48 protein-coding genes and 2 riboswitches (2 of these 50 running past the window's edge) are annotated in these 57,671 nt (G+C 57.6%); of the genes, 20 read left to right on the top strand and 28 right to left on the bottom strand.

All coding sequences use genetic code 11. The features are described from left to right. Together RBB44_RS02795 and RBB44_RS02790 are read right to left on the bottom strand one after the other, a co-directional pair. Positions 1-601: the 5' portion of an ABC transporter ATP-binding protein gene (locus RBB44_RS02795; RefSeq protein ID WP_209172553.1), read on the bottom strand. Its footprint begins 107 nt before the window's first position; the window shows 601 of its 708 coding nt (coding positions 1-601); the start codon lies at positions 599-601; the stop codon falls past the left edge of the window. Then, the gene (locus RBB44_RS02790) at positions 598-1,368 is read right to left on the bottom strand and encodes an ABC transporter ATP-binding protein (RefSeq protein WP_209179273.1); all 771 of its coding nucleotides are present in this window, start codon (positions 1,366-1,368) and stop codon (positions 598-600) included. The genes RBB44_RS02795 and RBB44_RS02790 overlap by 4 nt, the downstream gene beginning before the upstream one ends. A gap of 725 nt (positions 1,369-2,093) precedes the next feature. Here RBB44_RS02790 and RBB44_RS02785 point away from each other — a divergent pair. After that, positions 2,094-4,187 carry a bifunctional diguanylate cyclase/phosphodiesterase gene (locus RBB44_RS02785; RefSeq protein WP_209002318.1) on the top strand — a complete coding sequence of 698 codons (2,094 nt, stop codon included), beginning with the start codon at positions 2,094-2,096 and terminating at the stop codon, positions 4,185-4,187. On the opposite strand, the gene kynU is transcribed toward RBB44_RS02785, so the two are convergent. After that, positions 4,180-5,400, bottom strand: coding sequence for a kynureninase (gene kynU / locus RBB44_RS02780; RefSeq protein ID WP_306148327.1), 1,221 nt, complete (start codon positions 5,398-5,400; stop codon positions 4,180-4,182). The two genes, RBB44_RS02785 and kynU, sit on opposite strands and share 8 nt — an antisense overlap. Before the next feature lie 236 nt (positions 5,401-5,636). Between kynU and RBB44_RS02775 the strand changes: the two genes are divergently transcribed. Beyond that, positions 5,637-7,031: an L-serine ammonia-lyase gene (locus RBB44_RS02775; protein ID WP_133948617.1), complete on the top strand. Its 1,395-nt coding sequence runs from the start codon at positions 5,637-5,639 to the stop codon at positions 7,029-7,031. A gap of 15 nt (positions 7,032-7,046) precedes the next feature. On the opposite strand, the gene RBB44_RS02770 is transcribed toward RBB44_RS02775, so the two are convergent. From RBB44_RS02770 to RBB44_RS02710, 13 genes are all read right to left on the bottom strand, one after another. Further along, on the bottom strand, positions 7,047-7,664 hold the full coding sequence (locus tag RBB44_RS02770) for a GntR family transcriptional regulator (RefSeq protein ID WP_306148326.1): 618 nt from the start codon (positions 7,662-7,664) through the stop codon (positions 7,047-7,049). Positions 7,665-7,828: 164 nt separating this feature from the next. Beyond that, complete coding sequence (locus RBB44_RS02765; protein WP_306148325.1) at positions 7,829-9,190, bottom strand: FAD-dependent oxidoreductase; 1,362 nt, start codon at positions 9,188-9,190, stop codon at positions 7,829-7,831. Positions 9,191-9,221: 31 nt separating this feature from the next. Further along, positions 9,222-10,307, bottom strand: a complete 1,086-nt coding sequence (locus RBB44_RS02760) for an anhydro-N-acetylmuramic acid kinase (RefSeq protein ID WP_306148324.1) — start codon at positions 10,305-10,307, stop codon at positions 9,222-9,224. Continuing rightward, a complete protein-coding gene (locus RBB44_RS02755; RefSeq protein WP_306148323.1) occupies positions 10,304-11,653 on the bottom strand; it encodes an aspartate aminotransferase family protein in 1,350 nt (449 codons plus the stop codon). Before RBB44_RS02755 ends, RBB44_RS02760 begins: the two co-directional genes overlap by 4 nt. A gap of 177 nt (positions 11,654-11,830) precedes the next feature. Then, positions 11,831-13,321, bottom strand: coding sequence for a siroheme synthase CysG (gene cysG / locus RBB44_RS02750; RefSeq protein ID WP_306148322.1), 1,491 nt, complete (start codon positions 13,319-13,321; stop codon positions 11,831-11,833). Continuing rightward, positions 13,296-15,986, bottom strand: coding sequence for a nitrate reductase (locus tag RBB44_RS02745; protein ID WP_306148321.1), 2,691 nt, complete (start codon positions 15,984-15,986; stop codon positions 13,296-13,298). Before RBB44_RS02745 ends, cysG begins: the two co-directional genes overlap by 26 nt. Before the next feature lie 49 nt (positions 15,987-16,035). Next, positions 16,036-16,383 carry a nitrite reductase small subunit NirD gene (gene nirD / locus RBB44_RS02740; protein WP_209172541.1) on the bottom strand — a complete coding sequence of 116 codons (348 nt, stop codon included), beginning with the start codon at positions 16,381-16,383 and terminating at the stop codon, positions 16,036-16,038. Next, positions 16,380-18,833, bottom strand: coding sequence for a nitrite reductase large subunit NirB (gene nirB, locus RBB44_RS02735; protein WP_306148320.1), 2,454 nt, complete (start codon positions 18,831-18,833; stop codon positions 16,380-16,382). The genes nirD and nirB overlap by 4 nt, the downstream gene beginning before the upstream one ends. Before the next feature lie 16 nt (positions 18,834-18,849). Next, positions 18,850-20,610, bottom strand: coding sequence for an ABC transporter ATP-binding protein (locus tag RBB44_RS02730; protein WP_306148319.1), 1,761 nt, complete (start codon positions 20,608-20,610; stop codon positions 18,850-18,852). Between the two features lie 10 nt (positions 20,611-20,620). Further along, entirely contained in the window at positions 20,621-21,703 is a 1,083-nt protein-coding gene (locus RBB44_RS02725; RefSeq protein ID WP_306148318.1) for an ABC transporter permease, read from the bottom strand. A gap of 83 nt (positions 21,704-21,786) precedes the next feature. Continuing rightward, positions 21,787-23,193 carry a CmpA/NrtA family ABC transporter substrate-binding protein gene (locus RBB44_RS02720; RefSeq protein ID WP_133948639.1) on the bottom strand — a complete coding sequence of 469 codons (1,407 nt, stop codon included), beginning with the start codon at positions 23,191-23,193 and terminating at the stop codon, positions 21,787-21,789. 392 nt (positions 23,194-23,585) lie between these two features. Next, complete coding sequence (locus tag RBB44_RS02715) at positions 23,586-24,695, bottom strand: CmpA/NrtA family ABC transporter substrate-binding protein (protein WP_306148317.1); 1,110 nt, start codon at positions 24,693-24,695, stop codon at positions 23,586-23,588. Positions 24,696-24,754: 59 nt separating this feature from the next. Further along, a complete protein-coding gene (locus RBB44_RS02710; RefSeq protein ID WP_133948643.1) occupies positions 24,755-25,342 on the bottom strand; it encodes an ANTAR domain-containing response regulator in 588 nt (195 codons plus the stop codon). Positions 25,343-25,543: 201 nt separating this feature from the next. Between RBB44_RS02710 and mtnA the strand changes: the two genes are divergently transcribed. Next, positions 25,544-26,647, top strand: a complete 1,104-nt coding sequence (gene mtnA, locus RBB44_RS02705; protein WP_306148316.1) for an S-methyl-5-thioribose-1-phosphate isomerase — start codon at positions 25,544-25,546, stop codon at positions 26,645-26,647. Positions 26,648-26,691: 44 nt separating this feature from the next. Here mtnA and doeB read toward each other — a convergent pair whose 3' ends face one another. From doeB to RBB44_RS02680, 5 genes are all read right to left on the bottom strand, one after another. Continuing rightward, positions 26,692-27,681 (bottom strand): N(2)-acetyl-L-2,4-diaminobutanoate deacetylase DoeB, encoded by a 990-nt coding sequence (doeB, locus tag RBB44_RS02700; RefSeq protein WP_306148315.1) that lies wholly within the window; start codon positions 27,679-27,681, stop codon positions 26,692-26,694. Positions 27,682-27,684: 3 nt separating this feature from the next. Continuing rightward, the gene (doeA, locus tag RBB44_RS02695; protein WP_306148314.1) at positions 27,685-28,872 is read right to left on the bottom strand and encodes an ectoine hydrolase DoeA; all 1,188 of its coding nucleotides are present in this window, start codon (positions 28,870-28,872) and stop codon (positions 27,685-27,687) included. 18 nt (positions 28,873-28,890) lie between these two features. Continuing rightward, entirely contained in the window at positions 28,891-29,883 is a 993-nt protein-coding gene (locus tag RBB44_RS02690; protein ID WP_306148313.1) for a cyclodeaminase, read from the bottom strand. Positions 29,884-29,886: 3 nt separating this feature from the next. After that, positions 29,887-30,885, bottom strand: a complete 999-nt coding sequence (eutB, locus tag RBB44_RS02685) for a hydroxyectoine utilization dehydratase EutB (protein WP_371932258.1) — start codon at positions 30,883-30,885, stop codon at positions 29,887-29,889. A gap of 156 nt (positions 30,886-31,041) precedes the next feature. Then, positions 31,042-32,430, bottom strand: coding sequence for a PLP-dependent aminotransferase family protein (locus RBB44_RS02680; protein ID WP_306148311.1), 1,389 nt, complete (start codon positions 32,428-32,430; stop codon positions 31,042-31,044). Positions 32,431-32,493: 63 nt separating this feature from the next. Here RBB44_RS02680 and RBB44_RS02675 point away from each other — a divergent pair, with 63 nt between their 5' ends. From RBB44_RS02675 to RBB44_RS02665, 3 genes are all read left to right on the top strand, one after another. Further along, a complete protein-coding gene (locus RBB44_RS02675; RefSeq protein WP_306148310.1) occupies positions 32,494-33,006 on the top strand; it encodes an Lrp/AsnC family transcriptional regulator in 513 nt (170 codons plus the stop codon). Positions 33,007-33,090: 84 nt separating this feature from the next. Next, entirely contained in the window at positions 33,091-34,572 is a 1,482-nt protein-coding gene (locus RBB44_RS02670) for an NAD-dependent succinate-semialdehyde dehydrogenase (RefSeq protein ID WP_306148309.1), read from the top strand. 24 nt (positions 34,573-34,596) lie between these two features. Further along, a complete protein-coding gene (locus RBB44_RS02665; RefSeq protein ID WP_306148308.1) occupies positions 34,597-35,970 on the top strand; it encodes an aspartate aminotransferase family protein in 1,374 nt (457 codons plus the stop codon). A 68-nt stretch (positions 35,971-36,038) separates the two neighbouring features. On the opposite strand, the gene RBB44_RS02660 is transcribed toward RBB44_RS02665, so the two are convergent. The 7 genes from RBB44_RS02660 to RBB44_RS02630 are packed head-to-tail and all read right to left on the bottom strand — an operon-like array spanning position 36,039 to position 42,156. Next, a complete protein-coding gene (locus RBB44_RS02660; RefSeq protein ID WP_306148307.1) occupies positions 36,039-37,295 on the bottom strand; it encodes an ABC transporter substrate-binding protein in 1,257 nt (418 codons plus the stop codon). Further along, on the bottom strand, positions 37,292-38,272 hold the full coding sequence (locus RBB44_RS02655; protein ID WP_306148306.1) for a branched-chain amino acid ABC transporter permease: 981 nt from the start codon (positions 38,270-38,272) through the stop codon (positions 37,292-37,294). The genes RBB44_RS02660 and RBB44_RS02655 overlap by 4 nt, the downstream gene beginning before the upstream one ends. Continuing rightward, positions 38,269-39,183: a branched-chain amino acid ABC transporter permease gene (locus tag RBB44_RS02650; protein WP_306148305.1), complete on the bottom strand. Its 915-nt coding sequence runs from the start codon at positions 39,181-39,183 to the stop codon at positions 38,269-38,271. The genes RBB44_RS02655 and RBB44_RS02650 overlap by 4 nt, the downstream gene beginning before the upstream one ends. Beyond that, entirely contained in the window at positions 39,180-39,908 is a 729-nt protein-coding gene (locus RBB44_RS02645; RefSeq protein WP_306148304.1) for an ABC transporter ATP-binding protein, read from the bottom strand. The genes RBB44_RS02650 and RBB44_RS02645 overlap by 4 nt, the downstream gene beginning before the upstream one ends. Continuing rightward, positions 39,901-40,674 (bottom strand): ABC transporter ATP-binding protein, encoded by a 774-nt coding sequence (locus RBB44_RS02640; RefSeq protein ID WP_306148303.1) that lies wholly within the window; start codon positions 40,672-40,674, stop codon positions 39,901-39,903. The genes RBB44_RS02645 and RBB44_RS02640 overlap by 8 nt, the downstream gene beginning before the upstream one ends. Next, the gene (locus tag RBB44_RS02635; RefSeq protein ID WP_306148302.1) at positions 40,667-41,749 is read right to left on the bottom strand and encodes an aldo/keto reductase; all 1,083 of its coding nucleotides are present in this window, start codon (positions 41,747-41,749) and stop codon (positions 40,667-40,669) included. The genes RBB44_RS02640 and RBB44_RS02635 overlap by 8 nt, the downstream gene beginning before the upstream one ends. Beyond that, on the bottom strand, positions 41,746-42,156 hold the full coding sequence (locus RBB44_RS02630; protein ID WP_306148301.1) for a TIGR04076 family protein: 411 nt from the start codon (positions 42,154-42,156) through the stop codon (positions 41,746-41,748). Before RBB44_RS02630 ends, RBB44_RS02635 begins: the two co-directional genes overlap by 4 nt. 112 nt (positions 42,157-42,268) lie before the next feature. Between RBB44_RS02630 and RBB44_RS02625 the strand changes: the two genes are divergently transcribed. The 14 genes from RBB44_RS02625 to RBB44_RS02560 form a co-directional block, all read left to right on the top strand. Beyond that, on the top strand, positions 42,269-42,919 hold the full coding sequence (locus RBB44_RS02625; RefSeq protein ID WP_306148300.1) for a GntR family transcriptional regulator: 651 nt from the start codon (positions 42,269-42,271) through the stop codon (positions 42,917-42,919). 11 nt (positions 42,920-42,930) lie between these two features. After that, on the top strand, positions 42,931-44,400 hold the full coding sequence (locus tag RBB44_RS02620) for an aldo/keto reductase (protein WP_306148299.1): 1,470 nt from the start codon (positions 42,931-42,933) through the stop codon (positions 44,398-44,400). A 116-nt stretch (positions 44,401-44,516) separates the two neighbouring features. After that, a riboswitch (cobalamin riboswitch) is annotated at positions 44,517-44,742 on the top strand. A 204-nt stretch (positions 44,743-44,946) separates the two neighbouring features. Next, entirely contained in the window at positions 44,947-45,084 is a 138-nt protein-coding gene (locus RBB44_RS02615) for a hypothetical protein (protein WP_306148298.1), read from the top strand. Continuing rightward, positions 45,084-45,842 carry a metal ABC transporter ATP-binding protein gene (locus tag RBB44_RS02610; RefSeq protein WP_306148297.1) on the top strand — a complete coding sequence of 253 codons (759 nt, stop codon included), beginning with the start codon at positions 45,084-45,086 and terminating at the stop codon, positions 45,840-45,842. The genes RBB44_RS02615 and RBB44_RS02610 overlap by 1 nt, the downstream gene beginning before the upstream one ends. Next, positions 45,835-46,737: a metal ABC transporter permease gene (locus tag RBB44_RS02605; RefSeq protein WP_306148296.1), complete on the top strand. Its 903-nt coding sequence runs from the start codon at positions 45,835-45,837 to the stop codon at positions 46,735-46,737. The genes RBB44_RS02610 and RBB44_RS02605 overlap by 8 nt, the downstream gene beginning before the upstream one ends. Then, positions 46,734-47,630, top strand: a complete 897-nt coding sequence (locus tag RBB44_RS02600; RefSeq protein ID WP_306148295.1) for a metal ABC transporter solute-binding protein, Zn/Mn family — start codon at positions 46,734-46,736, stop codon at positions 47,628-47,630. The genes RBB44_RS02605 and RBB44_RS02600 overlap by 4 nt, the downstream gene beginning before the upstream one ends. A gap of 91 nt (positions 47,631-47,721) precedes the next feature. Further along, a riboswitch (cobalamin riboswitch) is annotated at positions 47,722-47,935 on the top strand. Between the two features lie 536 nt (positions 47,936-48,471). After that, a complete protein-coding gene (gene mbhE / locus RBB44_RS02595; RefSeq protein ID WP_306148294.1) occupies positions 48,472-51,393 on the top strand; it encodes a hydrogen gas-evolving membrane-bound hydrogenase subunit E in 2,922 nt (973 codons plus the stop codon). Beyond that, positions 51,390-51,779: an NADH-quinone oxidoreductase subunit K gene (locus tag RBB44_RS02590; protein ID WP_209172494.1), complete on the top strand. Its 390-nt coding sequence runs from the start codon at positions 51,390-51,392 to the stop codon at positions 51,777-51,779. Before mbhE ends, RBB44_RS02590 begins: the two co-directional genes overlap by 4 nt. A 5-nt stretch (positions 51,780-51,784) precedes the next feature. Next, positions 51,785-53,326 (top strand): Na+/H+ antiporter subunit D, encoded by a 1,542-nt coding sequence (locus tag RBB44_RS02585; protein WP_306148293.1) that lies wholly within the window; start codon positions 51,785-51,787, stop codon positions 53,324-53,326. After that, a complete protein-coding gene (locus RBB44_RS02580) occupies positions 53,323-53,703 on the top strand; it encodes a Na+/H+ antiporter subunit E (protein WP_306148292.1) in 381 nt (126 codons plus the stop codon). Before RBB44_RS02585 ends, RBB44_RS02580 begins: the two co-directional genes overlap by 4 nt. Then, positions 53,700-54,056 (top strand): monovalent cation/H+ antiporter complex subunit F, encoded by a 357-nt coding sequence (locus RBB44_RS02575; RefSeq protein WP_306148291.1) that lies wholly within the window; start codon positions 53,700-53,702, stop codon positions 54,054-54,056. Before RBB44_RS02580 ends, RBB44_RS02575 begins: the two co-directional genes overlap by 4 nt. Beyond that, on the top strand, positions 54,056-55,333 hold the full coding sequence (gene mnhG, locus RBB44_RS02570; RefSeq protein WP_306148290.1) for a monovalent cation/H(+) antiporter subunit G: 1,278 nt from the start codon (positions 54,056-54,058) through the stop codon (positions 55,331-55,333). Before RBB44_RS02575 ends, mnhG begins: the two co-directional genes overlap by 1 nt. 95 nt (positions 55,334-55,428) lie before the next feature. Further along, on the top strand, positions 55,429-56,952 hold the full coding sequence (locus RBB44_RS02565; protein WP_306148289.1) for a HAMP domain-containing sensor histidine kinase: 1,524 nt from the start codon (positions 55,429-55,431) through the stop codon (positions 56,950-56,952). Continuing rightward, positions 56,945-57,671, top strand: the 5' portion of a protein-coding gene (locus RBB44_RS02560; RefSeq protein WP_306148288.1) for a sigma-54 dependent transcriptional regulator. Its footprint extends 641 nt past the window's final position; 727 of the gene's 1,368 nt are visible here — the first part of the coding sequence; its start codon is at positions 56,945-56,947; the stop codon falls past the right edge of the window. The genes RBB44_RS02565 and RBB44_RS02560 overlap by 8 nt, the downstream gene beginning before the upstream one ends.

Below are 57,671 nucleotides of genomic sequence, written 5' to 3'. Positions count from 1 at the left end.
ATGCCAGCGCTTGTTTTGCATGCTGCTCGACGAGCAGAATGGCAACACCCGTGTCCCGGACGTCGCGACAGATCTGAAAGATCTGCTCCATATATTTCGGAGAGAGACCTGCGGTCGGCTCATCCAACAGCAGTAGCTTAGGATCCAGCATCAATGCCCGGCCCATCGCGACCATCTGCCGTTGGCCGCCAGACAAGCTGCCCGCCATCGTCTTGCGGCGTTCCTTCAGATCAGGGAACAACGCGTAAACACGGTCATAGGCAGCCGACAGATCGCCTTTTTTCAGGAACCCGCCCATTTCCAGGTTTTCATGGATAGACATCTCACGGAAGATGTTGTCCACCTGAGGCACATAGCAGATCCCGCGTTGAACAATGCGGTTGGGCGCCCATCCGGTGATGTCATCACCATCGAACATCATTTTACCGCCGCGGATGTTGAGCAGGCCGAACACCGATTTCATCGCCGTCGATTTGCCGGCGCCATTCGGGCCAACAATGACGACGATTTCATCCGCCATCACATGCATCGAGACGTCTTCAAGGATGTTGGCATCACCGTAACCGCCAGTGATGGCTTCCATTGAGAGGAGAGCTGTCATGCGGCGTCTCCTGTCGTCTCACCAAGATAGGCTTCCAGAACCTGCGGGTTGGACCGCACTGTCTGGAAGTCACCTTCGATCAGCACTTTGCCCTCTGCCATGCAGACCACGGGATCGCAGAGCTTTTCAATCATTTCCATATCATGTTCGATCAGGATGAACGTGTAACCGCGCTCCTTGTTCAAAAGCTCGATCTTGCTTTCCAGTTTGCGCAGCAATGTCCGGTTTACACCAGCGGCTGGCTCGTCCAGCAAAACCAGCTTTGCGTCGGTCATCATTGTTCGACCAAGCTCAAGAAGCTTCTTCTGGCCGCCCGACAGGTTTCCTGCCCGCTCGTGCGCGATATGAGAAAGCTCGAGGAACTCGAGTGTTTCGTAGGCCCGTTTCTCAACCAGCGCTTCTGTCGACTTCACCTTGCCCCAGGATAACCAGTTCGAAAACAAGCTTTCTCCCGGCTGCGACGGCGGGACCATCATCAGGTTTTCAAGCGCTGTAAGTTTGTGAAACTCGTGCGGTATCTGGAACGTGCGTACCAGCCCCTTGTGGAACAGTTCATGACTGGCCAATGGCGTCACATCTTCGCCCAGAAAACGGATCGTGCCGCTCGTAGGCTGCAGCGCACCTGCGATCAGATTGAACAGGGTGGTCTTACCCGCACCGTTTGGGCCAATCAGACCGGTGATACTGCCTTCTTCCACCCGAAACGAGCAGCCGTTTACCGCCCGAAACCCACTAAAATCCATAACGAGCTGATCTAGCTCCAGCATCAAAGCTCCTCGCCGCCCCCCAAGCGGTCTTTCTTATTTTCCTTTGGCCGCTTCGATTGTCGCGCAAGATCCACGAAAGGATCCGCCGCCATATTTCCTTGGCGCGGCCCCAATCCTTCTAGCTTCATTGGCAGATCAATCAACTCATAAAAACCGCCCTTTGCACCAGAAAAGGCAAGTTTTTCCGATTATCGAGGCGTTTTGGTACAGCTGATCCGTATTCAACGCCAAGTCAAAAGATATGACAGCGGGAACAGAGCAAACAGGCGTAAATCAAATAGCAAAGACAAGACCCAATTGTTTCATACAAATCCTGGATGGGAAATTGCTGGGCTGTCTAGCCGCAGCGCCACAGTCCTTTGCTGTCTTGAGAATACGCGTTTAGCGAGAAGCTTCTGCTGGAAAACGAAAAACCAGCGGCCGAGGCTAGTGTTCGAGAAAACAATGATAGGCACGCTCAATTGCGGTCAACACAACTAGTGCAGATACAACGCCAATCATGTACACTGTTTTTTGCGATTTAACATCATGGAGTTAGGAGAATTTTCACCACTCTTACCTATTTTTAAATACATCCATTAGGAACAGCCGCTTAGCAAGAAGCCATCTCTTATCCGGTTTGAGACATTGTTAGTCCTGCGGATATTGGTTTTTAAATCCTAGATTGCAGGTGGTTAAACTGTCGAGTTGGACGATGTTTGCAATGCGTATGCATGGCGTGGAGAATGACCCTGTCCGATCAACTTAAACTCCAAAAGATTGTGCGGCACTCCACAGATGAGTCTGAACATGCCGGAATAGCAATCACCGATCTCAGGTTCGATGCCCGCCTGATTACAAGCATCTATGACCGGCTTGACACCGGTGTCTGGATTTTTGATTTCGACGAAAAAAGAATAATTTGGGCCAACAAAAAGGCTTTGGAAATCACCGGCGCGCCAAGTCTGGAAGAGTTACGGGCCAGAGATATGGCATCCGACATGTCTCATTCCGTGGACCAACGGCTGAAACAATATCGGCAGGATTTCACTCAAAAGGACGTAAGTGTTTCCGAGATTTGGACACTTTATCCCAAAGGAAAAGCCCGGGTTCTTCAGGTCACTCTTAGTGGCATCATCCTAAACGACGGGCGCATGGCAATGCTGTGCGAAGCGCGAGACCATCACGAACAACAGCCAGAGACCCTTCGCAGCGCCGAAGCGTTGATGCACACCACCGTGATGATCTCGCTCTTTACGAAAGACGGCTCTCCACTTTACCGGAACACAGCAGCACGGGCTGCTTGTGTGGATCTTGAAACGAATTTCTATCAGCAATTTCAAAATCCGGCAGACATCCTGCACCTTAAAGAGCGGTTGGACAAAGAGCGGAATGCACGCCTCGTCGCGCTTGTGCGCACCAGCCAAGGCGACCGATGGCATGAACTGACTGTCCGGCCATGCAGCGACGCGGTTACCAGCCAGCCAGCTTACCTAGTCAGTGAGATAGACGTTACCGAGCTTCATGAAACAAAGGAGCGGGCCCAGTATCTGGCGAGCCATGATGCTCTAACCGGACTATCGAACCGCACCTATTTGACCGAGCGTTTGTCTAAGTTGCTCGCCGATGCGGCGACAAAGGGTTTGACGGCTACATTATATCTCGTCGACCTGGACGACTTCAAAGCCATCAATGACACGATGGGCCACGCCGCCGGGGACGCCTTGCTGCAGCTTGTTGGCAACCGTCTGAAAGAGATTGCAGGTCCTCAGGACATTGTTGCGCGCCTGGGCGGCGATGAATTTCTCATCTGTCACCTTGAGGACCCGGAGGCCGAAGGTCCGGGCTGGTTCGGCAAATCGTTGCTCGGGAGCTTCAGTTATCAGCAGATGATCGATGGTCACCCGCGCAGTGTGAGTCTGAGTATCGGCTACTCACATTATCCAGAGGACGGCCGCTCTATCGACAACCTGATCCGGAACGCAGATTTGGCCCTTTATCAGGCCAAGCAGGACTCTAAGGAGAAATGCGTCCGCTTTCATGACGCGATGCGGCTCCGGCGGGATGAAAATCTTGCACTGAAAAAAGATATGGAACGAGCGATCGAAGAGGACGAGTTCGCGCTCTACTTCCAACCGATCGCGTTGACCGCCTCCAGCGAAACTGTATCCGCCGAAGCGTTGATCCGCTGGCTTCACCCAGAAAAAGGGCTTGTTCCGCCGGATCAGTTCATTCCGCTTGCCGAAGACACGGGCTTAATCAATCGGATCGGCGCGTGGGTCTGCAGGAGCGTTGCGCAGGCACAAACTCGGTTCCAGCAACGTGGCTTTGACATCTCGATCTCAATGAATGTCTCGCCCTGGCAGCTGTCCGATCCGGAATTCACCGCACTCATGATGGATTTGCCCGATATTTATGGCTGCGATCCTACGAAGATCATCTTGGAGATTACGGAGAATGTCGTTCTAGGCGAGATCCCGGACGCACTTACCGCGTTGAACGAACTCAAGATCATCGGTTACAGCATCGTCATTGACGATTTCGGCACCGGCTATTCGAACCTTGCATATCTCTATAACTATCCGATCGACGGTATCAAAATCGACCGGATGTTCATCAATGACATCTCGAACGGGGGGGCGATCGTGAAACTGATCCTCTCGCTTGCAGACGCATTGGGCGCCACCGTGGTCGCCGAAGGCGTTGAGACGGTCGAACAAAGAGACTGGCTCACGGAAAACGGCTGCGACCGGTTCCAAGGTTACCTCTATTCAAAACCGGTCCCGGAGGACCGGTTCTTGGGCTTCCTGGAAAGTCAGGCGCACATACCGACTAAGTGACTTTTGCCCGGCTCTTGAATTCCGGGCGGTCCCAACTTCCCGTCTCAAGGATGTTTGCGAGGATCGCAACGGCGTCGACTACATCCTGATGAGACATGTAGAGCGGCGTGAAGCCGAAACGCATCACATCCGGTGCCCGGAAATCGCCAATCACGCCACGCGCAATCAACGCCTGCATGGCAGCATACCCTTCTTCAAACCGGAACGAGACCTGACTGCCGCGGGTCTCCGGATCGCGCGGGCTCGCCAGTGTCAGTTGCGGGCATTTCTCCTCTACCTCCTTGATAAACAATTCGCTCAAGGAGATGGACTTCTTACGGATGTCAGCCATGTCGACATCTTCAAAGACGTCCAAAGCGGTATAAAGGCTGGACAGCGACAGGATCGCCGGCGTTCCAACCGTCATGCGGTTCACACCTTGGATGGCGCGATAATCGAGATCGAAAGCAAATGGCGCCTCGTGCCCCATCCAACCCGTGACCGGGGATGTCACTTTCTCCTGATGACCTTCAGCCACATAAAGAAACGCTGGCGCCCCGGGTCCTCCATTGAGGTATTTGTACCCGCACCCAATGGCAAAGTCGGCTTTTGCCCCTTCCAGATCGACTGGGATCGCACCTGCTGAATGCGCCAGGTCCCAAATCGCGAGCGCACCCGCTTGGTGAGCCTTTTTCGTCAACGCAGCCATGTCATGCAAACGGCCCGTCCGGTAGTCGACCTGCGTCAGCATAACAACCGCGACCTCTTCGGTTATAGCGCCGTCAACGTCTTCGGGCGCGACGACCCTCAACTCGTGACCTTTGTCGAGCAATTCGGCCAAACCGGACGCCACATAGAGATCTGTTGGAAAGTTCCCGTTGTCGGACAGGATCACCTTCCGGTCCGACCGGAGAGAGAGAGCCGCTGCGAGCACCTTGAACACATTTACAGAAGTGCTGTCGCACGCCACAACTGAGCCTTCAGGCGCGCCGATCAGCCGGCCAATTCGATTTCCGACCCGTAGTGGCAGATCGAACCAACTATGTTCGTTCCAGGACTTGATGAGGCTCGTTCCCCATTCCTGCTCGACAACTTCGGCAAGCCGGGCCGGGACATTTTTCGGCAGGACACCAAGCGAATTCCCATCCAGGTAGATCACGCCTTCCGGTATCTTGAATGCATCCTTTTTCGTGCGAAGGACGTCATTTTTGTCAGAAGGGTGCTGGGATTGCATATGGATCTCTTATACCAGTTGGTGTGATTTATTGGGAGCCGCACGCTATCAAAGGGCAACCAACGGAACAACTGTTTCCCCAAGCCGATGTTCACAGGAAAATCAGTCGTTTCGAAAATGTCGCAATCAACACAGAATTGCTCGTTATACTGCCATTTTGGGTGGTGAGACCTGATAGTTTGCGCCTCATCTGTCACACAACCGGTTCCCGGCAAAGGTAAGAGCACTCTTCAACGATGTTCATCAGCGTTTTTGATATTTTCAAGATCGGTATCGGCCCCTCCAGTTCACACACTGTCGGACCGATGGTAGCAGTTCACCGCTACGTTGATCGTCTGAGGGCCAACCCGACCGTATGCAGGTCGGCGTCACGCATCACGGTGACGCTTCATGGGTCTTTGGCGTTTACCGGAAAGGGACACGCCACTGACAAGGCGGTGTGCCTTGGATTGCTGGGCGCAACTCCGGACACGCTAGACCCGGATCAAGTCGAACCGATGCTGGAGAAACTAGCTTCAGATAAGCGCTTGCGGATCGACGGTCTCTTTGACCTTCCGTTCCATCCGGAAAAGGACGTGATCTTTGACTACGGCCCCTCCTTGCCGCTTCATGCGAATGGCATGACCTTTCATCTTCTTGGCAGCGACGGCTCGGTCCTCGACAGTTTTGTCTTTTATTCTATCGGTGGTGGCTTCGTCGCCAGCGAAGCAGAACTACGCAAGACAACCAACGAACCGGTCAATGAGCTCGCCCGGCAGGAAGTTCCCTTCCCGTTCGCTTCCGCCAAACAAATGCTGGAGATGGGCCAGGACCATGGCCTGAGCATTGCGGACATGAAACTGCAGAACGAATGCGCAGACAAAACAAAGGAAGAGGTCGAGGCGGGCATCGACAAACTCTGGTCTGCAATGGACGCTTGTATCAATCGCGGCATCACTCAGTCCGGCATCCTTCCAGGCGGTTTGAAGGTGAAGCGACGGGCTGCTGACATCTATCAAAAGCTTCTCAAAGAAGGCCGCTCAAACCCTCCGTTTGAACACAATGTCGTCGACTGGCTGGGTGTCTATGCCATGGCAGTCAACGAAGAAAACGCCGCTGGAGGGCGGGTTGTCACGGCCCCGACCAATGGTGCTGCTGGAGTCATTCCGGCGGTCACCCGCTACTATCTTGACCATTGCCCCGACGCGGACGCCAATGGTATTCGAACGTTTTTGCTCACAGCTGCAGCGATTGGCGGCATCATCAAGTCGAATGCCTCGATCTCTGGCGCCGAAGTTGGGTGCCAGGGCGAAGTCGGATCAGCGTCCGCCATGGCCGCGGCCGGACTCTGCGCGGCACTTGGTGGCACCAACGAGCAAATCGAAAATGCTGCTGAAATTGCCCTGGAACACCATCTGGGCATGACCTGCGATCCAATCGCAGGACTCGTCCAGGTCCCCTGCATCGAACGTAATGCACTCGGTGCCGTTAAAGCCGTAACGGCGGCCTCATTGGCGCTGCGCGGTGACGGCTCGCACTTTGTTCCCCTTGATGGCTGTATCGAGACCATGCGCCAAACCGGCATGGACATGATGGAGCAATACAAGGAAACATCCAAAGGCGGTCTGGCGGTCAACATCGTAGAATGCTGATACCCGCCCAAAAATTCAGATCTGCTGCAGACGGGTTTTGTGGGCATGAGCAATGTGAAGCCGGGCAGCTGTTTCGGCAGCGTTGGAGTTGCCGTCGGCAATCGCGGTCACAATAGCTGCATGCTCTTCGACGGCCGTTTCCCGGCGCTCCGGTGTGTCGAGCGTTGTTCCTGCCATGAGGATCAGGGACAGGCGCAAATGCTCGATCTGATCGACGAGATAGCGGTTGTGCGAGGCAAGGCACAGGCGCCGGTGAAACTCCCGGTTTGAGCGGACAAGGCTGTCCGTATCGGTGACCCGTTTGCGGTCCGCATCCACCAAATCCTGAAGGATTTCGATCTCCGGTTTCGAGGCGTGCTTTGCGGCAAGGCCTGCAGCCGTCCCCTCCAGAACTTCCCGCATGAAATAGACTTCGTTGATCTGGTTGTGATCGAGCGTCGGGATCACCATGCCCCGGTTGGGTTCGTGCACGGCAAGGCCTTGCGCCTCAAGCCGCTTCAACCCCTCACGGATCGGCGTGCGGGACACACCAAAACTTTCGGCCAGATCGGCTTCGCGCAACCGGTCGCCCGGCTTGAGCGTGCGTTCTTCGATGAGGCCGATCAGCCGGTGATAGATTTCAGATCCGTTCATGCCAAATCTGATAGCCTGCGGAAGCGCTTATGCCAAGCCGATAGTCCGGCAGTGCACGAAGACGAGCTGTGTGAATGAAATGCGCTGCCCCGGTCTTGAACCGGGGCCATGGCTTTTTGGTCCCGGCGCGAGGCCGGGACAGCATTGGCATTGTCAGGTTAGGCTTAGTGCAGCCGGACGCCCTGACGCTTCAGTTCGGTTTGCAGCAGGGCAATATCCATCGCATCCAGGTCGATGCCATGTTTCACGGAGATTGCAGCGGCAACGCCCGCGCCCTGACCTGTCACCGTGCAGCACATCATGTTCCGTGTGGCCGCATGGCTAACCTTGTCACCTCCGGTCGCACGTCCGGCAACGAGTAGATTCTTCACGCTCTTCGGAAGCATGGTACGGTACGGCAGCTGGAAATAACGGCCCGTGGTCGGCAGGATGAGAATGCCGTACCCATCGATGAATTCTGGGAATATGCCGACGCTGTCGTCAAACCGACCCTGCTCGCGAACATCGTGGCCAGTCATGTCATAGGCCGCCAGTATCTTGCGGGTGTCCCGAATACCGATGGTCATCCCGAAATTCCGCAGCTTGGCGTCTTCACAGCCCGGCTGATACCGCTTCAAGGCTTCGACAGCGAGCATGGCCTGGCGGCGGCCCTCGATCTCGTTGCGCGTCATGGAATCCGGATCGGTCCCGTCACACTCTGGTAGGTGTACCAGGTTCAAGTAGGTCAGGTCACCGCTGTCATAGACAGCACCCCAGGTCCCGGAAATGGTCTGCAGATGAGCAGGAATAATGCCCGCTTCCAGAGCCTGCTTAAACGGCTTCTTCAGGAATGGCGAGAACATCTTGTCCTCCTTGCCGGTGGTCTCCACCGTCCATTCGCCGCTTTCCCAGTCCTTGTAGGTATGCGGGTCGGCCTTGACGGCCTCCATGAATTTCCGCTTGTCGACACCGTTCATGGAAAACATGACAGACGCCGCCTGCATTTCCTCAACTGGCGTTTTTTGCGTCTCAGCGCCGGCGCGATAGGCAATGTCGGCATCGCCGGTTGCATCAATGACGCGCTTGGCAAGAATCGCTTCGCGGCCCGCCTTGCTTTCGGTAATGATGCCCTTGATCTCATTGCCGTCCATGATCGGGGCAGCGAAGGCACGATGCATCATCGGCCGGATCCCGGCTTCTTCAACCAGATTGTCGGCGACCAGCTTGAAGCCCTCGGCATTGATCGCGTCGCTGTCCGATTGCGGTTCCGGGGTCGTTGCACCGGCTTCGCGCGCACGGCTCTCGAATTCTCGGCCGACACCCTCCGTATCAACGGTCTTCTCGTGACGGTACCAGGCAAAGCCCTCGACGCCCACAGCCGTGATGTTGCCACCCAAACAGCCGAAACGCTCCACAAGCGTCACATCAACGCCGGCGCGCGCGGCGCCAAGTGCAGCAGACAGGCCGCCCGGGCCAGAGCCCACCACTAGAACATCGGTTTCATGAATGACGTCAATTTCGCGCGCGGGTTCCGTGATTGTCTTCACGATGCCTCCAAAACCTCTTGAAAAGCGGAACTTATTCTCCGGGGTGGTAGAGCCGTCCGCCAATCACCGGGCCACTGGCTCCGGTCGTTTCCGGGAAGGTTGTCGGCAATCCGGCCAACCGCCGCGCGCCTAAAAACGCCATCGCCTGTGCTTCAAGCGCATCGCCGTTGATGGTGTAAACATCCGCCGAAACGACGTCACCAGACAGCTCTTCCTGTAATCGGCGGAGTAACACGGGATTATGGCGCCCGCCACCACAGACCAGCCACGACTTTACACGATTTGGCAAAAGTGTTTCTGCCATTGAGATGGTGCCGACCGTGAACGCCAAAAGCGTTGCCGCGCCGTCTTCAAGGCTCAATCCTTCAACGAAATCTCCGGAAAAGCTGTACCGGTCCAATGACTTTGGTCCAGCCTCCGACAAAAACGGATGGGATAGAGCATCCGAAAGACGGTCTTGCGAAACTTTGCCTTTTGCCGAAATCTCACCACCAGCATCATAATCGCCAGCCCCATGACGCCGGATCCAATCATCCAGCAGCGCATTCCCCGGCCCTATGTCGAATGCGTGCAGGGTATCGCCATCTATGAATGTGAGATTGGACACACCGCCGATGTTCAAAAAGCAGATCGGTTCCTGCTCACCGCCGACCAGAGATCGCGCGAGCGCCTGATGATAGACCGGAACAAGCGGTGCGCCCTGACCGCCAGCTGCCATATCCGCCAAACGAACTTCGCCGATCACAGGGACCTTCAAGATGTCCGCCAGCAGTTGCGGGTCACCGAGCTGAACGGTCTCACCTGCGTCCGGATCGTGCCACACGGTCTGGCCATGAAAGACGACAGCGTCGGGCACCAAAGCGTGTTTCCCAAGAAATGCCCCAACAACCTCGACATGGTCTTCGGTCACAGCACGGGCCAGGTTCGGCCAAGCCTCCCGACCCGTTCCCTTCCGCGCCGCCGCCTCCAGAACACGCGTTCGCGTTTCCGGCCGGTAGTTGATGGTCTCAGCTGGGCCAAACGCACTCACTTCACATCCGTCGGTCTTAATCTCCGCCAGATCAATTCCGTCGGCGGATGTGCCGCTGATCGTGCCGACAATCGACCAACCGGTCATAGAAGCGCTGCCCCCTGGAGGCTGTCCTCCGCAATGTCGAACATCTCATTGATCTGATTTTCGGTGATGATCAACGGCGGGCAGAACGCCATAGCGTCCAGCATGTTACGCGAGATCAGGCCCTTTTCGAGGAATACCGCGTTTGTTCGCGCGCCAAGTGCACCCGGTGTATCGGCCAACGCTTCGTGGTGAAGCTCTGCCGCACCGATGAGCCCGATCCCCCGGGTTTCAACCACCAGCGGGTTTTGCGCCAGACCGGCGAGCCGCTTCTGAAAAAGTGGCGCCATCGCGCGCACGTTTCCAACGAGATCGCGCTCTTCAATGATCTTCAGGTTTTCCAAGGCAACCGCCGCCGCAACAGGATGGCCGCTACCGGTATATCCATGACCAAGGACGCCAATCTTGTGGGATTCGTCCGCAATCGGCTGATAAACGTTGTCATTTATCAAGAGCGCCGAGATCGGCTGATAGGAGGACGACAACGCCTTCGATAGGGTCATGATGTCAGGCTGCAGATTGTAGGTCTCGGTCCCGAACATATTGCCGGTCCGGCCAAACCCGCAAATGACCTCGTCGGCGACAAACAGTATACCGTATTTTTTCAGAACAGGCTGAACCGCCTCCCAATACCCGTCCGGCGGAACGATGACACCGCCCGCGCCCATAACCGGCTCCGCAAAGAAAGCCGCGATTGTCTCCGGGCCCTCGGCAAGGATCAGATCCTCAAGATCCTGGGCGCAGCGTTTGGCAAAATCCGCTTCGCTTTCGCCGTCTTTTTTCTGGCTGCGGTAATGCGGGCTCGTTGTGTGCAGGACTTGCGGCAGAGGTAAATCGAAGGAGCGATGGTTGTTCGGAAGGCCGGTCAGGCTTGCCGAGGCGATCGTCACGCCATGATATCCGCGCACTCGCGAGATCACCTTCTTGCGCTCTGGCTGGCCCAGCGCATTTGACCGGTACCAGATCAGTTTCAGCGCCGTGTCATTGGCCTCGGACCCGGAATTTGTGAAGTAGACCTTGGACATCGGCACCGGCGCCATCTCGATGAGCTTTTCGGCAAGCTCGATCGACGGACCGTGCGTCTTGTAAGTGAAGGTGTGGTAGTAGGGCAGCTTTTCCATCTGACGGGCGGCAGCATCGACCAAACGTTTTTCCCCGAAACCGACGGCAACACTCCAAAGGCCGGCCATGCCCTCAATGTAGCGCTTGCCGTTGATGTCGGTGACGTAAATTCCCTCGCCCTTGTCGATCACAAGTGATCCGGTCTCTTCTTGCTTCCGGGCATCTGCATAGGAATGAAGCTGGACCGCGACATCGCGGGCTTCAAGGGAATTTGGGAGCTGCGTCATGAACCGCCTCTGAGACCTTCTGGATCGACAATGACTTGAAAGCCAAGAGCAACTCAGTTCCGCCGCCCCGGCTGAAGCCCAAGCTAGAACCTTTCCTTTCAAACGGGAAGGGCTGAGTCATCGACCGGGTGTTAGCAAGCCTCAGACGTAAACCATTGTTGGTGAATTACGGGCCGCTCAGTTGGCAACAGCAGCCCGGTGTTCCGTCTCATGATACGGCACTACTTCGGCTGCTTGTCCAACGTTGGCAAAGACTTCGCCAACCGCAATCAATACCGGGCCGTCTGTTGCCAAGCTCTCCACTCCGTCAGCGAGGTCTGACAATGCGCCTGACCAGCTGGCCGAATTCTGCCGGGAAACATTGGCCATCACCCGTACGGGAGTATTCGGCTGACGGCCTTCAGAAATCAACCGCTCGCTGATCCGGCTTGCCATGCGGCGCCCCATGTAAAAAACAGTGGTTGTTGCAGGATCAGCAAGTCCGGTCCAATCGACTGTATCGGGCAGCGCGCCTTGACGCGAATGTGCCGTTACAAAACGAACGGCCTGAGCGTGATCACGGTGGGTCAACGAGACGCCAAGTTCGGCGGCCATTGCAGAGGCTGCGGTAATGCCGGGAACGACGCTGGCCGGAATGCCTTCCTCAGCCAGTCTCGTCAGTTCCTCACCCGCCCGTCCGAAAATCATAGGATCGCCGGATTTCAGCCGGACGACGTGTTTGCCCTGTCCGGCGAGCGACACCATCATGTCGTTGATGTCTTCCTGACGGCAGCTTTCCCGTCCGCCGCGCTTGCCGACCAGCATGCGTTTGGCTTCACGGCGCGCGAGTTCCAGAACACTGTCGTCGACCAGATCGTCAAACAGGATGACATCGGCGGATTGAAGCGCCCGCATGGCCTTCAGGGTCAGGTTTTCCGCATCGCCCGGTCCTGCACCGACCAGTGTCACCCGGCCCTGCCCGACGTGAGCGGCCTCGCCGAAAACGTCTTCCAGATCACGGCTTGTGGCCTCTTCTGCGGCAGCCTTTCCGGAAAAGGCCATGTCGGTGAACTGTTCCCAGAACCGGCGGCGCTCTGCTCCCGGTGCGAGGCTTTCCAGAACGCGGGCCCGGATCTGGCCCGCAAGCGCTGCCCAGTCCTGAAGCGAGGTTGGCAACAGCGTTTCAATCCGCCGCCGGATCGCCTGACCGAGGATCGGGGCGACGCCATTGGTCGAGATGCCGATGACGACCGGTGAGCGGTTGACGATGGAGCCGAACTGGAACTCGCAAAACGGCGGATTGTCGATGACGTTGACCGGAACGCCTGCGGCCTTGGCGGCGCAATAAAAGGCCTGTGCCGCGCCGTCCGAGGGGGCATCGGCGATCGCAAGCGCGGCCCCTGAAATCACGTCCGTGCTCCACGGACGGGCATGATGAACAAAGCGGCCCTTCACGCTGCCGCGCTCCAGGAGCGTTTCGAAAACCTCGCTGAGCTCTTCGGCAAAGACGTGCACTTCTGCCCCGCTGGCGGCCAGAAGTTCCGCCTTCCAGGCGGCGGCATCCGTTCCTCCGGCGAGAACCACCTTGCGGCCTTCAAGCGGAAAGAACAACGGCAGGCTCGCCAAAGGCTCGACCCTTGCCGAACGCCGTTTCGGGCGCACCTCAGCTGGCTTGCGCGATGTCGGCATCTTCACGTGTCTCCTTGGCAACAGCGTCGAGCAGGGTCTGGATTTCGGAGCGGCAGGACCCGCAATTGGTTCCGGCTTTCAGGCAGGCACCAATGGCCTTGACGGTGGTGGCGCCCTTCGTGGCTTCGGCGGCAATTTCCGAGCTGCCGACTTGAAAACAGGAACAGACGATTGCCCCCTTGTCCGGACGGTCTGCCGGTGGACGGCCCGCAAGAACCCGGAACCGCTGATCTTTGTTCGACGTTTCAGCGGTCAACAACCCGCAGGCCCACGGCCGGGAAACAGCGACGGGATCAGGCGCGAAGAAAAACGCTCCGGCAAGGTTTGCGCCAGTCCAGCCCGCGATCCTGAGCGCGCCCGTTGTGCCGTCTTCGAACCGCAGGAATTCTGTGTCTTCGGGAAGGAGCCGGCCAGCAAGTTTTTCGGGATTGGTGGACCTGTCGCCCGCCAGTTCGACCCGCCAGCCGCCTTCGGTCGGAGCAATGGCCCAATATCCGGTATCGAGCTGGTCCGGCTTTTCTCGCAAGACGGCAAAGCCATGCCAGGCAAATTCCAATTTGCGAATGGCAACAGATGTGAACTTGGAGCCGGGCTGACCGGACACCGGATCTGTTTCCGGCGCGACCACGGCATCGATCCGGCCTTTGGAGCTGACCTGATCGGTCCAGTGCATCGGCACGAACACCGATCCTTTCTGCGCCCGGTCAGTAATCTGCGCCCGGACTATGACAGACCCGTGAGGGCTTTTGACTTCCATCAGATCGGCTGCAGCAATCCCGGCATCGCGTGCATCTTGCGGGTGCAGTTCGGCGAAAGGCTCGGCAATATGCGAAGACAAGCGCGGCGTTTTGCCTGTCCTCGTCATGGTGTGCCAGTGATCGCGGATCCGGCCGGTGTTCAGAACCAACGGGAACCGCCGTTCGCGCTTGCGCGGTTCCTTGTGAGAGACTGCAATGAAATTCGCCTTGCCGTTCGGTGTGAAAAAACCACCCTTGGCAAAGAACCGCGTTTCGCCATTGCGCACGGTTGCCCCGGCCTGCGGCCACTGGACGGGCTCAAGATCGTCGAATTCGGCCGCCGGGATGTCTTTCAGGGCACTGATGTCGAAATCCCGTGTGCCATTGTTTCCGGCATTGGACAGTGCCGCGTGTTCCCGGAAAACAGCGTCCGGGCCATCGTAGTGAAACGCGTCTTCAAACCCCATCCGGCGGGCAACGTCCGCCAATTGCCACCAATCGGGTTTTGTCTCACCGGGCAGATCCAGGAACTTCTTTTGCCGTGAAATCCGCCGCTCGGAATTGGTGACGGTGCCGTCCTTCTCGCCCCAGGCCGCGGCAGGCAGAAGAACATCCGCATAGGCGACAGTATCGGCCGCCCGCGTCACATCGGAGACGACCACGAACGGGCAGGTTTTGAGCGCTTCTGCGACCCCATCGGCGTTCGGCAGGCTGTCGACCGGATTGGTGGCCATGATCCAGAGCGACTTGATCTTGCCATCCCTTGCCGCCTGGAAAAGGTCAACCGCTTTCAACCCGTGTTTTGATGCAATAGCCGGGCTCTGCCAGAAGTCTTGCACGAGCGCGCGGTGGTCCGGGTTCTCGATCGCCATGTGGGCGGCGAGCATGTTGGCAAGGCCGCCGACCTCCCTTCCGCCCATGGCATTCGGCTGGCCTGTTGCCGAGAACGGCCCCATCCCCGGTTTGCCGATCCGGCCGGTTGCCAAGTGCGTGTTGATGATCGCATTGACCTTGTCCGTGCCGACAACCGATTGGTTGACCCCCTGGCTGTAAAGCGTAACTGTCTTTTCGGTTCGCGCCACCAGTGTGTAGAAGGTCGCGATGTCATGGGGCGTCAGGCCGGTTTCATCTGAAATCCGGTTGATTTCACAAGGACCAGCCGCCGCGAGTGTCTCTTCAAAGCCGTTCGTATGGGCCGCGATATAGCTGCGATCCAGGGTTTCTGTTTCCGCAAGGAAGGACAGCAGGCCATTGAACAGCGCGACATCCGTGTCGGGCTTCAAGCCAAGGTGCAGATCGGCGATGGCGCAGGTTGCCGTTTCACGCGGATCGACCACGACGACCCGCATGTTCGGATTGTTTGCCTTTGCCGCTTCGACCCGCTGAAACAGCACCGGGTGACACCAGGCAAGGTTTGACCCGACCAGCACGAGAAGATCGCAGGTTTCAAGATCCTCATAGGTTCCCGGAACGGTGTCGCTGCCGAACGCGCGCCGGTGGCCGGCAACGGACGAGGCCATGCAGAGCCTGGAGTTGGTGTCGATGTTGGCCGAGCCGATGAAGCCTTTCATCAGCTTGTTGGCAACGTAATAGTCCTCGGTCAGGATCTGGCCGGAGACATAAAACGCAACGCTGTCCGGCCCGTGATCTCTGATGGCTTCAGAGAATTTACGGGCAACAAGGGTGAGCGTGCTGTCCCAATCGGACCGTTTGCCGCCGATTTCCGGATACAGCAGCCGGTCTTCCAGCGACAGGGTTTCCCCCAGCGCCGACCCCTTTGAGCACAAGCGGCCAAAATTAGCGGGATGATCCGGATCGCCGGCAATGCCCACCGATCCGTCTTCCTTGAGTGTTGCCAGCACCCCGCACCCGACCCCGCAATATGGGCAGGTGGTCTTGACCGTTTTTTCTTTTGATGTGCCGGTCATCGGGCGCGGCTCCTTGGGCTTTCCTCGAATTTTGATTGGATGGACGCGGTCAGCTTGCCGACCGGCGTGCCAGATCGTCGGCGGCAAGGAGCACCTTGCCGCCCTCGACTTTGGCGGCCGTCACCGGGACTGCGCCTTCATCGGCACCGGTTGCAAGACCCGTTGCCAGATCAAACACCCAGTTGTGCAAGGGACAGGTGACCGACGTGCCATGGACAATGCCCTGGCTGAGCGGCCCGCCCTTGTGCGGGCAGCGGTCGTCCAGCGCGAAGACTTCATCGTCAACAGTGCGGAACACAGCAATGCAGCCGGCATCGGTTTTCACCACCCGGGCGCCTTCGCGCGGGATGTCGGTCAGATCGCCGATCGCGACCCAATTCTTCAGTTCCGCATTCATTCGGCCGCCTCCCGCGTGAGTACTGCCATCGGCTTGAACTCGTGCTTGTCCTTGCCGGAGACACGCTCCGACCACGGATCGACCTGGGCGAATTTCTGGGAGAAGACAAAACGGTCGTAGTAAGCTTTGCGCTTGTCCGTGTCGTCCATGATCTGACGACGGATCTCGTCATAGCCGATGCGTTTGGCCCATTTGTAGATCCGCTCCAGGTAGTGACCCTGCTCGCGGTACATTTGCGTGAGTGCGACGATATGTTCGAGGGCCTCGTCTTCGGTTTTGACGAGACCGAGGACCTCGGTTCCCTTGATGTCGAGCCCAGCCGCGCCCGCAAAATGGATCTCGAAGCCGCTATCGACACAGACTACACCGATGTCCTTGCAGGTTGCTTCGGCGCAATTGCGCGGGCACCCCGAGACAGCCAGCTTCAGTTTGGCTGGTGTCCAGGAGCCCCACATGAACTTCTCGATGCGGATGCCGAGCCCCGTGGAGTCCTGGGTTCCGAACCGGCACCAGTCCGTGCCCACACATGTCTTCACGGTCCGAAGGCCCTTGGCATAGGCCTGCCCGGACACGAACCCGGCCTTGCCGAGATCGGCCCAGACGGCGGGCAGGTCTTCTTTCCTGATGCCCAGCATGTCGATGCGCTGGCCGCCGGTGCACTTCACCGCAGGGATGTTGAACTTGTCGACGACATCGGCAATCGCGCGCAGCTCCTTGGAGGAGGTCATCCCGCCCCACATGCGCGGCACGACGGAATAGGTCCCGTCCTTCTGGATGTTCGCGTGGACGCGCTCATTGATGAAACGGGACTGATAGTCGTCCGCATATTCATCCGGCCAGTCGCTGACGAGGTAGTAGTTCAGCGCTGGGCGGCATTTGGCGCAGCCGCCGGAAGAGGTCCATTCCAGTTCCTGCATCACGGCAGGGATGGTCTTCAGTCCCTTGGACTTGATCAACCGGCGGACGTCCGAGTGCCCGAGATGCGTGCAGCCGCACATCGGCGTGACAGCGGACGGATTGTAGGCATCGCCAAGTGTCACCTGCATCAATTGTTCGACCAATCCTGTACAAGTCCCACAGGATGCCGAAGCCTTGGTGTGGGCACGCACGTCATCAAGGGATGTCAGGCCCTTGTCAGTGATCGCGCCTACGATTTTTGATTTACATACGCCGTTGCAGCCGCAGATTTCCGCATCATCCGGCAAGGCTGCAACGGCCGCCGTAGGGTCCAGGGGGGCGCCCCCCTGATACGCCTGGCCGAAGATCAAGGTCTCCCGCATTTCCGAGACATCTGATTGTTTTTTCAAAAGATCGAAGAACCACGGGCCATCGGCTGTCTCGCCGTAAAGCACCGCGCCAATGATTTTGTTGTCCTTCAAAACGAGGCGTTTGTAGACTCCGGCGCACGCATCGCGCAGGACGATTTCCTCACGGTCTTCGCCTTCGGCAAAATCGCCAGCCGAATAAAGATCGACGCCGGTGACTTTCAGTTTTGTTGCCGTCACCGAGCCAGAGTACTCGGAGGCGCCACCAAGGAGATTGTCCGCTATGACCTCGGCCATCTCGTAGAGCGGGGCAACCAGGCCGTAGCACTGGCCATTGTGCTCTACGCATTCGCCGAGGGCATAAATATCCGGGTCGGCTGTGCGCATGGTGTCGTCAACGAGAATGCCGCGGTTCACATCCAGTCCGGCAGTCTTTGCAAGATCAGCTGACGGGCGAATGCCAACCGCCATCACAACGATGCTGGCTTCGATCTCAGTTCCGTCATCCAGCCGGATACCTTTGACGTTCCCGGCACCGTCATCGACGATCTCGTGGCTGTTGGCTTTGGTGCGCACATCAATGCCACGGCGCTTGAATTCTTCCTCCAACAGGAATCCGGCAGCCGGATCGAGCTGGCGTTCCATCAGCGTCGGCATCAAGTGAAGGACCGTGACCTCCATGCCCTGCATCTTCAGACCGGCTGCGGCTTCAAGGCCAAGCAGCCCGCCACCGATCACAACAGCGCGGCCACCGCCCTTTGCGGCATCCAGCATCTGATCGACATCATCAAGGTCGCGATAGGTGAGGACGCCATTGAGATCCTTGCCCGGCAGCGGGATGATGAAGGGATTGGACCCGGTCGCGATGACCAGCTTGTCGTAGTCGACTGAGATGCCGTTTTCCGATGTGACGGTTTTGGCGGAACGGTCGATCTCTGAAACGCGAGCCGACTTGTGCAGGGTCACGCCATGCTCAGTGTACCAGTCGTCGCCATGGGTGATAATGTCTTCATAGGACTTCTCACCGGAGAGGACCGGGGACAACATAAGCCGGTTGTAGTTCACCCGTGGTTCGGCGTTGAAGATCGTGACGTCATAAGCGTCCTTGTCCTGATCAAACAGATGCTCCAGCATCCGGCCCGGCGCCATGCCGTTGCCGATGATGACAAGCTTTTGTTTCGTCATGGTTGCCATCCCCCTTTCATTCCGCTGCTTCTATCGCGGCCTTTTGACGGGCCATGCGCGCAGCACGTTTTTCCTGGATGGATTTGAGTTGGTCTTCACTCGGATCCGCGCCGCCCTCATAGGCTTCAAGGAAGTCGAGAAGTTCTTCGCGGTAGGCGTAGTAATCCGGGTGGGCCAGCAGTTCCTTGCGCGAGCGCGGGCGCGGCAGATCCACCTCCATGATGTTGCCGATCCGCGCATTCGGGCCGTTCGACATCATCACCACCCGGTCGGCGAGCAGGATCGCTTCATCGACATCATGGGTGACGCAGATCGCCGTCACCTGGGTGCGCTTCCAGACGTCCATCAGGACGTCCTGCAATTCCCAGCGTGTCAGGCTGTCGAGCATGCCGAATGGTTCGTCGAGAAGGAGCAGTTTTGGCGACAGTGCAAAGGCGCGGGCAATCCCGACGCGCTGCTTCATGCCGTTGGACAGATCAACTGCCGGCTTTTGCATAGCATCGGCGAGACCGACCTTGGACAGGTAGTATTCGATGACGTCGCGCTTTTCCTGCTTCGACGCATCCGGATAGACCTTGTCGACGCCAAGGGCGACATTCTCATAAGCCGTCAGCCAGGGCATCAGGCTCGGCGCCTGAAACACAACTGCACGGTCGGGACCGGCCTGCGTGACATGCGTGCCGTCAAGGATGATGGCGCCCTCGGTAATCGGATTGAGGCCTGCGACCATGGACAGAACCGTCGACTTGCCGCAGCCGGAGTGGCCGATCAGCGTGATGAACTCGCCCTTGTTCATCTTCAGATCGAACCCATCGACAACAGTCAGTGGGCCTTTCGGTGTCGGATAGACCTTCTTGAGCTGTGAGAACTCCAGGAAGCGCTCGTCTTTCAGTGTCTCCGCCGCTTTTTCATAGCCGGCCGGCAGCTTGTCGTCCGACTTCAACCGCTGGGTGATCGGAACGATTTTCGGCAGGACGATGTCACGTTCCAGATCCGCACCGCGTTCGGCCCCAACCGCCATAAGATATTCGGTAATGTCTGCTCGAAGCTTGATGAAGTCGTCATTATGGTTGAGTTCGCCCCGGTCACGCGGACGTTTGAACGGAACCTTGAATTCCGGCCCAAGCGTGGCGGACGTTCCGGGTTTCAATGGAACAATCCGGTCTGCCAGGAGGATCGCTTCATCCACGTCATTGGTGATGAGAACGATGGTCTTCTTTTCTTGCTCGCAGATCGCCGCAAATTCATCTTGCAGCTTGGCGCGGGTCAAGGCGTCGAGCGCGGACAGCGGCTCATCGAGCAGCAGGAGTTCGGGCTGCATGGCAAGAGCCCGGGCGACCGCCACACGCTGCCGCATGCCGCCGGAAAGCTCCGCCGGCTTGCGGTCCTTGGCGTGGGCCAGACCGACCATCTCGATGTATTTGTCGCAGATTTCCTTACGCTCCCTGGCGCTCTTCTTCTTGAAGACACTGTCGACAGCAAGCGCGACGTTTCCCGTGACCGACAGCCACGGCATCAGGGAGTAGGACTGAAAGACAACACCCCGGTCCGAGCTCGGTCCATCAATCTCCTTCCCCTTGAAGATGATCCCGCCGGTGTCCGGTTCGATCAGGCCTGCAAGCAGCGAGATGAGGGTCGTTTTACCGGTTCCCGAGAACCCGACGATGGCAATGAACTCGCCGTCGTCGACCTTGAGATTGATGTCGTCCAGAACATCGGTGCGGCTGGCGCCTTCACCGTAAGACTTCGAGACGCCGGAGATTTCCAAAAAGGACATCAGGGTCTCCTTACCGGTTGGCCGAGAATGTGAAGGCGCGTTGCAGGGCAAACATCAGCCGGTCGAGCATGAAGCCGATGAGACCAATGGTCAGAACAGCGACCATGATTTTTGCAAGCGACTGGGAGGATCCGTTCTGGAACTCGTCCCAGACGAATTTGCCAAGACCCGGATTCTGGGCAAGCATTTCAGCTGCGATCAGAACCATCCAGCCCACACCCAGCGACAAACGCAGACCGGTGAAGATCAACGGTAGAGAGGACGGCAGAACCAGCTTGGTGATGGTCTTCCAAGTCGGGAGTTGCAGAACGCGGCCGACATTCATCAGGTCCTTATCGACGGAGGCAACGCCGAGCGCAGTGTTGATCAGCGTCGGCCACATGGAGCACAGCGTGACTGTCACCGCCGAGATCAGAAGGGATTTGGACAACCAGTCATACGGATTCGCGTAAGTCGCGGAGACGATCATCGTAACGATCGGCAGCCAAGCAAGCGGCGAGACCGGCTTAAAGATCTGAATGAGTGGATTGATTGCGCCGTTAAAGGTGCGCGACAGGCCCGAGGCAATGCCGAGGGGCACGGCAATGATGGTCGCGATCAGAAACCCGAGACCGACGGTTTTCAGGGAGGTGCCGATCTGGTCGATATAGGTCGGTTTGCCTGTATAGGTCCGGTGCTTGATGCGATCGGTTTTGCCTTCTGCGGCAAACTTAGCGTTGCGGGCGTCCTGCCGTTCATAAAAGGCGTCCGCCTTTTCACGTTCGCGCACATGGTCTTCCCAAAGGTTGACCGTTTGGGTCCAAACTTGCGCTGGCCCTGGCACAGCGCCAAGGGATGTCTGGACTTGCGGTGCGAGCGCTGCCCACATGGCAAGAAACGCCAGGATACCGATCAGCGGGATCACGAGCACTCGCTTCAGCTCGCCCATCTGTTCTTTAGGGCTGTCACCAGCGGCGATTTTCAGGAGCGGGACCAGCCAGGAAAAGCCCAGCGCATCCAGCCAGCCACCGGCCTTATTGATCGAAGTAAAAAGTTTTTCCTTGCGGGCGGCCCGGGCAAGGTCCGGGGAGCTAGCTGTATCGGCATTGGCCATTGGTGGCGTCCCTTAACGTCTGAATTCTGGTGTTGGGGAGGTGGAGCGGCGGGGCTGCTAACCGCCGCTCCCACAGTCGGGGATTAACCGCCGACCACTTCGTTCCCGTCGACAACCTGCTTGCCTTTCAGGCCGATCGGCAGACTGTCGATGTAGGCGTTCGGCTGTTTTCCGTCGTAGGCGATACCGTCAATGATGTCAGCTGCCGGGGTCGGAGCACGGTAACCGTCGCTGTCCCACGGGAAGTCTTCCTCGGCCACATGACCTTCCTCGACCAGCATGCGGGCTGCTTTCAGATAGGTGTCCGGCAGGTAGACGGACTTGGCGACTTCGTCATACCAGCTGTCCGGCTTGTGCTCTGTGATCTGGCCCCACCGACGCATCTGGGTCAGGTACCAGACGGCATCGGAGTAGTACGGATAGGTCGCGTAGTAGCGGTAGAAGACGTTGAAGTCCGGGATCTCCCGCTTGTCACCTTTTTCGAATTCAAAGGTACCTGTCATGGAGTTGGCGATGACCTCAGCATCCGCGCCAACATATTCGGAGCGGGCCAGGATCTCGACGGCTTCCATACGGTTGGCGTTGTCGTTCTCATCGAGCCATTTGGCTGCACGAATGAGTGCCTTCGTGATGGCGAGCGTGGTGTTCGGGTTTTCTTCCGTGAACTCCTTGGTCAGGCCAAAGACCTTTTCCGGATTGTTCTTCCAGATCTGGTAATCGGTGATGACCGGTACACCAATGCCCTTAAACACAGCCTGCTGGTTCCAAGGCTCACCCACGCAATAGCCATAGATGGTTCCAGCTTCCAGAGTTGCCGGCATCTGCGGTGGCGGTGTCACGGAAAGCAAGGCCTCACCCATGATCTGACCGGAGATATCGCTTTCAGAGTAGAAGCCCGGGTGGATATCGCCTGCTGCTAACCAATAGCGCAGCTCGTAATTGTGCGTGGAAACCGGGAAGACCATGCCCATGTTGAACGGCTTGCCTTCGTCGATGAACTTGTCAACGACAGGCTTCAGAGCAGATGCGCTGATCGGATGTTGTGGACGCCCATCATCCATTGTCGGGATGTTCGGCTTCATCATTTCCCAGATTTCGTTGGAGACGGTGATGCCGTTGCCGTTGAGATCCATTGAGAACGGCGTGACGATGTGCGCCTTGGTGCCGAAACCGATTGTGGCTGCCAACGGCTGTCCGGCCAGCATGTGCGCCCCGTCCAGTTCGCCGGTGATGACGCGATCGAGCAGTACTTTCCAGTTGGCTTGCGGCTCCAGAGTGACGAAGAGCCCTTCGTCTTCAAAGTAGCCAAGCTCGTAAGCAACAGCGAGCGGTGCCATATCGGTCAGTTTGATGAAACCGAAGGTCAGCTCGTCTTTTTCGACATCGAGCATTTCAGCCATAGCGCCGGTCGCCGGAACCAATGCAGTTGCGGCCAACAGAGTGCCGAGCGCGGCCCGTCGGGTGAATTTGAGTGTATCTCTGAGTGTCACGTTCTGTCCCTCGCAGTTCTTTTTGCGCTGCAATGCAGCATTGGAAGGTCAAACAAAAAGCCGCCGACTGATCCTGCGGGCCTTGGGAGGAGGAACCTGCAAGTCAAATCGGCGGCTTTGCCTGAACGCCCACCAATGGGCGCAATATCGTTAGGCCAACGTCGGCCTCGTATTATTGGTTAGCAGGAACCGTGCCAAACACGACATTTCGAAATTTTCTCATATTTATCAAAGGCGCATGGGCCTAAGGAACAGAGGTGATCGTTTGGCAGCGCAACATGTATTGGCTGAAAATGAAGGCAGGTGATGTTTTTTTGTGCAGCGCAACAGGGCAAAATGAATGGCAGGACCGCTCTTGATCATGCCGATTTGCCGATGAACAAATCGGAGTTTCACACTTCAGACATATCGAACAAGCGGATGGTTTGCGGCTTCCCAATCGGCCCAATCCCGAGCGCATCCTCATAAAGGTCAGGCGAAAAGATTTCCGCGGCCTGTCTTTCCGCTTCCGGATCGGCCACCGCTTGCCCCCAGCGTACCATCTGGCTGAAGAACCAGACACCTTGTGCGGGGGACGGCGCTGCGCGTAGTCCGCCGGAAAACGTCAGAAAGTCCGGTATGCTCTTGTGAGTATTTTGACCCAGCTTCATATCTCCGCCAAGGGCTGGCACGCAGAGGTCAGGAGAACAATCTATATACTTCGGGCCTGAGAGAAGCTGTGCAAGTTCGGTCAGATTATCAGACTGCGCACTCCAGTCGGCCGCGGCAGAGATTGCGCGCATCAACGCAGACAAGGTGTCCGGCTGGGCGTTTGCCCATTTCCGAGTGACACCAAGGACTTTTTCCGGGCTGTCAGGCCAAATCGCCTGTTTGTAAGTCGCAATCCTTCCAGTGCCAGCTTGAACCGCCGCGGTGTTCCAAGGTTCACCTACGCAATAACCGTCCAATTGACCTGCAGCGAGGGCATCGGCCATTAACTGCGGTGGCACAACGGAGATTTCGACATCAAGATCCGGATCAAGTCCGGCTGCTGCGAGCCAATACCGGAGCTCGTAGGCGTGACCTGAAAAAGGATGAACAACGCCGAACCTCAGCCGACTCTCGCCTCTCTCTTTGCGGGCAGAGAGAACCTTTGCAAACGCCACACCAGTGGAGGCGGGATCGCCGTCCGGGTCAGCGCCAAGATCTGCCATTTGCCGCCAGATGGAAGCCGCGACAGTGATGGCGTTGCCGCCGAGACCAAGTACCATGGGAGCCAGCATGGGGACCGCCAGACTGGTCAGGTTGAGGCTTGCCGCGATTGGCATCGGCGCGAGCATGTGGGCAACGTCAAAATGGCCGACCGCCAGGCGGTCACGAATGTTCGCCCAGGACGTTTCACGGATCAGTTGGAGCGCAATGCCTTCTCGTTCGGCAAAGCCCTTTTCCTTTGCCGCCACCAACACAGCGCTGTCGAGCAGCGGAATGAACCCTGCAATCACCGGTGTCAGTTTGGTGCCCATAATCCCCCGCTCTCCCCAATAGCCGCCCCTCCCTGGCGTTTCGTTTTTTTCTGCATCCGTCAGTCTCCCAGCAGCCCGCTGGCAATAACCAGACTTTGCGCGACTTCAATAATCTTTCGGCTTTGGTTCATCGCCGTCTTGCGCAGGAGGTCATAGGCCTCCTGTTCCGTGAGATTTTTGGACTTCATGAGAATGCCCTTGGCGCGGTCGATGGTCTTCCGGTCCGCCAATTCGTTGCGGGCGTCTTCCAAATCCTGGGTAAGTTTTGAAAATGCGCGGAAACGGCTGATGGCCATATCCAGGATCGGCTTGACGCGTTCCCGCTTCAATCCATCAACAATGTAGGCAGAAACACCGGCATCAACTGCCGCCTCAATCGATTGGCTATCGGCCTTGTCGACAAACATCGCAATCGGACGCTGCACAGCCCGCGACACCTGGAACATGTGTTCCAGTCGGTCGCGGTTGGGGTTTTCCAGATCAATGACGATGACGTCCGGGTTGATGTCCGCGATTTGCCGGACGAGCCCCTCCATCTGATGCACGAGAATGACTTTCTCATGCCCTGCATCGCGCAATCCCTCTTCAATGATGGATGCGCGGATCTTGTTGTCATCGATGACAAGTATGGATAGCCCGCCCCTCATGCCCGCATTATGCGCAAGGTCATTTTTTATGCAATGCAGAAATGCTGCAGCGCGGCATCAAAACACAATCGCACCTTCTTGCGACGTGATCGCTGCCGGGCTAAAGGCGGTGGCAATAGCAATTTGCGGATCTTGCAGCGGCGAGCCCATACTGTCTTTAAAGGACACACAGGGGCCAAAACCGGATAAGAGGGAAGTCGGATGAAGGTCAATGGAACACAGTACCGCTCGTTGTGGTGGGATGCGGAGTTGAACTGCCTTCAGATCATCGACCAACGTTGGTTGCCGCATGAGTTCAAAACCCAACCAGTGCGGACAATGCAGGAGTTTGCGGACGCGATCGTTGAAATGCGTGTCCGAGGCGCGCCGCTCATCGGCGCAACCGCTGCTTATGGCGTGGCATTGGCCATGGCCAATGATCCATCTGATGCCAATCTGGACGCCGCCTGGACATTCCTGGAAAAGACGCGCCCCACTGCCATCAATCTGCGGTGGGCGCTAAACAGATGCCGAACCGCGCTCAAACCGCTTCCAGTAGAAGCGCGTGCGGCAGCCGCCCTCCAGCTTGCCCATGACATCTCCGACGAAGATGTCGAGATCAATCGCCGTATCGGTGAAAACGGGTTGAAGCTGATCCGCGACATTGCCGCCAACAAACCGGATGGCGAGCCCGTCCGACTGCTCACGCACTGCAACGCTGGCTGGATTGCAACCGTCGACTGGGGAACTGCGACAAGCCCCATGTATCAGGCCCATGACGCAGGTATTCCGCTGCATGTCTGGGTCGACGAGACACGACCGCGGAACCAGGGGGCACTCACATCGTGGGAGCTCGGAAGCCACGGCGTTCCGCACACCTACATCACCGACAATGCCGGTGGTCATTTGATGCAACATGGGCTCGTCGACATGGTAATCGTTGGCACAGATCGGACAACCCGACGCGGGGATGTGTGCAACAAAATCGGGACTTATCTAAAGGCACTGGCTGCTCGCGACAACGATGTGCCGTTCTATGTGGCCCTACCCTCTCCAACGATCGACTGGAGCGTGAGCGACGGCGTGTCCGAAATTCCGATTGAAGAACGTTCTGAGCGCGAGACAACCCATATCCAGGGAAAATCGGACGAAGGCGCGATTGGCATTGTGCAAGTCACACCGGATGGCACGTCCGGCGGAAACCCAGCATTTGATGTGACGCCCAACCGGCTTGTAACCGGACTGATTACCGAGCGCGGGATTTGCGAAGCATCACCAGAGGGTTTGGCCGGCTTGTTTCCAGAGATGGCGCAAGCGGCGGAATAGAGAGCGTGGGGCTGTTCAATGGAAGTGCGTCCCCACGATCGGCCCTAGACCACCTTTGCAACGACCGCTAGGCAGTCTCCCATCTTGACCAACCCTGGAAAATGACGGGCCATTAGGATGCCAGATCGTTTGGCCCGGTATTCGATCGGAGCGGCACCAGAGCGCTCCGTCTGCCAGACCCGTGCAATGACCTCACCTTCCGCGATCTCGTCTCCCAGATCAATGACCGGCTCGATCATGCCGCTGTGCTCGCAGAACACGAAACAATCACCATCCGGCATGTCGAGCGTGACACTCGGGTTCAACTCCAACTCGCCTGAGAGGATGCCGGCATGTTTTAGAAGATTGCGCGCGCCCTTCTTGGCCATGCCGATCGATCGCGCCGTGGCTGTGCCGCCGCCGCCAAGCTCGGTCGTGACAAACACCTTGCCCTTTTGCTCGACTGCCGTGTCGAGCATACCGACACTATCGATTTCCAACATGGTCGCGGAGTAAGGTGCATTGAAGGCCTGCATCGCTGCGACGCACGCGGCCTGCTGGTCTTTGTTGTGTAGAACGTGAGCCGCTGCAAAGGGCACAAAATCCAGCGTCTTGCCGCCGGAATGAAAATCCAGCACGATATCCGCCATCGGGATCAAAACTGTATCGACGAAATGGGCAATCTTCTGGGTGACGGTTCCGTCCCGCCTTCCTGGGAAGGAGCGGTTGAGATTGCCCTTGTCGATTGGCGACGTGCGCGACCCAGCAAGGAGGGCCGGATGGTTGAGAGCCGGAACTATGATGACCCTCCCCCGAATGTCCTTCGGTTTTAGGGTTGCTGCCAGCTGCTGAAGGGCAATCGGCCCCTCGTACTCATCGCCATGATTGCCACCGGTTAAAAGAGCGGTCGGACCATCACCATTCCGCACAACCGTAATCGGGATCATCACAGATCCCCAGGCCGAGTCGTCCCGGCTGTAGGGAAGACGCAAGAAGCCGTGATGAATGCCATCTTGATCAAACGGAATGGTCGGGCTGATCGGATTTCCGGTCATCGATCAATCCTTCACAAACAAGCGCCGGGGCACATCGGCGAGGCATTCCGGTTCGCTCTCGCCAATGACGATGCTTTCCGTGATCTCAAATCCCCAGTCTTCCATCCAGAGGCCGGTCATGAAATGGAAGGTCATGTTTTCTTCCAGAACGGACGTATCGCCGCTGCGCAATGACATGGTCCGTTCGCCCCAATCCGGGGGATAGGACAACCCGATCGGATACCCGGTGCGATTGTCCTTGGTGATGCCATGTTTTTTCAGGACCCGGAAAAACGTATGTGCGATGTCTTCGCACCGGTTTCCTGCCTTTGCGACTTCAAGCCCAGCTTCCAGTCCCTCCAACACGGCCTTTTCCGCATCAAGGAACTTTTGCGGCGGCTTTCCGAGGTAAAGCGTGCGCGAAAGCGGACAATGGTACCGGTTGTGAACGCCCGCTACCTCAAAGAAGGTTCCCTCACCGGCCTTCATCGGCTGGTCATCCCATGTCAGATGCGGGGCCGCAGCGTCACTTCCCGAGGGCACAAGCGGGACAATTGCCGGATAGTCTCCACCTGCATCCAGGAGTGCGTCGTATCGGAGTCCCGCATCATAGATGTCGGCCACAAGATCGCATTTCCGGAGACCCGGTTCTGCCTTCTCCAGAATGCGGGCATGGATTTTCTCCACCTTTTTCCCGGCCATACGCATGTAGTCGAGTTCCGGTGCAGACTTGACCGCCCGCTGCCAATTGACCAGCGCATTGGCATCTTGAAAGCGGGCGTTCGGCAGGTGCTTTTGCAGCGAGGCAAACGCGGCTGCAGAGAAGTAGTAATTGTCCATCTCCACACCGATTTTCAGGTTCGCCCAGCCGCGCTCCTCGATCTTGGCAGACAAGTAGTCCATCGGATGCAGCTCCGTGGACTGAACATAGTGATCCGGATACCCGATGATGTTGGCAGGATCCATGAAACAGGTGCGCAGCGCCCCATTGGCGTCTTGTCCCCGGCCGAACCAGACCGGCTCGCCGTCCAAGGACAACAACACCGCCTGATGAACATAAAAGGACCAGCCGTCGTATCCGGTCAGCCAGTTCATATTGGACGGGTCAGAAACGATCAGCAGCTCTAACCCGGCTGTTTCCATTGCCTTGCGGGTCTTGTCGACACGGCGCTGGTACTCGTCTCTCGAAAAACGAAGCGTGAGTTCAATCATCAAACGATCTCCGGCTCATCATGTGTCGATTGTCGTTCCCGCTTGCAGCGACAGAGCCTGCGCGCGGGCGAATGTTGCAATTGCCGTGTCCTGCACCCCCGTTCCAGTAAGGTCACAGATCGTGATGTCAGCATCGGACGCACGCCCCCTCGCCTGCCCCGCAACGATGTCTCCGAGTTCACTGAAGCTAGCCCCGGCACTGACAGAGCCTGCAGCCAAAGCTGACCGCAGCTCTCCCATCAACTCGGTCTGAGATTGCCGGTCCGGTACATAAAGATCGGCCTGCGCCAGACAGGCCGCCTCTAATTCATTCTTTGTGTGCTGGTCGGACCCCATGGCTGTGATGTGATGTCCGGCACGCAACCATTCGGCCTTAATTAGCGGTTCGGTGCTCGGGGTTGTGGTGACGACCACATCGGCAGCTTTGACAGCGCCTGCAAGGTCCGAAACCGGCGAGACTTCGATTTCCAGACGGGACGCCAACTCGTCTGCGGCTACTCGCGCCTTGGATACGTCCCGCGCCCAAATCGCTGCGTGTTTGATCGGGCGCACAAGGCGCAGAGCCTGCAGCTGCAGTTTGGCCTGCAGTCCAGCCCCTACAATACAAGCGCTTGATGCCTGTTCCGGCGCCAAGTGTTTAGCGGCAACGGCACCGGCAGCAGCTGTTCGAACTTCTGTCAGATAGCCATTGTCAAGCATCACGGCTTCGACGAACCCGGTCCGTGCTGAGAACAAGATCATCAAACCAGAATTGCTCGGCAGACCAATCTTTGGATTGTCGAAAAAGCCGGGAGATACTTTCAGAGCAAAGCTATCGAGGCCCGGAACGTAGGCCGTCTTCGCATCAACTTCGCCGTTGAAGTCGGGAATCTCCATGGAGAGGATTGGCGGCATCACCACCTTTCCACTTGCCAGGGCTGCAAAAGCCCGCTCGATCTGCTCAACGGCATCGTTGTTAAGTGGAACCGCCGTGCGCAGCTCTGTTTCGGTCAGGATGGTGATTTGCGGCATGGATCAAGCTTCCTCGCTGTTCGCGAGATCAACGTCCTCTCCGGAGATAACGCGATTATGCAGGTTCATATCGATATTACAGCCAGTCAGCAGGACAGCGACGAGCCCTCTTGGATTTACTTTTCCGGCTAAAAGCCCAGCAATCCCAACCGCGCCGCTGCCCTCAACGACTTGACGTTCCTGCCAATAGGCATGACGTATTCCAGCTGCAATTTCGGCTTCCGTGAGCAGAACAATGTCGTCGACAAGTTCTCGAGTGGTTTCAAGTGTAAACTGATTGTCGAGCCCGATGCCGCCGCCGAGTGAGTCTGCGAGGCTGGGCTCTTCGGTGACCTGAACCGGGCGGCCAGCTGTCAGTGAGGCCGCCATCGCCGCGCCCCGCTCCATGGACAGCCCAACAACTTTCGCCGAAGGCCTTGCAGCCTTTAGTGCAGAGGCAACACCCGCGATCAAACCGCCGCCCGACAAGGGGACAAGAACGGTCTGAACCTCCGGGACCTCCTCCAGAATTTCCAGTCCGAGTGTTCCTTGCCCGCTGATAATGTCTGGATGATCAAACGGCGGCAGAAGTACAAGGCCCTCCTCGAGAACCAGGCGGTCCGCTTCCAGTTGCGCTTCATCCTGAGATGCGCCGGATATTCGGATATCGGCTCCAAGTTTCGCAATCGCGTCGACCTTGTTTTGCGGAACCAGGCGCGACATGCAAATCGTACAGGAAATCCCTGCCTTATTAGCTGCATAAGCCAATCCGCGGCCGTGGTTTCCGGTAGATACACACACGACACCTTTTTTGCGCTGGTCCGCAGTCAATTTTGAGATTGCGTTGGTCGCGCCTCGCAGTTTGAAGCTTCCCGTCGTCTGAAGGTGCTCCAGCTTCAAGAAAACCCGCGCGCCGGCTTTTTCAGACAGGCTCTCGGAGGGCACCATAGGCGTGCGCCGGACGTGCGGCTTGATCCGCTCTGCGGCCGCCAAAAAATCAAACTGATCGATACTATGGTTCACGCTGATCACCTGATCCAAATGGGAGGGCGATCTGCATGCCAGCTGCTTTTCACTATCCGCTCCCGTGTTTCTCAGGGAATGAGAGTGAAGCGCAATAAATATCAGGTCAATCGAAACATTAAATCATGACAATATTAGCTTGATCATTTTACTTCGTTACAGCACGAAGACCTCCGCTTCCGGTTTGCTGTGACACAGCGCAGCGAGCTGCTGCATTCCGAAAATGAATTGGTCTTCCGCCATATTGCCCAAGCAGATCCGCACGCCGGGGGCCGCGGCTGCCCCCGGCAAGGCGAAAGCTGAACCCGGAGCGACAACAATCCCTTTTTGACGCGCGGCTTCAATGAAGCTGTCTTCGCCCCATCCGTCCGGCAATGGCAGCCAAATATGCAATCCGTTTGGGCTGCTGTGGAATGGCATACCCGCTAGAAGCTCATGCGCCAACGCGTTGCGCCGCTTGAGGGCCGTTTTCTGCCAGGACAGCAACTCTTCAGCCGTTCCATCTTCGATCCACCGCGCGGCCAATTCAGCCATGAACGGAGTTGCAATCCAGTCCATCACCAAGTGACGATTAGAGGCCGCGGATGCAAACGCCTCTGGCGCGACCAGATACCCGTGCCGCAAGCCAGGCAAAAGGCACTTCGTGAAGCTGGTGAAGTAAAATGTGCGCTCTGGAGCCAGCGCTGCAATCGGCGGTAGCCGGCGCGGCTGCAGAGGTCCCCAAGCGTCGTTTTCAATGATCAAAAGTTCGTACTTCCGCGCGAGTGTGACCAGCTGCTTACGCCGCTGCAAACCCATGGTCGAGGCCATCGGCCCCAAGCCATTCGGCAATAGGAACAATATTTTAACGGGCTTTTGTCGACACATCTCATCAAGTGCGGTCGGAAGAATTCCCTCTTCGTCCACCGGCAGACCGGCCAAGTTGAAGTTCATATACTGCGACATTCTGGAAAGCGGGTAGTGACAGACCGCGTCGGTCGCGACCAGCTCGCTGCCATCAACAGCCGTCATCAGGGCAATCGCCATGGCCGAACTGCTGCCATTCGTCATGATGATCTGATCTGAAGAACAAGTCAGTCCGCACTGCTCCAACCAGGAGACGGCTGCCGGCATATAGGGCCGCAAGGTCGTTGCTGGCCGGAAGGAGAGCAGTGCGCTTTCGCCAACATCGCTCGAAAGACCACTCAGAGCCCGGCGCATACAATCCATGTGCAACTGACCAGTGACCGGCTTCAAGTTTGAGAAATCGACAAGCTGATCCCCAATGAGATGCGGAAGATACGGCGGCGACGTTTCCACCGGTCGCGCGTTTACATATGTCCCCCGGCCAACCTCTCCTTTGACAAGCCCGCGGCGGATCAGAAGATCATAAGCCCGGCTCACAGTTTGAACGCTGATTGCAAGCTTGTAGGAGAGGTCCCTGTGCGGCGGCAGCTTTTCGCCGCCTGCCAGGTCTCCGCGCTTGATTGCCGCACTGATCCAGTCCGCCAGGGACCGGTAGGCAGGACGATCAAGCTTCTTTGGTAGAGCATTCCATATTGTCATGATTTAAAGCTTAACTTTTTCATGACAATTGACAAGCACTGACTGCATGCTCATGGTCACTGCATGACCTTAAAACTTGACAATCGCGATCTGAAAATCCTCTCCACCCTTTCCAAGGAGGGGCGGCTTTCCAAAGCCGAGCTTGCAAAGCGCGTCAATCTTTCGCCCACCCCGCTTTGGGAGAGGTTGAAGCGCCTTGAAAAACACGGGATTATCTCAGGATACCGCGCCGAGATCTCACTCAAACAGGTCGCTCCTCATATAGAGGTGTTTGTAACCGTTGAGCTGGAAGACCACCGGTCTGGGAGCTTTCAACAGTTCGAACGCATGGTTGATCTATATGATGAGATCGTTGCTTGCTGGGCGATCGGCGGCGGCCTGGATTACATCCTTAACATCATCACCAGAGACATCGACAGCTACCAACGGCTCATCGACACACTCCTCGCCGGGAAAATCGGGCTGGCGCGCTATTACACCTATGTGGTCACCAAACCGGTGAAAAGCCGGGCTCAACTCCCCTTGCACAACCTCTTGCAAGACGATCCTGAAGGCAATCCGGCGTCAAACAGATAAATCCTCCTGCGCTCCATCCAAATACAGAACTTTCATCTGCCGGTCTCCGCCTAACGTTTGCTCACGCAATCGGAGACCAGAACGATGACCCTAGCTCTGCAGCACGAACCAGCTTCTGCGAATTTGGCCGACATGCGCCTCTTGCGCTCCTTTTCCTATGTCGATGGGCATTGGGTGGCAGGCGCGGACAACGCCGTTTTTGAGGTATTAGACCCGGCAACTGGAGCAGGTATCGGGGATGTCGCCCAGCTAACCGCAGGAGATAGTGCCGCTGCGGTCGACGCCGCAACGAGAGCGTTTCCGGGCTGGGCTGCACTTTTGCCGCAAGATCGCGCGCGCATTCTGCGCCGCTGGTTTGAACTGATCGTCGAGAACAAGGAAGATCTGGCTCAGCTCATGACACTGGAGCAGGGCAAGCCTCTGTCGGAAGCACGCGGAGAGATCGACTATGGTGCATCCTTTGTCGAGTTTTATGCAGAAGAAGCAAAACGTCCAAACATTGAAGGGATCACATCTCATCTGCCGGATGCAGAAGTGGAACTCTGGATGGAACCGGCTGGTGTTGCCGCGCTGATCACGCCCTGGAACTTCCCGCACGCAATGATCACGCGAAAGGCTGCGGCAGCTTTGGCCGCAGGGTGCCCGGTCCTCGTTCACCCATCGAGCGAAACACCTTACTCTGCACTCGCCTTGGCCGAACTTGCTGAACGGGCAAGCTTTCCGGCCGGCGTCTTCAACGTGATCACGGGGCGACCTGAGACAATTGTCCCCGCCTGGATGGAGGACACCCGCGTTCGGGTCGTCTCCTTTACAGGCTCAACGGAAGTCGGCCGGCTGCTCTACCGGCAAAGCGCAGACACGGTCAAAAAACTCGTTCTGGAACTTGGGGGACATGCACCCTTTCTGGTCTTCGCCGACTGCGACCTGGACCGGGCAATTGATGAAGCGATCAAAGCGAAATTCGCAACATCCGGACAAGACTGTCTCGGCGCCAACCGGTTCTTCGTTGAACGACCCATCTACGACGCATTCTGCCAGGGTTTCACAGAGCGCACGCGGCGGCTTTCCGTCGGACCTGGCATCACGGATCCCGATATCGGCCCTTTGATGAACTTGGGCGCCATCCAAAAACAGGAAGCACATATTGCCGATGCACTGGAGAACGGTGCCGAAAATCTATGTGGCGGCGGGCGCCATCCTGCCGGAAACCTGTTTTTCCAGCCAACCGTGTTGAAGAACGTTCCAGCCAATGCCTTGATCATGCAGGAAGAGACTTTCGGTCCAGTCGCCGCGATCTGCCCCTTTGACGATGAAGACAACGTCATCGCCCGCGCGAATGCGACCGACTACGGGCTGATTGCTTATGTCCACACCAGCGATCCTCGCCGGATCTACCGGGCGAGCCGGCAACTCCAATTCGGGATGGTTGCAATCAACCGTACCAAGGTGACCGGCGCTCCTATTCCCTTTGGAGGGATGAAGCAATCCGGCCTTGGCCGCGAAGGTGCGCGCATGGGCATGGCCGAATTCATGGACATCAAATACGTCTGCCGGGATTGGGCGTAAAACTTCAAAGAAATGAGGACTAAGATGCTGCGCAACGACACGCTCGATCAATGGGATCGTGAAAACTTCTTTCACCCCTCAACGCACCTCGCCCAACACGCGCGCGGTGACGCGCCCAGCCGGATCGTCGAAACCGGTTCAGGGGTCTATATCGAGGATCGCAACGGCACCAAACTGCTTGATGCGTTTGCCGGACTTTACTGCGTAAACGTTGGATACGGCCGATCTGAAATCTCAGATGCAATTGCGGAACAAGCCAAGAAGTTGGCCTACTACCATTCCTACGTCGGTCACGGCACGGAAGCCTCGATCACGTTGTCCAAAATGATCCTCGACCGTGCGCCCAACAACATGTCGAAGGTCTATTTCGGTCTGGGCGGGTCCGATGCCAACGAGACCAACATCAAGCTGGTCTGGTATTACAACAATATCTTGGGCCGGCCAGAAAAGAAGAAGATCATATCGCGATGGCGCGGGTATCATGGCTCTGGCCTAATGACAGGGTCGCTGACCGGTCTGGAGCTCTTTCACAAGAAGTTTGATCTGCCCCTGGCGCAAGTCCTTCACACGGAGGCCCCTTATTATTTCCGCCGCCCCGACATAGCCATGAGCGAAGCGGAGTTCGTGGCCCATTGTGCTTCAGAACTGGAAGCCATGATTGAGCGGGAAGGTCCGGAAACGATTGCCGCTTTCATCGGCGAACCCGCGCTCGGGACTGGCGGACTTGTTCCGCCGCCGCAGGGCTATTGGGAGGCAATCCAGCCCATTTTGAAGAAACACGACATTCTTTTGATTACCGATGAAGTCGTCACCGGCTTCGGCAGGCTTGGATCGATGTTCGGTTCTGAACACTACACCATCGAAGCTGACATCATCACGATCGCCAAAGGCCTAACGTCTGCTTACGCGCCGTTGTCCGGTTCCATTGTGTCCGACAAGGTCTGGAAAGTTCTGGAGCAAGGCACGGATGAAAACGGACCGATCGGCCACGGCTGGACCTATTCAGCGCATCCGATTGGAGCGGCCGCAGGTATCGCAAACTTGGAACTGGTGGACAGCCTTGGCCTCGTGAAGAATGCGACAGCCATGGGCACTTACATGAAGGCTGCCCTTCAAGATGCGCTCGGAGACCACCCAAATGTTGGCGACATTCGCGGCGAAGGCCTTCTTATGGCGATTGAGTTTGTCGAAGACAGATCTTCAAGGGCATTCTTTGACCCGGCGCGAAAGATCGGCCCAACCCTTGCCGGTGAGCTCTTGAAACATGGCGTCATTTCCCGAGCTATGCCGCAAGGCGACATTCTCGGATTTGCGCCGCCGCTTTGCATAAACCAGGCTGAGGTCGACACAGTCGTGAGCGCAACCAAAGCAGCAGTGAACACCGTATTGGCAACTTGACGAGACCGGCATCAAAAAAGCCAGGCTGCACCGGGCAGCCTGGCTTCGAACTTCACATTTGGAAGACTCTATTTCTTCAAGGATGCAATGAAAGCATCCACTTCGGTCAAGGACAGATATTCAACTTCTTCCGTTCCGCTGTCGGTGAACTTCCAAACGACTGCCGGTGCGGAGACGTCTCCATTGGCATCAAAGCGGACATTCCCGGTCGCGCCCTGGTACATCACGGTGCCGCCCTCCGCGAGCGTGGTTTTTGCGGCCTTGAACCCGGCGGTATCTGCAGTGATCGCCGTGCCATTCGGATCCGTCACCTTGGCAACCGCTGCAGCGATGTCGGCACCGGAAGCATCCTTGCCGGCCGCTTCCATCGCAAGCAAGGCGATCATTGCTGCGTCATAGCTGTTTGCCAGACCCGGGCCGTTCGGCTGTGATCCGAATTTCGCTTCATATGCAGCCTTGAAAGCATCCGCGCTCTCGACCCGCGGTGAAGCCGTATCTGTGCCGAGCGCGTTTCCGAGATATTGCAGGCCGACGCTGTCCCGGAACTCATCGGATTTCAGAGAGTTCGCCAGGATCATGTTCTGTGTTCCACCAAGCGAAATCCACTCGCGAACCGCTGACTTGCCTTCCGTAGGATACAGGGCGAGGTAGAGCGCATCGGGCTGGCTGGTCAAAGCTTCGGTGACTTCGGCACGGTAAGACGGTTGGGCATCATTGATCGCAACGTTGGCTGTCACTTCAACGCCCGCGGCTGCGAAGTCTGCTGCGATCAGACGGGACATGTCCTGGCCCCAGTCATCGTTTTTGTAGAGAATGGCGACAGACTTCCAGCCCTTATCTGCAGCCACCTTCGCGCCCATTGCAGATTGCACGCCTGTGGTTGCAAAGGTCCGGAACCAGAGACCGTTGGTCTTGCCTTCCTCCGACAGCTTGGTGAATGCCGTTGATGAGGAGCAGCAGGACATCTGCATGACACCTGCAGGCACCGTGACCGAGGTCAAGATCGGCATGGAAACACCGGAGGAAACGGCACCGAGCAGAACCTTGACGCCTTCCAGATCAACGAGCGCCTTCGCTGCATCAACGCCAACTTTTGGATCCACCTGGGTGTCCCGCAAGACCATCTCGATGGAACAGCCACCAGCGCCACCTGCTTCATTGACCTGATCAATGGCAAATTGCGCCACTTCGGCAATTGGCCGTCCCCAGTCGACGGATGTCGGCAATGCGGCGCCGATTTTTGTGGTGCAGCCCTGAGCCTGAACGCCGGTACTCAGCGTCGTCATGCCCGCTGCAACTGCGGCAAAAACTAATGCTTTTTTCATGTTAATCCCTCTGCTTGTGTCTTTCCCCGGCTTCCTCCTCCGGGTTGCGAAACGACCAGCCGCTCGGGGAACAGACCTTGTGGTCTCCAAAGCAGCATGCCGACGATCACCATGCCGATCAGAACGAACTGGATCGAACCGGTGTAAAGTTGAACCTCGACGGGCGCAAAGCGGGACAGGGCCCAGCCCGAGAACGTCCAGGAACCCCAAATCAAAAACGCTCCTGCCATTGCACCCTTATTGTTGCCGGCTCCCCCGACTATCAGCATCGCCCAGATCTGAAACGTCAGGATCGGCAAAACATCCTGCGGGCTGACAAAGGCATAGAATGTTCCATAGAGCGAACCCGCCAGCCCGATAATCACGGATCCGGTGACGAAGGCTGCAAGCCTCACCTTATCGGGTGATTTGCCGAGAGACCGGGCTGCGGTTTCGTCCTCCCGGATAGCCCGGAGCAAACGTCCGAAGGGGGAAACCGTAAGGCGCTCCAGAGAGACATAGACGAGGGTAAGGCAAATCAGAACGGCGATGAGGAACACCACATTATAGGTGAGGCCACTCCCGATTAGGCTTTGAAGCGGCCGTTCGAACCCTCTGATCCCTTGAGCACCACCTGTAACTGCGGTGGCGTTGCGCATGACATTTTCAAAGGCAACGGCCACCCCGAACGTTGCAATCGCCAAATAATCATGCCGGAGGCGCAAGGTGAGTTTGCCGACCACCCAGGCCAACACACCGGCGAAAATCATGCCGCCAAGGAGCGCGAGCGGATAAAAAAGCTCGAAACCACCCAAATGCCCATCTTGAGGCGTGCCACCGAGGATCAGTGTTCCGTAGGCTCCTGCCCCGAAAGACGCGACAACACCGCCGTTGAACAGGCCGGTGTTGCCCCACTGAAGGTTTAATCCCAAAACGGCAATCGCAAGGATCGCGGCGACGGTCGAAAAGAACACCAGGTAGGAGATGACACCGATCATGCCCGCGCCTCCCCAAACAAACCATTGGGACGCACAAGAAGGACAGCCAGGATCATCAGGAATGGCACCGACGGGCTGTAGCCGGATGGCAGGATCACCAACGCGAGGTTTGACGCAACTCCGACAATGAACCCGCCAAGCACCGCGCCATATACGCTGCCGATCCCGCCGACGATGGTCGCAGCAAAGATCGGCAAAACGAGATCCCGGCCCATGACGGGTGTGATCTGGTAGCTGAGACCATAGAAGATCCCCGCAACCGCACCGAGCCCGCCGCCTATGATCCAGACGGCTGCGATCATGCGTTTGAGGTTGACCCCATGCACCTGCGCAAGACTTGGGTTTTCTGCGACCGCGCGCAGGGAAAAGCCAAATGTTGTCCGCGACAACACAAGGTGCAGCGCAAACATCAGGATCAGTGCCGCGATCAGCACGAAGACCTGATCCGGTTTGACCAGAAGCAACGGATCGCGTGAGAGGATCATCGCGAAGGCGATGTCCTTGGAATAGAGCTCCGCCGAAAGGCCAAACACCAGACCAATGATGTTGCGGATGATCAGCGCCATGCCAAAGGATGCAAACACCATTGAGAGCTCTTCACCCTTTTGCCGGACCCGCTGAAAGATGAACCGGTCGATCAAGACAGCGGACAGTCCGGTTATTGCCATCGACAAGACGATCGAAATGGCAAGCGCGCCTGTCATGGACAGCGGCCCAATCTTGGCAGCCAAGATCGGCAAGAGGCTTTCAAACACCTTGTCAAAAACCAAAGCGCAGTATGCGCCAATCGACAAAAGCTCGGCGTGAGAGAAATTCGCGAAGCGCAGGATGTGCATGGCCATCGTCAAACCAATCGCGCCAAGCGACAGGAACGATCCGACCAGGATACCGTCGACGAGATGTTGGATCATGCCGGCACCCGCCTTTCCCCGCCGAGATAAATCCGGCCGAGCGCCGGATCCTGCAAGAGATCCGTTGCGGGCCCGTCAATCTGGTTTCGGCCCTCGGCGAGCACATAACAATGATCGGCCCGTTTAAGAGCCCGTTTGACATTCTGCTCAACAAGCAAAATGGTCACGCCGAAGCTCGTGAGTTGTTTGGTATGGTCAAGCACCTCTTCGGCGGCCTTGGGCGAAAGGCCCGCCGATGGTTCGTCCATCAGGATCAAAACTGGATCTGCTGCCAATGCCATGGCGACAGCGAGGAACTGCCGCTGCCCGCCGGACAAAGACCCCGCCTTGTCCCGCTGCTTGTCTGCGAGAACCGGGAACCGCTCGTATAGGTCTGAGAGTTTTTCCGCAGCGTGCGCGTGTCTTTGCAAAGCCAAATCAAGGTTCTGGCGAATCGTCAGCGTCCTGAACACATTGTCCGTTTGCGGAACATATGCAATGCCCACGCTTGTCATGCGATCAGGAGATAGGCCCGTGATATCTTGACCGTTGGCTGTGATACTTCCCCTGGAAACCGGTAAAAGGCCGATAACTGCCTTGATCAAAGTCGACTTCCCGGCCCCGTTGGGGCCGATTATGACCGTCAGTTTTTCCCGCTCGGCGGTCAAGGACACATCCCGCAAGATCGGCAAATCCGGAACGTAGCCGGCAGTCAAATTGTCGACGGAGAGCACAGCATCAGGCATCGACCGGCGCTCCAAGATATGCGTCCAGTAGAACAGGATTAGACTGTGCTTCTTCTGCTGAACCTTCAAAGACCACGCGTCCCTCGGCAAGGGCGATGACCGGATCGCAGTGGCGCATCACGAAATCCATATCGTGTTCAATGATGAGGAAGGTTTTTCCAGACCGGTTGAGCTCTTCGATCTTGCCGATCAGAACTTCCGTGAGTGCCGGGTTCACCCCTGCAGCCGGTTCGTCCAAGAGGATCAGTTTCGGATCGCCCATCAGGACACGGGCCAATTCCAGCAGCTTCATCTGACCGCCCGATATCTTGCCGGCCGGCTGGTCCGCGAGCGGTCGGAGCGTCACGAAGTCGAGCACTTCGAGGGCGCGCTTTCGAATGGCTGCTTCCTCCCGGCGGATCCGGGCACGGCCAAAAACCGGAGCGAGCAGCCCCTCACCGCTTTGATCCAGCGGCGCAAGCATGACATTTTCCAGAACACTCATACGTTTGAAAGGACGTGGGATCTGAAAGGTCCGGCCAAGACCTGCGGCGAAACGGCGTTCCGGCGCAAGGCTCGAAATGTCCCGACCATCAAACACCACTCGGCCGGCACTTGGTGCCAGATCTCCGGCAACGACGTTGAAAAGTGTCGACTTGCCGGCACCGTTTGGGCCAATGAGACCAGTGATCGACCCGCTCCGGATATCCAGCGACACCCCATCCACAGCAAGAAAATCGCCGAAGGCGCGTGAGACGTCCGCCAGTTTTAGGATCGGCTCACCCATTAACCGCCCCCAACACGGCATCGTCCGGGCGGGTGTTGAGATTGTATTTCATGATCCGGCCATGACGCCCGTTCCGGTCTCGTTCCAGCCCAAACACGTCACCTTGTGGACCCGGCGCCGTTTGAAGCAGTGCGTCAATGCGAGAGAGATCCTCTGAATCCAGCTCAAATTGGAAGACTTCCAGGGTTTTCGGCAAGTGGCGTGCATAGCGCGCGCCGACAATGGCCGCTGCGACCTGGGACTGCTGCAACACCCAGCGGGTCGCAACCGAACTCAAGGACACACTGTGACGACGTCCAATGTCATTGAGCAAAAGAAGCAGGGTTTGAAACCGGTCCCAGGAACCGAATTCATCGATAATCAAACGGTATTTGATCAGGGAGCGGTTTTCGAATTGAAAGCCCGGGTCCGGTTTACCAAGCCAGTTCTCGGTCAAGAACCCGCCGGCCAACGTGCCATAACATAAAAGCTGGACATCATGAGCCGCCCCCCATGGCGCCAGGACCTTGGCAGCGCGGCGGTCTAGCACAGAGTACTGCACCTGTGTCGAAACCAGATCGGTTCCAGCATCCAGATAAGGCGCAGTTTCCTTGACGTCCCAGTTGGTGACCCCAAGATGGGCGATCTTGCCTTTTTCCTGACAGCGCTTGAGCGTCTCCATCGCCTTGACCGGCGCACCGATCGACGTATCCCACCAGTAGAACTGCACCAGATGCAAACGGTCGATTTTCAAACGCTGGAGCGACCGGTCAACAATCGCTTCGACCTCGTCTGCCGTGAGTTCGGCAAGCCTCTCCAGATCCGGCACCAGTTTGGTGTGAACCTGCACCCGATCCGCAATCTCTGCCCCACGCCGCTTACGAACATCTGAGATGAAGCTGCCAATCATCTCTTCCACGCCGGTGTAAATATCTGCGCAGTCGAAGGATGTGATCCCTGCGTCAAGAAAGGCTTCCATATCCGCAATAGCGGCAGCAGGCTCCACCGGGCCATGATCGCCGGCAAGTTGCCAACCGCCCTTGATAACGCGGGAAATGGCATACCCAAGCCGGAGGTCTGCGGTTTCAGCTGTCATTCCGCCTCGTCTTTCTGCCAGTAAGGTGTGCTGCGCTGATCGGGTAGTCCGGTTGTCTCGGAATGGCTGAACCAGCGCTTTTTCGTCCGTGTGATCCGGAACCGCCCGCCGCAATGCGGATCTGGACAGGCAACTTCCGCATCCGTGCTCATCCAGTCGTTTGCACTTGTGGGGCGTTGTTTTGCAGGAAGGAGCGGCAACACGGCAGCGAGCGCGTACATAGACACCCGCTGTCCCTCGTTGAAGACCAGCGCTTCCCCCTCGACCGCGAAACTCTCGCCTTCGACATGCCGACACACAGGTGTTCGACCGTCCAGAACCGTCTCGACTTTCAAGTCATAGAGCCAGAAGCCGTCGCCAGCCTCTGCCGCTGCCACACGGTCTGACACGTCAAAATCTTCCGCCACCGCGCTCCCCACATTTTTGTTTTGGCACCTTGCTTGTGATCTGTGATATTTTATACCATGTCTCAAAACCGGATTGTCAAGACAAGAAGCCAACGCGGCCAAAGGCATAGGGATGAACGAGCCAAAGATTGCCAGGATCGACCAGTCGAAACTGAGGGAAAGCGTCTATGAAGAGTTGCGTGACGCTTTCACGCGCGGCGTTTTTGCTCCGGGAGAAAGTGTAAGTCTGCGCACACTGGCTGATCAGCTCGGCACCTCAATGACGCCGGTGCGGGAAGCCGTGCGCCGCCTCGTGGCTGAGGGGGCGTTGGTGGATACGCCCAGCCGGACACTGGAGGTGCCGCCATTTGATGCCGACCGAATGCGTGAGCTGAAGTCTGCACGCCTGGCACTTGAGGCAATCCTGCTCGATGAAGCCATGGGCCACATGGATCACGCTGCGGTCGACACCCTCGCGGCGATCATTGCCCGGCCACGGCCCGAAGGCGACCTACCGGACCTCACCCAAAACTACGAATTTCACTTTACCCTTTACCGGCAGTCCCGCTCCCGGGTCATTTTGCCGCTCGTTGAGGCGTTGTGGCTCCAGTACGGCGCCTTTTTAAACCTCGTCGTTCAGGAAAAGGCCGCCTCGGAAATCCCGGAACACATCCATCACGAAGAGATCATCGCAGCATTGCGCGCCAAAGACCGTACAGCCGCGCAAAAGGCTCTTGCCCTGGACATTGAACGCAGTTTCAAGCTGCTCCTGCCGGAAACCTGAAGGATCCACTCATGACCGTCCATCCGCCGCGCCAGATCCTAGCTGACGGCCTGGAAATCAGCCGTGTTTTGACAGGCCTCTGGCAGGTCGCCGATATCGAAAAGAATGGTTCGGAACTCGATCCTGAGAAAGGGGCAGATCACCTGGAAGCCTATCTGAAGGCCGGGTTTTCCACCTTCGACATGGCCGACCACTATGGCAGCGCTGAGATCATCTCCGGGCGATTGCTTGCGCGCCATGATGGACAGGACCGCCCTCAGGTCTTCACAAAATGGTGCCCGGAACCAGGCCCGATGACGGCCAATGTCGTGCGCGCGGGTGTGCAGGAACGGCTCGACCGGCTGGGCACGGACTGCGTTGATCTCCTGCAGTTTCATTGGTGGAGTTTTGAACATCCCGCCTGGCTGGACGCCCTTCATGAAATGGCGAAACTGAAAGACGAGGGCCTGATCAAGGCCCTCGGCGTCACCAATTTTGATGCCGCGCACCTGCGCCTTGCCCTTTCGGACGGCATTCCGCTTGTGAGCAATCAGGTTTCATTTTCCATGATCGACCGCAGGGCGCTTGGCCCCTTGTCCGATCTGTGTGCGGAAAGAGACGTCCGGTTACTTGGTTACGGCACGCTTTGTGGCGGCTTCCTGTCGGATCGCTGGCTCGGCAAATCTGAACCCGCAGACATCACCGACTGGTCGAAAATGAAGTACAAGCGCTTCATCGATGCTGCCGGTGGCTGGGACGGATTTCAGGCGATCTTGAAAGCGGCAAACTCCATAGCGCAAAAACACGGCGTCTCACTTGCAAACGTGGCGACGCGCTGGGTTTTGGAGCAACCGGCCGTCGCTGGTGTCATTGTCGGTGCCCGGCTCGGTGAAAGCGAGCATATGGCGGACAATGCAAAGCTTTTCTCGTTCGCCCTCGACGAAGAAGACACCTCGCAGTTGGACAAGGCTTTTTCACAAACAACACCGGTCCCAGGGGACTGCGGCGATGAATACCGCCGCTCGCCATTTCTAACGGCCTCCGGTGATCTCAGTCATCACCTGTCAGAAATGCCGCGTGCTCATGCGGCAGCCCCGGCACCTCACCGTCCGGATGCAACTCATGTTTTGACAGGATCCGACTGGGAAGAGATTGCCGGATATTGCCGAGCCCACCGGATCGGCAACCGTATTCTTGTCTCGGGCACGACCGCGGTGGCCGGAGCGTCCCGGGCCGTTGCCCCAGAAGACGCCGCCGCACAGACCACCTTCATTCTCGACAAGATCCTTGCCGCGCTTTCGGCGCTTGGCGCGACTGCAAATGATGTCGTTCGAACACGCATCTTCATCACGGATGAGGCCGATGTGTTCGACATCTCCCGCGCCCATGGCCGCGTTTTCTCGGACATCAAGCCGGCAAACACACTTGTGGTCGTTGCCGGATTGATCGGCGATCACAAGGTGGAAATTGAGGCCGAGGCTTTGTTGCAGGGCGATGCCTGACGGCAAAAACTCGCGTGTCTAACACGCTCTGTCCTGGTTTTTGCACCAGCTATTGAATGGTCTGTAAGGTCTCGTTGAATAAGATAAATTCCGTATTGATCATTCGCGTCTGCACAAATAGTCTGAACGCTGATGGTTCCCGCGGAACGAAATCGCTGCGGGATGAAAAGGGAACACGGTGAGGAAGAGCCGAAAGGGCGCCTAATCCGTGACTGCCCCCGCAACTGTGAGCGGAGAGCGACCCCGAACGACGCCACTGGGCCCATGATCGCATGGCCCGGGAAGGTACGGGAAAGCTTCGACCCGCGAGTCAGGAGACCTGCCATCGCAACCACAACAACCCGGGCGGGGTGTCCCGGAGGGAGAAGCCAATGTGCCACGCGGCTAACACTGCCGTTCGACAATATGGTCCCGCCATGCCCCCGTCTCATCGGAGGTGGCGATGCGCCCGATTGCGATTCGAAACAATTTTCCAGCCCACGGCGATAACCGGGTCAGCACAGCCGGCCTGATCCCCGTCATTCACAAACATCGCGAGTTGTCCCGGTGACCCGGCGCGCTGCTTCAAAGGAGCTTCCGGCAAGCCGTTTGCCGTGCTTGACGGAAATGAGCCTGCCAGCCCTCATCGGCGGTGCCGCCGCTCTGTCCGCCGCGCTCTGGCTTGCAATTCTGGCGGTGCTTTGATGACGGCAGTTGTTGAAATCCGGAATCTCGCTCTCGGGTATCCCGAACTGACGTTGTTCAAGCATTTGTCTTTGGACATTCAGGCCGGAACCACCCTGGCGGTGCTCGGCGCCAACGGCTCGGGCAAGAGCACCTTCGTCAAGATGCTGCTTGGGTTGATGGATCCCCTTGCCGGCCGTGTCACCTGGCCGGCCGGGCGCCCGCAGGAAGTCGGCTATCTGGCACAATTGACCGAATTTGACCGCAGGTTCCCGATCCGGGTCCGGGATCTGGCAGCCATGGGCGCCTGGCGCGGATTTGGCCTTTGGTCAGGCCTTGGCCGCGCCGGGCGGAACCGGGTGGCCGCGGCGCTTGAGGAAGCCGGCATTCTGGATCTGGCAGACCGGTCGCTCCACACGCTGTCCGGCGGGCAGCTGCAGCGAGCCCTGTTTGCCCGCGTGATCCTGCAAGACGCTCCCTTGATCCTGCTCGATGAACCTTTCGCTGCGGTTGACCAAAGCACCGAAGCGCACCTCCTTTCAATCATCGATCGCTGGCGCGCCGAAGGCCGGGCGGTCGTGCTTGTTGTGCATGACTTGTCCTCCGTTCTCGATCACTGCAGCCATGCATTGCTTCTGGGAGGTGGCATGGCAGCCCAGGGAACCGTCGACGAGGTTTTGACGCCGGACCGGCTCGTTAAACAAGGTTACATGTCCGAAAGTCAGGCCTCTTGGATGTTCCGGGGCAACGCCCAACAGCGGGAGGCTGCCTATGTTTGAGCTTATTGCGGAGATGTGGGACTTCGCCTTCATGCGAAGGGCGTTCGTCGCCACCACCGTCCTTTCGGCCTCTGTGGCCCCGATCGGAGCATTTTTGGTCCTGCGGCGGCTATCCCTTGCCGGAGAAGCCATGGCGCATGCGATCACGCCCGGCATCGTCATCGGGTTTGTCACGGCTGGTTTGTCTGTGGTCTCCTTGCTGGTCGGTGGGCTCGTCGCCGGCGTGGGTGTTGCGATCCTGACTGCTCTTCTTGCGCGCAAAACAATCCTGCGCAGCGATGCCAGCCTGGCGTCCCTTTATCTTATCGCCCTGGCTGCCGGGATCTTCATTCTGTCGGCGGCCGGGTCCGCCGTGCCGCTGAAAAGCTTTCTGTTCGGCTCCATCCTCGGAATTGACGACGCCTCGATGATGCTGGTCGGCGGTGTTGCGGCCGTGACCCTGATCGCCTTTGCAATCCTGCTCCGCCCCCTCATCATCAGCACCTGCGATCCCATCTTCTTCGAGGCCCAGACAAAGCGGCCGTGGCTGGTCGATCAGGGCTTCATGCTGCTTCTGGTGCTGAACCTTCTTGCCGCCTTCAAGACGCTGGGAACGTTGATGGCAGTCGGCCTGATGATCTTGCCGGCGACAGCTGCCCGCTATTGGGCAAGCACGATTACCGGCCAGCTGGTGCTGGGCTTTTTCTTTGCCCTTGCCAGCTGCTGGATCGGGCTGACCCTTTCCTACCTGTTTCCCGAGACTCCCTCGGGGCCTGCCATCGTCCTGGTGGCCGGCGGTTTCTTCCTGATTTCGGCCCTCTTCGGACCGCTCGGATTCGGCGCCCGCCTGCGCAAACCGTCACCCAAGACAATACCTTCTATCGAACAAACCTACATTGAAGAGAGAACCCAATGAGCCTTTTGAAATCCCTGGCGGCCAGTATTGCGGCTACATCGCTCGCGTTTGTCACTTTGCCGGCTGCCGCACATGAAGATGTAAAGGTCGTCGCCAGCTTCTCGATCCTTGGCGACATGGTCGAGCAGGTGGCGGGCGACTATGCCAGCGTGACCACAATCGTTGGTCCCGATGCCGATGCCCACGTCTATCAGCCGTCGGTCGCCGATGCGAAAGCGGTTGCGAAGGCCGATGTGATCTTCGTCAATGGCCTTGGCTTTGAAACCTGGTCGGACACCTTGATCAAGGAATCCGGCACCGAGGCAACCGTCTTTGTGGCCACTGAAGGCGTCATTCCCGTGAAGGTCGACGGAGAAACCGATCCGCACGCCTGGAATTCTCTGACAAATGGCGCCATCTACGTGCGCAACATCGCCGATGCCATGGGCAAGGCCCTGCCCGAGCATGCCGATGACTTCACCGCAAACGCGGACGCCTATATTGCAAGGCTGGAAGCCCTCGACAAGGAAACCCGCAAGAAGCTTGCCGCACTTCCGGAAGACCGCCGCACAGTCGTCACGGCGCATGACGCCTTCGGCTATCTCGCCGACGCTTACGGACTAACCTTCCTCGCACCGGTCGGCATCGACACCGAAGCCGAGCCGTCCGCGCGGGATCTTGCCTTATTGATCGCGCAGCTGAAAGAGCAAGGCGCTGCCGCCCTCTTCGTTGAAAACATCACCAGCCCGGCACTTGTCCAGCAGATCTCCGATGAAACCGGCATCGAAATCGGTGGACGTCTGTTCTCTGACGCCCTGTCGGAACGCGGCGGACCTGCGACCAGCTACGAGGCCATGTTCCAGCACAATCTCGGCACACTGCTCGAGGCACTCGGCAAACAGAATGCAAGCTGAGTAACATATTATAAGAAGGCGGCGACCCATCGCCGCCTTCAGTACTTATGCCTGTCGCCTATTCGGACGAGTTGACACGCTCCACATGGCAGGTGAGACTGATGATGATGGTTTCCGGCGGTGACATGCTCACCTTGGGATGAAAAGGGAATACGGTGCGGCGATGAATCCAATGCCAAATCCGTGACTGCCCCCGCAACTGTGAGCGGTGAGCAACCTTGAACTGGCCACTGGGAGATCCCGGGAAGGCTCAGGGAAGCTAAGACCCGCAAGTCAGGAGACCTGCCATCGTTCTGTAACTCAAACCCGGGCGGGGTGCTCCGGCGGAGAAGGACGATATGGTACTCTTGACCACAGGCCAGATGCCTGCATCCAACTCTGTTCCAGTTTATGCCCCGCACAGACGCGGAGGGCGTAATGAACCGGAATTCGACACAAGACATAGCCAGCAATCTTCTCAATTTGACTGAAAGCCTGAGCCAGCGTGCCCAAAGGGCCATGCGCCCAAATGGTGCAGGCGACTCTGAAGCCCTGGAAACGGTGCAACACGTGATCGCTTTCGCGCCCTCATCTGAGAGGACTGCAGAAACTGGGCAACCGTTGTTTGACGGTCCCTCTTTGAGTAAGCGAGTGCGTTGAGAGTAGCGAACAGCGAAGTTCCACCGGCGCATATCACCGTCGGAAACGCGTGTTCAGGTTTCCGAACATGAGCTTGAAAAAGGTGTTCGGAAGCCCGAACACTGCCAACAGAGCACTACTCGTAACTTATTGAATTTACGTAACAAGGCCGGATGGCACTGCAATTGCAAACGTCGGAGAGACGATCAATTGAGGTGCCAACATGTTTTCAAACACGCTTGATAGCTCTGCTATCGCCAGCTGGATGCCCGGAGAGGCCATTCCAAGCTTGCTGGTGATCGCTTTTCTAGGTGCTGCGCTCAGCTTCCTGGTCCTGCCGCGGCTCGGCAAGTCTGCCGGCCCCGTCGCCGCACTGTTGCCTGCAGGCCTGTTTGTGGCCTTCATGACTTACGTGCCTGTTATGGCGTATGGCGAGGGCGTTCCGACAATCCTCCAGACGGTGCAATGGGTTCCGTCGCTCGGCATCAACTTCGATGTGCGGCTGGATGGGTTTTCCCTGTTGTTCGCCTTGATGATCACAGGCATCGGGTCCCTGGTGGTTCTCTATGCGGGGTCCTATTTTGCGGAAAAACCCGCAGACGACCGGGGACGCTTCCTAAGCTACATCCTGATGTTCATGGCGGCGATGCTTGGCACCGTTCTGTCCGACAACGTGATCGTGATGTTCGTCTTCTGGGAAATGACGAGCCTCTTGTCCTTCCTGCTCATCGGCTTCAATTCCACCTCGATTGAAGCACGGAAGGCAGCACTGCAGTCGCTGGTGATCACCGCCGGTGGCGGTTTGGCGCTGTTCGGCGGTCTGCTCATCATGGGTATGGAAGCCGGCACCTTCTCGCTGCTTGAAATCACAAGCAACCCAGGCCTGGTGACCGACAGCACATGGTTCGGTGTGATTGCCGCCCTGGTCCTGATCGGTGCCTTCACCAAGTCCGCGCAGTTCCCGTTCCATTTCTGGCTGCCGAATGCAATGCAGGCGCCGACACCGGCCTCCGCTTATCTCCATTCTGCAACAATGGTGAAGCTGGGCATCTTCTTGCTGGCCCGGTTCGACCCGATCTTGAGCGCCTCGCCGACCGTGATCGTAATCATGGTTGCCGTTGGCCTGACCACGATGCTGGTTGCCGCACTGATGGCACTTCGGGCTGATGGTTTGAAAGCCATTCTTGCGTATTCGACAGTGGCCTCCCTCGGCCTTCTGGTGACGCTCATCGGCCTTCAGGGTCCAGGCAGCTCGATCGGCATCGCCGGATTCATTCTCGCCCACTCGCTCTACAAAGCCGCGCTGTTCTTCTGTGCAGGCATTGTAATTCACGCGACCGGAGCAACGCGGGTCCGGGATCTTGGTGCACTCTTCGGCCTGCTGCCGCTGACCGCAATCGCGGCAATCCTCGCCAGCTTGTCCATGGCCGGACTGCCGCCGTTCGTCGGGTTCATCGCCAAGGAATATGTCTTCGAGGCAAAACTCGATTCGTCCTTTGCGGCCGTCGTGACGTTTGTTGCAGTGCTGGTGAACTCAGTCCTGGTCGCAATTGCAGGTATCTTCGCGCTTCGTCCGTTCTTCGGCAAAGCAACGGCCTACACTGAAAAACCGAAACATGGCGAAACGATCGGGATGACTACCGGACCCGTTGTTCTGGCAGCCCTCGGCGTATTCTTCGGCCTGTTCGCAGATATCCCGCAGTACTTCATCGTCGGGCCGGCGGCTGTCGCCCTCCAGGGTGCTCCGTTCTATGTGTCCTTCGAGCTGTGGCATGGTATCACACCAATGCTTGGCCTGTCCGCTCTGGTTGTTCTGATTGGCGGCCTTCTCGTCTGGAAATGGACACCGATCCATGAGGCCATGCTGCGCCTGTCGTTCATCGATCGCTTTTCCTTTGAGAAGGGCTATGACGCGATTTTCGGCGGTCTCCTTAGCCTTGCGCAGAGCACAACACGCACAATTCAGAACGGTCAGATGCGGACCTACGTCGCTGTGACCATTGCCGTGGTCACGGGTGCTCTGGCCTACGCAGTTCTCGCCGGTGAAACCTTTGCTGGAGCTGCCGGCCTCACATTGCCGCCGCTCGCTGCGGACGAAATCCGGCCGTACCTCTTGATCGTTTGTACGCTCATCGCACTTGGGGGCATCGTTGCTGCGATCTCCCGTTCGATGGTCGTCTCACTCGTCGGCGTGGGGCTTTCGGGCTATGGTATTGCATTGGTCTTCTTGAAGAACGGCGCACCTGACCTGGCTCTGACACAGTTCCTTGTCGAGACACTTCTGGTCGTCATCGTCTCTGCGGTCCTGGTGAAGATGCCAGCGATTGCCGATGGCCTTCGCAGCTATTCCAAGTTTGACCTGCGGACAGGGGACGCGCTGTTGTCGACCGTCTTTGCCGGTGCGTTGTTTGTCGTGCTCCTGTCAATTGCGGCCAAGCCGTTCAATCCGACGGTCACAGAATACTACGCCGTCACCAGCCTGTCTGAAGCGTTTGGTCGCAACGTGGTCAACGTGATCCTTGTCGACTTCCGGGCTCTGGATACGCTTGGAGAGATTGCCGTTGTCGCATTCGCGGCCATCGCAGCATGGGCGGTCCTGACCGGCGGCAATCCGCCATCGAAGACCGCAAAGGCGGGCGTTGCCACAAACCGCGCCGTGCCGTCTTTGATCTTCGAAACGACGGCACGGATGTTCTTCTTCCTGATGCTCATTGTGTCCGTCTGGGTTCTGTTCCGCGGTCATAACGAACCGGGCGGCGGGTTCATCGGTGGCTTGATTGCCTCAGCAGGGTTTGCAGTGCTCGCACTGGCCTTGGGCGTCGACTTCGCACGTCGGAGACTGCTCCTGCATCCAGTCGCCTGGATGGGTATCGGTTTGACGCTGGCCATCCTGTCCGGTGTCCCGGGCGCGATCATCAACGAGTCGTTCCTCACACACCAATGGGTCAACCTGAACCTCGGCGTTACCTCGTTGAAGCTTGGCACCACCTATCTTTTCGACATTGGTGTCTACCTGACAGTGATCGGCGGCGTTCTCGCCTTCCTCATTCGGGTTCAACAGCAAAACAGTGGCGGCGATGACGCCACCACTGCAGCTGACGATGTCACGAAATCCAACATCTCAACTCAAGGAGCGTCGGCATGATCTACGTTTATGCGGCGACCATCGCCATCGTTGCAGGAGCTGGGATCTACATGATCCTTGCACAGAACATCGTGCGGATCATTTTGGGTGTCGCCCTGCTCGCCGCTTCGGCCAACCTGCTGATCTTCCTGTCCGGCCGGCTTGGCTCGGTCACCCCGCCGATCATCCGGCAAGATGCGGAAGTGTTGGGCAGTTATGCCGCCAATCCACTGCCGCAAGCGCTGGTACTGACGGCGATTGTGATTGGCTTTGCTCTTACCGCCTATGCCGTCGCGCTCGCCGTGAAAGGCTACAAGTCGCTGGGCACCATGGATACGAGCCAGATGCATGACGCAGAAGATCTCGGATCGCCGTTCGCAGCAAAATCAGCACCAAAACAAGGCTGAGTTAAATGACAGAAACATCACACAATCTGCTTGTTCTCGCCTTTCCGGTGCTGGTTCCGCTGACACTTGCAGCGATCACAGCAATCCTTTGGCGCAACATTCAGGCCCAACGCGTTGTCGCGATTGCCGGCCTGGGCGTGATCGTGGTCTGCTCGGTCCTGCTCACGATGGCCGTGCTCCGCTACGACATCCTTGCCGTTGAATTCGGCTCGTGGGCCGTGCCATTTGGCATCTCCTTTGTGGCAGACCGCTTCGCAGCGGCTCTGGTCATGATCACGGGCGTTCTTGCGTTCTGTGTAGGCATCTTCAGCCTACGGGATATGCGCCAGATCCACATGCGTGCAGGTTTCTACCCGCTCTTCTTCGGCATGGTCGCCGGAGTGAACGGGGCGTTCCTGACCGGAGATCTGTTCAATCTCTATGTCTGGTTCGAGGTGATGCTCATCACGTCCCTCGGCCTGTTGGTGATTGGCCGCACGAAAGCGCAGATCGACGGTGCGATCAAATACGCGCTGCTGAACCTCCTCGGCACGGTCTTGTTCCTGATGGCCATCGGCTTGCTCTATGGGGCTGCCGGCACGTTGGCATTCGCCGACCTTGCGCGGGTCCTGCCAACGCTTGAGCCGACACCTGGCCTGGTTGGAGCGGCAATCCTGTTCTTGTGTGCCTTTGGCATCAAGGCAGGCGTGTTTCCGCTGTTCTTCTGGCTTCCGGCCAGCTACCATACAGCACCGTTCACAATTTCTGCGATCTTTGCAGGTCTCCTCACCAAGGTCGGCGTCTACGCAGCATTCCGCGTGTTCACTTTGCTCTTCACGGTTGAGGAGTCTGGGATCCGCGAGATCGTCGCTGTTGTTGCAGCGCTCACCATGGTGACCGGGGTGTTCGGAGCCGCGGTCCAATGGAACATCCGCCGGATTCTGTCGTTCCACATCATTTCGCAGATTGGCTACATCTTGATGGGACTTGCGATCGCCACACCTTTGGCCATCGCAGGTGCGGTGTTCTACATCGTTCACCACATCATCGTGAAAGCCAATTTGTTCCTGCTGGCCGGTGCCATTCGTCAGGCAAGCGGGACGGACGACCTAAAGAAATCTGGCGGCCTCCTGAAAAGCCACCCGTGGCTGGCGGTGCTCTTTCTCATTCCCGCCCTGTCGCTGGCGGGGTTGCCGCCGCTGTCGGGTTTCTGGGCCAAGTTTCTCGTCGTTGACGCCTCGTTCAAGGGCGACATGGCGTGGTTGGCAGCCGTTGCCCTGTTTACGGGACTGTTAACGCTCTACTCCATGACAAAGATCTGGATGGAAGCGTTCTGGAAAGCACCGGGCATCGAGCGTTCTCAAACGCGTCCGGTCCCTGTCCTGATGATAGCTCCAATCGCAGTTCTGGGTGCGATCACGCTCACAATTGGCTTTTACGCCGAACCGTTCGTTCAGTTCGCGGAGAAAGCCTCCATCACCCTCACGCAACCGGATGTCTACATCGCAGCCTTCTTCGGTGAAGAGACCCAAGTTGGTGAAGCTGCTCTTGAAAGGATCGACCAATGATTAGCCTTTTACAGCGTTTGGGCGCCTTCGGCCTTCTGTGCGGCGTCTTTATCATCGAGCTGGTAAAAGCCTCAGTGGACGTGACGGTCGCCGTCTTGTCCAACAAGCAGAAATTGAAGCCGGCCATTGTTGCAGTCCCGCTCGACCTGCGGACAGACATGGGGATCACCACCCTTGCAAACATCGTGAGCCTGACACCGGGAACCACCTCGCTGCACATCTCAGATGACCGCAAGACGCTCTATGTCCACGTTCTGGACCGGGAAAGCGACGAGGACGTGATCCGTTCCATCAAGGACACGTTTGAAACCCGCGTTCGGGCTGTCGAGGGACCGGCTCACAGCCAAACTGTAACCAAGAAAGGAGCCGTCGCATGAGCACTGAAAGCATTATGGGTATTTCTGAGACCCTCAACACGGTTCTGGTACTGTTGATCATCGGCGCTTTCGCGCTCACCGCCCTGCGTCTCATGAAGGGCCCGAGCTATGCGGACCGGTTTGTCGCCATTGATATGCTGACGGGTCTGGCCGTGGCCGCCTGCGCCTTGACCGCGCTGACAACCGGCCGGTCCGAATTCCTCGATGTGGCATTTGCGCTGGCCCTGATCGCTTTTGTCGCAACGGCAGCATTTGCAGCTTTCCTTGAACGAAAAGTCGCTGTCACCGATGGTCGCCTCCGGGACAATGGCAAACAAAAAGCCAACAAAGCCGCGCAACAGGAGGCATCGTGATGGTTGATCTTATTGCCCTTTTGGTGAAATTCGTTGGCGTTGGCTTCTTGCTGATCGCAACGATCGGATTGCTGCGCTTTGACGATCCTTTCCAGCGGATGCACGCCGCAACGAAAGCAGGCACGCTGGGTGCTGGTCTGGTCCTGATCGGGACCATGCTCAGCAAATCCAGCTTGGATTCAACGATGATGGGCGGCATGACCCTGTTGTTCCTGATCCTGACGATTCCAGTCGCAAGTCATTTGCTGGCACGGGCGGCGTACCTGTCCGGCGCTGAGCTGGCCGGGATCGGAGATGCGGACAATGCCTTGCGTGATGTTTTGAAAAGGCCAGAGCAGCCGATTGAAAAGCAGGCTGAACGCTTGGATCTACAAGGAATGGCGGCCGCAGCTGAAGCAGACATTGCAACAGAAGTGCCGGTGTCAGCGGATCCTGTGCTCTGCGATGCTGAAAAATCGGGTTTCGTATCCCTCAAGGATGTGGTTGCTCCTGAGCGCGTCCGCTTTGCAGCAGTTGGCGATGCCGCGCCGAAACTCGCGCGCCGCGCAGCAGAATTTGCAGCACGCACAGACCTCCCGCTCATCGCTGTTGTCGCTGTGGACACTGGATATGTGGATGCAACAGACAATAGCACCGAGACGATGCGGCTGATCCGCGACAAGGTCGGTCATTGGCTGCCTGATCTGCGTTCGCTCTCAGACGATCTCGGCGTTTCAGTGGAGCTCGTCTACGAGGAAGGTGATGCGGCTGCATCAATGGCCGGTGTCGGCGACGTGCGTGAGTTTCTGGTTCTACCAACGGACGGATGGGCGGATCATGGTGTCGGCGTTGCAACCCCCCATGCCACCAAGCAACCTGACGGATTGCTGCGTGTTGCCAGCATGCACCCCGGCCCGACGCTTTACGCGGTCGATGTCCCCCGAGCCGGTCCCGTCACCGTGTTGTTCGATGGGTCTTATGATGTCTGGCGTGCACTTGATTTGGCGCTTGTAGAACGGCTTTGGACTGCGACAGAACTTCGGGTGTTTGGATACGTTGACGCGGCCAGCCGGGCGGAAATTGAGCAACGTGCTGCCGATGCCAACACACCGGTTGTCTTCGCAGACCCGGAACTGACCGCACCGGATGATGCCTTGTTGCCGGAACAAATGGTGTCTGACGCCGTCGCAGTGATCCTTCCGGACCTTCCAAGACCTTTGCGGACCCGCTGGTACGGAACCTTCTGGCAAGACAAGATCTCGCCAAATTGGCGGGGGGACGTTCTGGTTTGGACCTAGCCCAAGGCGGTCCTTGGCATTAGGATGGCAAACGTTCTTGAAAAACATCAAGGGGATGGCGGCAGCGCCATCCCTGTTCTTTAGCTGGACCCCATATGCCATCTGACGCACCTTCGGAAAACCAAAAGAAAACCGGCCTAGCCGGACCGGGTGCAAAAAAGCTGAGATCCTGGCCGTTGGTTTGGCGGCTGCCGGTGGCCATGGCGTCGGTGGTTATGCTGTTTGCGGTTGTTCTAACCATTTTTGGTTTGCAAGAGCTGGAACGCCGGGAAGCCGAGCTCCGCGTCGAAGTTGGCGGGGCATTTCTCGACACCTTGGCCGGGCTGATCACACCAGCGATTGTCACCGATGGTCCGTTATCGGAAATTGAAGGCTTGCTGTCGGCCTCTGCCAGGTTCAAACCCTCTTTGCGCAACGAAGCTGTTGCCGTTTGTTGCCTGGCGGACGGCTCAATTTTGATAACATCCTCCTACCCCGATGAGACCGCAAATGGCGCCAAACCCCGAACAACCGAGCTTGCTCTTGAAGACTGGCTCAACGCCAATCGCAGTCTGCCGCCAAACGAAGCCGCAATCCAAATTGTCGATGCGACAAACAAACAACTGATTGTACAGTCTTTTCCCGTGAGCGATGGCTCAACGATCCTGCTTGGTGCGGCCTTTGATCTCGAATGGCAACGCGCCGAGCAAGAAGAACGGCGCCGTGTCGCTCTTGCCGTGGATGTCGCGTTTTCTGTCCTCGCAGCAATCCTGACGTTTTTTATCGCACAATACAGCCTGCGCCCCATTGATGACCTCACCAAGGCTCTCGACGACGATTCTTACGATGCAAATACTGAGGTTGATCCAGTGTCTGCGAACACAGAGATCGGCCGTCTGCAAAATGCGCTGAGAACCCGGGCCGAGCTTCAGGCACGAGCTGACGCGATCGCTAAAACTGAAAACAAACATGCGCGGGAGGCCACGCTGGCTCGCCTTGCAGCAGGGCTCGCGCATGAGGTGCGCAATCCGCTTGCCGGGATGAGCGCGGCCACATCGACACTGCGCCGGTTTGGGGACGACAAAACAGTGCGAGAACAGACGATTGACCTGATCGACCGGGGCCTGCAAAGCATTGATCATGTGGCGGCCAGCATGTTGTCGACCTACCGGCCACCGGAAGGCAACAGAGATCTCAAGCCCGACGATCTCAATGACTTGCGGACCTTGATCAACCCGAAAGTGCGCGCCAAACAGGTGGACTTGAGTTTTAAATCGGAGCTCGCGGAAACCTACCCTGCCAGCGCGGAAGCCGTGCGCCAGATCGTGCTCAACTTGCTCTTGAATGCCATAGACGCCACTCCGGTTGGCAGTTCCGTTGCCTTTGAGTCCAAGCTGATCGAAGAGCAACTCACCATCAAGGTCTCCGACAGCGGCCCCGGTCTTCCTGGAGAAGCCCTGAATGTCCTAACCGGCGGCACCACTCCGGAGAAGCCACAAACGCGGCGCCTTGGACTTTGGCTGGTTCACCAACTGATTGATGATGTGAATGGCCGGCTGGCGATTTCAACACGCCCGCAAAGCGGCACGGTAATCACCATCACCATTCCAAAACGCACCGACGAGGCGGATAATGTCTGAGCTGATTTTGCTGGTGGAAGACGATCCGGTCCTTGGACCCTCCCTGCAACAACGTCTTGTTCTCGAAGGATTTTCCGTCGTTCATGCCACCACTCTTGCCGCCGCCCGCGAGTTTCTTGGCAAACGGGTTCCGAGCTTTGTTTTGTCGGACATTCGGTTGCCGGACGGGTCCGGCGCCGATTTGCTGCGGGAGGTGCTCAGCCAGCACGGTGCGGTGCCAATTGTCTATATGACAGCACATGGTTCGGTCGATCAGGCCGTGGAACTCGTGCGCGATGGCGCCAGGGATTACCTAGCGAAACCCTTCAATTTGGATGAGCTTGTCAGCCGCATTCAGGAACTTCTGCTTCGCCCGCTTGCGCCGCAACTGGATGACCCGTTTTCAACATTTGGGCTTTCAGTATCCATGCGCGGCGTGCGTTCCATGCTCGACCGCCTGGCGGAGATTGATTTGCCCGTTTTGCTGATTGGAGAAACCGGCACCGGCAAGGAAATCGCAGCACGGTATCTGCACGCCAAGAACGCTGCACAATCGCGCCTTTTCGAGGCCGTGAACTGCGGGCAACTCTCACCGGAGCTGGCAGATTCGACGCTCTTCGGGCACGAGAAAGGCGCCTTCACCAGCGCACATGACAGGCGGATCGGCGTTTTGGAAAGTGTTGGCGAGGGGACGCTGCTTCTCGATGAAATCGGTGACACGGGACCGGAACTTCAATTGA

Source organism: Roseibium sp. MMSF_3247, from assembly GCF_030733765.1.
Taxonomy (GTDB): Bacteria; Pseudomonadota; Alphaproteobacteria; order Rhizobiales; family Stappiaceae; genus Roseibium.
The sequence above is the reverse complement of the archived record's forward strand: the minus strand, read 5'-3'. Positions and strand labels throughout refer to the sequence as shown.

What these genes read in the sequence shown, in the direction of transcription:
- RBB44_RS02600 (WP_306148295.1), top strand. Translation starts at nt 46,734, where the DNA reads ATGAGCCTTTTGAAATCCCTGGCGGCCAGTATTGCGGCTACATCGCTC.
- RBB44_RS02565 (WP_306148289.1), top strand. Translation starts at nt 55,429, where the DNA reads ATGCCATCTGACGCACCTTCGGAAAACCAAAAGAAAACCGGCCTAGCC.
- RBB44_RS02655 (WP_306148306.1), bottom strand. Translation starts at nt 38,272, where the DNA reads ATGATCGGTGTCATCTCCTACCTGGTGTTCTTTTCGACCGTCGCCGCG.
- cysG (WP_306148322.1), bottom strand. Translation starts at nt 13,321, where the DNA reads ATGCCGACATCGCGCAAGCCAGCTGAGGTGCGCCCGAAACGGCGTTCG.
- RBB44_RS02635 (WP_306148302.1), bottom strand. Translation starts at nt 41,749, where the DNA reads ATGACAGCTGAAACCGCAGACCTCCGGCTTGGGTATGCCATTTCCCGC.
- RBB44_RS02590 (WP_209172494.1), top strand. Translation starts at nt 51,390, where the DNA reads ATGATCTACGTTTATGCGGCGACCATCGCCATCGTTGCAGGAGCTGGG.
- RBB44_RS02580 (WP_306148292.1), top strand. Translation starts at nt 53,323, where the DNA reads ATGATTAGCCTTTTACAGCGTTTGGGCGCCTTCGGCCTTCTGTGCGGC.
- RBB44_RS02625 (WP_306148300.1), top strand. Translation starts at nt 42,269, where the DNA reads ATGAACGAGCCAAAGATTGCCAGGATCGACCAGTCGAAACTGAGGGAA.
- RBB44_RS02690 (WP_306148313.1), bottom strand. Translation starts at nt 29,883, where the DNA reads ATGCCGCAAATCACCATCCTGACCGAAACAGAGCTGCGCACGGCGGTT.
- mnhG (WP_306148290.1), top strand. Translation starts at nt 54,056, where the DNA reads ATGGTTGATCTTATTGCCCTTTTGGTGAAATTCGTTGGCGTTGGCTTC.
- RBB44_RS02725 (WP_306148318.1), bottom strand. Translation starts at nt 21,703, where the DNA reads ATGGCCAATGCCGATACAGCTAGCTCCCCGGACCTTGCCCGGGCCGCC.
- RBB44_RS02775 (WP_133948617.1), top strand. Translation starts at nt 5,637, where the DNA reads ATGTTCATCAGCGTTTTTGATATTTTCAAGATCGGTATCGGCCCCTCC.
- RBB44_RS02640 (WP_306148303.1), bottom strand. Translation starts at nt 40,674, where the DNA reads ATGGGTGAGCCGATCCTAAAACTGGCGGACGTCTCACGCGCCTTCGGC.
- kynU (WP_306148327.1), bottom strand. Translation starts at nt 5,400, where the DNA reads ATGCAATCCCAGCACCCTTCTGACAAAAATGACGTCCTTCGCACGAAA.
- RBB44_RS02670 (WP_306148309.1), top strand. Translation starts at nt 33,091, where the DNA reads ATGACCCTAGCTCTGCAGCACGAACCAGCTTCTGCGAATTTGGCCGAC.
- mbhE (WP_306148294.1), top strand. Translation starts at nt 48,472, where the DNA reads ATGTTTTCAAACACGCTTGATAGCTCTGCTATCGCCAGCTGGATGCCC.
- nirD (WP_209172541.1), bottom strand. Translation starts at nt 16,383, where the DNA reads ATGAATGCGGAACTGAAGAATTGGGTCGCGATCGGCGATCTGACCGAC.
- RBB44_RS02620 (WP_306148299.1), top strand. Translation starts at nt 42,931, where the DNA reads ATGACCGTCCATCCGCCGCGCCAGATCCTAGCTGACGGCCTGGAAATC.
- RBB44_RS02785 (WP_209002318.1), top strand. Translation starts at nt 2,094, where the DNA reads ATGACCCTGTCCGATCAACTTAAACTCCAAAAGATTGTGCGGCACTCC.
- RBB44_RS02650 (WP_306148305.1), bottom strand. Translation starts at nt 39,183, where the DNA reads ATGATCCAACATCTCGTCGACGGTATCCTGGTCGGATCGTTCCTGTCG.
- nirB (WP_306148320.1), bottom strand. Translation starts at nt 18,833, where the DNA reads ATGACGAAACAAAAGCTTGTCATCATCGGCAACGGCATGGCGCCGGGC.
- RBB44_RS02680 (WP_306148311.1), bottom strand. Translation starts at nt 32,430, where the DNA reads ATGACAATATGGAATGCTCTACCAAAGAAGCTTGATCGTCCTGCCTAC.
- RBB44_RS02710 (WP_133948643.1), bottom strand. Translation starts at nt 25,342, where the DNA reads ATGAGGGGCGGGCTATCCATACTTGTCATCGATGACAACAAGATCCGC.
- mtnA (WP_306148316.1), top strand. Translation starts at nt 25,544, where the DNA reads ATGAAGGTCAATGGAACACAGTACCGCTCGTTGTGGTGGGATGCGGAG.
- RBB44_RS02745 (WP_306148321.1), bottom strand. Translation starts at nt 15,986, where the DNA reads ATGACCGGCACATCAAAAGAAAAAACGGTCAAGACCACCTGCCCATAT.
- RBB44_RS02610 (WP_306148297.1), top strand. Translation starts at nt 45,084, where the DNA reads ATGACGGCAGTTGTTGAAATCCGGAATCTCGCTCTCGGGTATCCCGAA.
- RBB44_RS02660 (WP_306148307.1), bottom strand. Translation starts at nt 37,295, where the DNA reads ATGAAAAAAGCATTAGTTTTTGCCGCAGTTGCAGCGGGCATGACGACG.
- RBB44_RS02575 (WP_306148291.1), top strand. Translation starts at nt 53,700, where the DNA reads ATGAGCACTGAAAGCATTATGGGTATTTCTGAGACCCTCAACACGGTT.
- RBB44_RS02760 (WP_306148324.1), bottom strand. Translation starts at nt 10,307, where the DNA reads ATGACCGGTTGGTCGATTGTCGGCACGATCAGCGGCACATCCGCCGAC.
- RBB44_RS02645 (WP_306148304.1), bottom strand. Translation starts at nt 39,908, where the DNA reads ATGCCTGATGCTGTGCTCTCCGTCGACAATTTGACTGCCGGCTACGTT.
- RBB44_RS02675 (WP_306148310.1), top strand. Translation starts at nt 32,494, where the DNA reads ATGACCTTAAAACTTGACAATCGCGATCTGAAAATCCTCTCCACCCTT.
- RBB44_RS02770 (WP_306148326.1), bottom strand. Translation starts at nt 7,664, where the DNA reads ATGAACGGATCTGAAATCTATCACCGGCTGATCGGCCTCATCGAAGAA.
- RBB44_RS02665 (WP_306148308.1), top strand. Translation starts at nt 34,597, where the DNA reads ATGCTGCGCAACGACACGCTCGATCAATGGGATCGTGAAAACTTCTTT.
- RBB44_RS02790 (WP_209179273.1), bottom strand. Translation starts at nt 1,368, where the DNA reads ATGCTGGAGCTAGATCAGCTCGTTATGGATTTTAGTGGGTTTCGGGCG.
- RBB44_RS02755 (WP_306148323.1), bottom strand. Translation starts at nt 11,653, where the DNA reads ATGACGCAGCTCCCAAATTCCCTTGAAGCCCGCGATGTCGCGGTCCAG.
- RBB44_RS02715 (WP_306148317.1), bottom strand. Translation starts at nt 24,695, where the DNA reads ATGGGCACCAAACTGACACCGGTGATTGCAGGGTTCATTCCGCTGCTC.
- RBB44_RS02585 (WP_306148293.1), top strand. Translation starts at nt 51,785, where the DNA reads ATGACAGAAACATCACACAATCTGCTTGTTCTCGCCTTTCCGGTGCTG.
- RBB44_RS02605 (WP_306148296.1), top strand. Translation starts at nt 45,835, where the DNA reads ATGTTTGAGCTTATTGCGGAGATGTGGGACTTCGCCTTCATGCGAAGG.
- doeB (WP_306148315.1), bottom strand. Translation starts at nt 27,681, where the DNA reads ATGACCGGAAATCCGATCAGCCCGACCATTCCGTTTGATCAAGATGGC.
- doeA (WP_306148314.1), bottom strand. Translation starts at nt 28,872, where the DNA reads ATGATTGAACTCACGCTTCGTTTTTCGAGAGACGAGTACCAGCGCCGT.
- RBB44_RS02730 (WP_306148319.1), bottom strand. Translation starts at nt 20,610, where the DNA reads ATGTCCTTTTTGGAAATCTCCGGCGTCTCGAAGTCTTACGGTGAAGGC.